This is a genomic window from Microtetraspora fusca (genome assembly GCF_001570365.1).
In the GTDB taxonomy this organism is placed as follows: Bacteria; Actinomycetota; Actinomycetes; order Streptosporangiales; family Streptosporangiaceae; genus Microtetraspora; species Microtetraspora fusca.
Map to the genome: position 1 here is coordinate 1 of NZ_BBYK01000059.1, position 56251 is coordinate 56251.

At 72.6% G+C, this 56251-nt stretch carries 51 protein-coding genes, 1 tRNA gene and 1 pseudogene (1 of these 53 cut by a window edge); 21 read left to right on the forward strand and 32 right to left on the reverse strand.

Translation table 11 applies throughout. The annotated features are described in order from the left end of the window. Positions 1–528 precede the first annotated feature (528 nt). The gene (locus AWQ68_RS27210) at positions 529–1035 is read right to left on the reverse strand and encodes a DinB family protein (protein WP_066945168.1); all 507 of its coding nucleotides are present in this window, start codon (positions 1033–1035) and stop codon (positions 529–531) included. Positions 1036–1262: 227 nt separating this feature from the next. On the opposite strand from AWQ68_RS27210, the gene AWQ68_RS27215 reads away from it, so the two are divergent. Both AWQ68_RS27215 and AWQ68_RS27220 read left to right on the forward strand, forming a co-directional pair. Beyond that, positions 1263–3017, forward strand: coding sequence for an RNA ligase family protein (locus AWQ68_RS27215; protein WP_066945170.1), 1755 nt, complete (start codon positions 1263–1265; stop codon positions 3015–3017). 14 nt (positions 3018–3031) lie between these two features. Then, positions 3032–4138 (forward strand): RNA repair domain-containing protein, encoded by a 1107-nt coding sequence (locus tag AWQ68_RS27220; protein ID WP_084464449.1) that lies wholly within the window; start codon positions 3032–3034, stop codon positions 4136–4138. Positions 4139–4220: 82 nt separating this feature from the next. Here AWQ68_RS27220 and AWQ68_RS27225 read toward each other — a convergent pair whose 3' ends face one another. Next, a complete protein-coding gene (locus tag AWQ68_RS27225) occupies positions 4221–5234 on the reverse strand; it encodes a questin oxidase family protein (RefSeq protein WP_066945174.1) in 1014 nt (337 codons plus the stop codon). 36 nt (positions 5235–5270) lie between these two features. Here AWQ68_RS27225 and AWQ68_RS27230 point away from each other — a divergent pair, with 36 nt between their 5' ends. After that, positions 5271–5582: an ArsR/SmtB family transcription factor gene (locus AWQ68_RS27230; RefSeq protein ID WP_066945177.1), complete on the forward strand. Its 312-nt coding sequence runs from the start codon at positions 5271–5273 to the stop codon at positions 5580–5582. 29 nt (positions 5583–5611) lie between these two features. Here the strand turns inward: AWQ68_RS27230 and AWQ68_RS27235 are convergent, their stop codons facing one another. Further along, positions 5612–5962: an MmcQ/YjbR family DNA-binding protein gene (locus AWQ68_RS27235; protein WP_066945179.1), complete on the reverse strand. Its 351-nt coding sequence runs from the start codon at positions 5960–5962 to the stop codon at positions 5612–5614. A 34-nt stretch (positions 5963–5996) separates the two neighbouring features. After that, positions 5997–6494, reverse strand: a complete 498-nt coding sequence (locus AWQ68_RS27240) for a MarR family winged helix-turn-helix transcriptional regulator (RefSeq protein ID WP_066945182.1) — start codon at positions 6492–6494, stop codon at positions 5997–5999. Between the two features lie 58 nt (positions 6495–6552). On the opposite strand from AWQ68_RS27240, the gene pip reads away from it, so the two are divergent. Then, complete coding sequence (gene pip / locus AWQ68_RS27245) at positions 6553–7512, forward strand: prolyl aminopeptidase (RefSeq protein WP_066945185.1); 960 nt, start codon at positions 6553–6555, stop codon at positions 7510–7512. A 52-nt stretch (positions 7513–7564) separates the two neighbouring features. Here the strand turns inward: pip and AWQ68_RS27250 are convergent, their stop codons facing one another. The 3 genes from AWQ68_RS27250 to AWQ68_RS27260 all read right to left on the reverse strand — a co-directional run bounded on the left by AWQ68_RS27250 (position 7565) and on the right by AWQ68_RS27260 (position 10456). Further along, a complete protein-coding gene (locus tag AWQ68_RS27250; protein ID WP_066945188.1) occupies positions 7565–7750 on the reverse strand; it encodes a YbdD/YjiX family protein in 186 nt (61 codons plus the stop codon). Continuing rightward, a complete protein-coding gene (locus AWQ68_RS27255; RefSeq protein ID WP_066945191.1) occupies positions 7747–9954 on the reverse strand; it encodes a carbon starvation CstA family protein in 2208 nt (735 codons plus the stop codon). The genes AWQ68_RS27250 and AWQ68_RS27255 overlap by 4 nt, the downstream gene beginning before the upstream one ends. Before the next feature lie 220 nt (positions 9955–10174). Further along, positions 10175–10456: a DUF3311 domain-containing protein gene (locus tag AWQ68_RS27260; protein WP_066945194.1), complete on the reverse strand. Its 282-nt coding sequence runs from the start codon at positions 10454–10456 to the stop codon at positions 10175–10177. Positions 10457–10617: 161 nt separating this feature from the next. Between AWQ68_RS27260 and AWQ68_RS27265 the strand changes: the two genes are divergently transcribed. From AWQ68_RS27265 to AWQ68_RS27275, 3 genes are read left to right on the forward strand one after another with little or no spacing between them, the layout of a single operon-like run. After that, a complete protein-coding gene (locus AWQ68_RS27265; protein WP_245656128.1) occupies positions 10618–12168 on the forward strand; it encodes a sodium:solute symporter family protein in 1551 nt (516 codons plus the stop codon). Beyond that, on the forward strand, positions 12165–12809 hold the full coding sequence (locus AWQ68_RS27270; protein WP_218007063.1) for a sigma-70 family RNA polymerase sigma factor: 645 nt from the start codon (positions 12165–12167) through the stop codon (positions 12807–12809). The genes AWQ68_RS27265 and AWQ68_RS27270 overlap by 4 nt, the downstream gene beginning before the upstream one ends. Beyond that, positions 12806–13066: a hypothetical protein gene (locus tag AWQ68_RS27275; RefSeq protein WP_066945197.1), complete on the forward strand. Its 261-nt coding sequence runs from the start codon at positions 12806–12808 to the stop codon at positions 13064–13066. Before AWQ68_RS27270 ends, AWQ68_RS27275 begins: the two co-directional genes overlap by 4 nt. A 12-nt stretch (positions 13067–13078) precedes the next feature. On the opposite strand, the gene AWQ68_RS27280 is transcribed toward AWQ68_RS27275, so the two are convergent. The 3 genes from AWQ68_RS27280 to AWQ68_RS27290 form a co-directional block, all read right to left on the reverse strand. Further along, positions 13079–13849, reverse strand: a complete 771-nt coding sequence (locus AWQ68_RS27280; protein ID WP_066945199.1) for an alpha/beta fold hydrolase — start codon at positions 13847–13849, stop codon at positions 13079–13081. A 202-nt stretch (positions 13850–14051) separates the two neighbouring features. Then, the gene (locus AWQ68_RS27285) at positions 14052–15263 is read right to left on the reverse strand and encodes an alpha/beta hydrolase family protein (RefSeq protein ID WP_245656130.1); all 1212 of its coding nucleotides are present in this window, start codon (positions 15261–15263) and stop codon (positions 14052–14054) included. Positions 15264–15447: 184 nt separating this feature from the next. Then, entirely contained in the window at positions 15448–16332 is an 885-nt protein-coding gene (locus AWQ68_RS27290) for an NAD(P)-dependent oxidoreductase (RefSeq protein WP_066945202.1), read from the reverse strand. A gap of 164 nt (positions 16333–16496) precedes the next feature. On the opposite strand from AWQ68_RS27290, the gene AWQ68_RS27295 reads away from it, so the two are divergent. Next, positions 16497–17123 (forward strand): TetR/AcrR family transcriptional regulator, encoded by a 627-nt coding sequence (locus AWQ68_RS27295; protein ID WP_066945205.1) that lies wholly within the window; start codon positions 16497–16499, stop codon positions 17121–17123. Positions 17124–17284: 161 nt separating this feature from the next. Here the strand turns inward: AWQ68_RS27295 and AWQ68_RS27300 are convergent, their stop codons facing one another. The 5 genes from AWQ68_RS27300 to AWQ68_RS27320 are packed head-to-tail and all read right to left on the reverse strand — an operon-like array spanning position 17285 to position 23187. Continuing rightward, positions 17285–18454, reverse strand: coding sequence for an ABC transporter ATP-binding protein (locus AWQ68_RS27300; RefSeq protein WP_084464452.1), 1170 nt, complete (start codon positions 18452–18454; stop codon positions 17285–17287). Continuing rightward, complete coding sequence (locus tag AWQ68_RS27305; protein WP_066945207.1) at positions 18454–19497, reverse strand: ABC transporter ATP-binding protein; 1044 nt, start codon at positions 19495–19497, stop codon at positions 18454–18456. The genes AWQ68_RS27300 and AWQ68_RS27305 overlap by 1 nt, the downstream gene beginning before the upstream one ends. Positions 19498–19504: 7 nt before the next feature. Next, positions 19505–20554 carry an ABC transporter permease gene (locus AWQ68_RS27310; RefSeq protein ID WP_066945211.1) on the reverse strand — a complete coding sequence of 350 codons (1050 nt, stop codon included), beginning with the start codon at positions 20552–20554 and terminating at the stop codon, positions 19505–19507. After that, on the reverse strand, positions 20547–21500 hold the full coding sequence (locus tag AWQ68_RS27315; protein WP_066945214.1) for an ABC transporter permease: 954 nt from the start codon (positions 21498–21500) through the stop codon (positions 20547–20549). The genes AWQ68_RS27310 and AWQ68_RS27315 overlap by 8 nt, the downstream gene beginning before the upstream one ends. A gap of 58 nt (positions 21501–21558) precedes the next feature. After that, positions 21559–23187, reverse strand: a complete 1629-nt coding sequence (locus AWQ68_RS27320) for an ABC transporter substrate-binding protein (protein WP_066945217.1) — start codon at positions 23185–23187, stop codon at positions 21559–21561. A gap of 237 nt (positions 23188–23424) precedes the next feature. On the opposite strand from AWQ68_RS27320, the gene AWQ68_RS27325 reads away from it, so the two are divergent. The 3 genes from AWQ68_RS27325 (at position 23425) to AWQ68_RS27335 (ending at position 26519) form a co-directional block, all read left to right on the forward strand. Beyond that, a complete protein-coding gene (locus tag AWQ68_RS27325; RefSeq protein ID WP_066945219.1) occupies positions 23425–25071 on the forward strand; it encodes an AMP-binding protein in 1647 nt (548 codons plus the stop codon). A 75-nt stretch (positions 25072–25146) separates the two neighbouring features. Continuing rightward, complete coding sequence (locus AWQ68_RS27330; protein WP_066945222.1) at positions 25147–26034, forward strand: LLM class F420-dependent oxidoreductase; 888 nt, start codon at positions 25147–25149, stop codon at positions 26032–26034. Continuing rightward, complete coding sequence (locus AWQ68_RS27335) at positions 26031–26519, forward strand: nuclear transport factor 2 family protein (protein WP_066945225.1); 489 nt, start codon at positions 26031–26033, stop codon at positions 26517–26519. The genes AWQ68_RS27330 and AWQ68_RS27335 overlap by 4 nt, the downstream gene beginning before the upstream one ends. A gap of 33 nt (positions 26520–26552) precedes the next feature. Here AWQ68_RS27335 and AWQ68_RS27340 read toward each other — a convergent pair whose 3' ends face one another. Continuing rightward, entirely contained in the window at positions 26553–27035 is a 483-nt protein-coding gene (locus tag AWQ68_RS27340; protein WP_066945228.1) for a metallophosphoesterase family protein, read from the reverse strand. A gap of 203 nt (positions 27036–27238) precedes the next feature. Here AWQ68_RS27340 and AWQ68_RS27345 point away from each other — a divergent pair, with 203 nt between their 5' ends. The 5 genes from AWQ68_RS27345 (at position 27239) to AWQ68_RS27365 (ending at position 32631) form a co-directional block, all read left to right on the forward strand. Continuing rightward, entirely contained in the window at positions 27239–27691 is a 453-nt protein-coding gene (locus AWQ68_RS27345; RefSeq protein WP_066945231.1) for a hypothetical protein, read from the forward strand. Positions 27692–28060: 369 nt separating this feature from the next. Then, positions 28061–30331 (forward strand): protein translocase subunit SecD, encoded by a 2271-nt coding sequence (gene secD, locus AWQ68_RS27350; RefSeq protein WP_066945235.1) that lies wholly within the window; start codon positions 28061–28063, stop codon positions 30329–30331. A 98-nt stretch (positions 30332–30429) separates the two neighbouring features. Then, positions 30430–31356: a helix-turn-helix domain-containing protein gene (locus AWQ68_RS27355; protein ID WP_218007064.1), complete on the forward strand. Its 927-nt coding sequence runs from the start codon at positions 30430–30432 to the stop codon at positions 31354–31356. A gap of 172 nt (positions 31357–31528) precedes the next feature. Next, the gene (locus AWQ68_RS27360) at positions 31529–31939 is read left to right on the forward strand and encodes a VOC family protein (RefSeq protein WP_066945241.1); all 411 of its coding nucleotides are present in this window, start codon (positions 31529–31531) and stop codon (positions 31937–31939) included. Between the two features lie 185 nt (positions 31940–32124). Next, positions 32125–32631, forward strand: coding sequence for an HAD domain-containing protein (locus AWQ68_RS27365; protein WP_066945244.1), 507 nt, complete (start codon positions 32125–32127; stop codon positions 32629–32631). Positions 32632–32774: 143 nt separating this feature from the next. On the opposite strand, the gene AWQ68_RS27370 is transcribed toward AWQ68_RS27365, so the two are convergent. Then, positions 32775–33551, reverse strand: coding sequence for a maleylpyruvate isomerase family mycothiol-dependent enzyme (locus AWQ68_RS27370; protein WP_066945248.1), 777 nt, complete (start codon positions 33549–33551; stop codon positions 32775–32777). A 50-nt stretch (positions 33552–33601) separates the two neighbouring features. After that, positions 33602–34483 (reverse strand): 1-aminocyclopropane-1-carboxylate deaminase/D-cysteine desulfhydrase, encoded by an 882-nt coding sequence (locus AWQ68_RS27375; RefSeq protein ID WP_066945251.1) that lies wholly within the window; start codon positions 34481–34483, stop codon positions 33602–33604. Between the two features lie 122 nt (positions 34484–34605). Here AWQ68_RS27375 and AWQ68_RS45275 point away from each other — a divergent pair, with 122 nt between their 5' ends. The 3 genes and pseudogenes from AWQ68_RS45275 (at position 34606) to galK (ending at position 37020) form a co-directional block, all read left to right on the forward strand. After that, positions 34606–35250, forward strand: coding sequence for an RNA-guided endonuclease InsQ/TnpB family protein (locus tag AWQ68_RS45275; protein WP_245656132.1), 645 nt, complete (start codon positions 34606–34608; stop codon positions 35248–35250). Positions 35251–35271: 21 nt separating this feature from the next. Continuing rightward, positions 35272–35790, forward strand: a pseudogene (locus tag AWQ68_RS45280) (RNA-guided endonuclease InsQ/TnpB family protein); the annotation flags it as partial. Positions 35791–35898: 108 nt separating this feature from the next. Further along, positions 35899–37020: a galactokinase gene (gene galK, locus AWQ68_RS27385; RefSeq protein WP_066945254.1), complete on the forward strand. Its 1122-nt coding sequence runs from the start codon at positions 35899–35901 to the stop codon at positions 37018–37020. A gap of 120 nt (positions 37021–37140) precedes the next feature. Here galK and AWQ68_RS27390 read toward each other — a convergent pair whose 3' ends face one another. Both AWQ68_RS27390 and AWQ68_RS27395 read right to left on the reverse strand, forming a co-directional pair. Beyond that, positions 37141–37944 (reverse strand): enoyl-CoA hydratase-related protein, encoded by an 804-nt coding sequence (locus tag AWQ68_RS27390; protein WP_066945255.1) that lies wholly within the window; start codon positions 37942–37944, stop codon positions 37141–37143. Positions 37945–38071: 127 nt separating this feature from the next. Further along, positions 38072–38147, reverse strand: a tRNA-Asn gene (locus AWQ68_RS27395). 156 nt (positions 38148–38303) lie between these two features. Here AWQ68_RS27395 and AWQ68_RS27400 point away from each other — a divergent pair. Further along, positions 38304–38618 (forward strand): hypothetical protein, encoded by a 315-nt coding sequence (locus AWQ68_RS27400; protein WP_066945257.1) that lies wholly within the window; start codon positions 38304–38306, stop codon positions 38616–38618. Between the two features lie 56 nt (positions 38619–38674). On the opposite strand, the gene AWQ68_RS27405 is transcribed toward AWQ68_RS27400, so the two are convergent. The 5 genes from AWQ68_RS27405 to dnaG all read right to left on the reverse strand — a co-directional run bounded on the left by AWQ68_RS27405 (position 38675) and on the right by dnaG (position 46014). After that, positions 38675–39214, reverse strand: coding sequence for a hypothetical protein (locus AWQ68_RS27405; RefSeq protein ID WP_066945260.1), 540 nt, complete (start codon positions 39212–39214; stop codon positions 38675–38677). A gap of 42 nt (positions 39215–39256) precedes the next feature. Next, positions 39257–40501, reverse strand: coding sequence for an amylo-alpha-1,6-glucosidase (locus AWQ68_RS27410; RefSeq protein WP_066945262.1), 1245 nt, complete (start codon positions 40499–40501; stop codon positions 39257–39259). A 58-nt stretch (positions 40502–40559) separates the two neighbouring features. Beyond that, positions 40560–42023: a glycosyltransferase family protein gene (locus AWQ68_RS27415; RefSeq protein ID WP_157545788.1), complete on the reverse strand. Its 1464-nt coding sequence runs from the start codon at positions 42021–42023 to the stop codon at positions 40560–40562. A 675-nt stretch (positions 42024–42698) separates the two neighbouring features. Beyond that, a complete protein-coding gene (gene rpoD, locus AWQ68_RS27420; RefSeq protein WP_245656133.1) occupies positions 42699–43802 on the reverse strand; it encodes an RNA polymerase sigma factor RpoD in 1104 nt (367 codons plus the stop codon). A 178-nt stretch (positions 43803–43980) separates the two neighbouring features. After that, positions 43981–46014 carry a DNA primase gene (gene dnaG / locus AWQ68_RS27425; protein WP_066945270.1) on the reverse strand — a complete coding sequence of 678 codons (2034 nt, stop codon included), beginning with the start codon at positions 46012–46014 and terminating at the stop codon, positions 43981–43983. A gap of 139 nt (positions 46015–46153) precedes the next feature. On the opposite strand from dnaG, the gene AWQ68_RS27430 reads away from it, so the two are divergent. Then, complete coding sequence (locus tag AWQ68_RS27430; protein ID WP_084464453.1) at positions 46154–47065, forward strand: M23 family metallopeptidase; 912 nt, start codon at positions 46154–46156, stop codon at positions 47063–47065. 67 nt (positions 47066–47132) lie between these two features. Here the strand turns inward: AWQ68_RS27430 and AWQ68_RS27435 are convergent, their stop codons facing one another. From AWQ68_RS27435 to AWQ68_RS27465, 7 genes are all read right to left on the reverse strand, one after another. Further along, positions 47133–48359: an NAD(P)/FAD-dependent oxidoreductase gene (locus tag AWQ68_RS27435; RefSeq protein WP_066945276.1), complete on the reverse strand. Its 1227-nt coding sequence runs from the start codon at positions 48357–48359 to the stop codon at positions 47133–47135. A gap of 111 nt (positions 48360–48470) precedes the next feature. Beyond that, the gene (locus tag AWQ68_RS27440; protein WP_066945279.1) at positions 48471–49742 is read right to left on the reverse strand and encodes a deoxyguanosinetriphosphate triphosphohydrolase; all 1272 of its coding nucleotides are present in this window, start codon (positions 49740–49742) and stop codon (positions 48471–48473) included. An 81-nt stretch (positions 49743–49823) separates the two neighbouring features. Then, complete coding sequence (hutI, locus tag AWQ68_RS27445; protein WP_066945282.1) at positions 49824–50993, reverse strand: imidazolonepropionase; 1170 nt, start codon at positions 50991–50993, stop codon at positions 49824–49826. Further along, positions 50990–52312: a formimidoylglutamate deiminase gene (locus tag AWQ68_RS27450; protein WP_066945285.1), complete on the reverse strand. Its 1323-nt coding sequence runs from the start codon at positions 52310–52312 to the stop codon at positions 50990–50992. Before AWQ68_RS27450 ends, hutI begins: the two co-directional genes overlap by 4 nt. Continuing rightward, positions 52309–53538 (reverse strand): allantoate amidohydrolase, encoded by a 1230-nt coding sequence (locus AWQ68_RS27455; RefSeq protein WP_066945288.1) that lies wholly within the window; start codon positions 53536–53538, stop codon positions 52309–52311. The genes AWQ68_RS27450 and AWQ68_RS27455 overlap by 4 nt, the downstream gene beginning before the upstream one ends. 3 nt (positions 53539–53541) lie before the next feature. Beyond that, complete coding sequence (gene hutU, locus AWQ68_RS27460; protein ID WP_066945291.1) at positions 53542–55197, reverse strand: urocanate hydratase; 1656 nt, start codon at positions 55195–55197, stop codon at positions 53542–53544. A 54-nt stretch (positions 55198–55251) separates the two neighbouring features. Further along, a protein-coding gene (locus AWQ68_RS27465; RefSeq protein WP_066945294.1) for a UbiD family decarboxylase crosses the window boundary here: on the reverse strand, positions 55252–56251 show its 3' portion. The gene runs 446 nt beyond the window's last position; the window shows 1000 of its 1446 coding nt (coding positions 447–1446); its start codon lies beyond the right edge, outside the window; it ends in the stop codon at positions 55252–55254.

A 56251-nucleotide genomic window follows, 5' to 3' on the forward strand; every position in this document is an offset into this window, starting at 1 on the left:
ATCCGGCCCCGCCCTGGGCCGGCCCGGCAGCATGCCCGAACTCCACGCGCCAGGGCCTCACACGCCAGAAGTCAGCGTGGGAAGTCAGCGTGCCGGAACTCCATGTACTGGAGCTTCGCCCGAGACGACGGCGGGAAGCTGATGCCGACCACCGCCCGTCTCAGCGTGGTCGACTGCCCCCAGCAGTCGGACCGGCTTCATCCGCTTGGCCGGCTCCGCCACCAACCGCCCTGGCACCCGCGCTTCGGCCTCACCGAAAATTTGAGGCCGCATCAGTTCGGGGCCGCATCAGTTCGAGGCCGCGATCAGGAGGCCGCGATCAGGAGGCCGCGATCAGGCGATGTGCCGACCGATCGCGGCGAAGAAACCTGAGGATTGGGGGCCGAGGCAGGCTCAAACGGTCAGGTCGTTGGCTATCGATGAGCGGGCGCACCTCGTCCCGGGCATGTGCACGTCCTTCGGTCGGTCGCGCGAGGACTTTCGCCGCTGCGCCGGTGGCTTTCGGCCTCGCGCGCTGGAGCCCTGCGGTCACTCGCCGGTGGCGCCGTCGATGCGCTCGCGCAGCAGGTCGGCGTGCCCGTTGTGGCGGGCGTACTCCTCGATCATGTGGACGAGGATCCAGCGGTGGGAGCAGTCCTGGCCGTGGCGCTGCCGCTTGCCCACCGCGTCGAGCGGCACGCCGGCCGAGATCTCGCGGGCGCGCTCGATCTCGGCCTGCCATGTGGCGAACGCCTCTTCGGCCGACGCGCCGTCCACGTCGTCGAAATCGGCGTTGGGTGCGACGTCCTTGCCCCACAGCCGGGGGACGTCCTCGCCGTCGAGGATCACGCGGAACCACACCTGCTCCACGTGGGCCATGTGCCGGACCAGTCCGAGCAGCGACATGCTCGACGGCGGCGCCGAGCGCTCGCGGAGCTGCTCCTCGGAGAGCCCGGCGCACTTGACGGCGAGCGTGCCGCGATGCCAGTCGAGCCAGTTGTTCAGCATGGCCCGCTCGTCGCCGATGAACGGAGGAGGCACGCGATTATCGGTCATGCCCGCACAGTACAGGGCGGCTTTTCGGGCCATGAGCGGATTATCGGCGTAACACCCCTTCCGTTCCGGCACGCCGGATCCGGATCCCCCACCGGTGGTGCTCCGCTCCCCCGGACGAAGGCACGGATTATTCGATGGCCCCGCCCGTGCCCGCTCTCGTACAGTCACCCGGGCAGTCACCTGGGCGGTCACCCGGGCCGGGACGTCGTCAGCGGGAGAGCGAGAACATGCGCGTCCACTACCCTCGCACCCCGCACCTGCCCTGGTCTCCCGGGACGACAGAGGACGACGTACGGGCGGGCGGAGTGTCCGGCCTGGCGGGCCGGGAGGTCGTCGTCACCCAGAAGCTCGACGGCGAGAACACCACCATGTACGCCGACGGAGTCCACGCACGGTCGCCGGACTCCGGGCACCACCCGTCCCGTGCCTGGGTCAAGGCCCTGCACGGCAGGGTCGCCCGCTCCATCCCGCCGGGGTGGCGAGTGTGCGGCGAGAACCTCTACGCCCGGCACTCGATCGCGTACGCCGACCTGGAGAGCTGGTTCTACGTCTTCTCCGTCTGGGACGGCGACCGCTGCCTGGACTGGGACGCGACCGTACGCTTCGCACGACGGCTGGGGCTCCCGGTCCCGCCGGTGCTGTGGCGCGGGGTCTTCGACGAACGCGCCCTGCGGGCCCTGCGCCTGGACACGGCCCGGTGCGAGGGATACGTGGTGCGGACCGTCGAGGGGTTCCGCCGGGAGGAGTTCCCCCATCGCGTGGCCAAGTGGGTGCGTCCGAGCCATGTGCGTACGGACGAGCACTGGATGCTCGCGCCCGTCGTCCCCAACGGCCTCGGCCCGGCCTCCGCGCTGTGGGAGGTCCGTTCGGGGGGCGCTCCCGCCGTGCCGTCGCTCCTCGCCGCGCTGGGGACGGAGCACGCGACGAGTCCCGCCATGCCGGACGAGGCGGCGGTCGCGGAGGTCACCGCCCATCTCGACGTGCTGGGCCGTACGGGGGACGCCCGGCTCGTGGGCGTGCTGGCGGCGCTCTTCAACCGCACGCGCCGGGCGTGGCTGGCGCCCCGGCTGGTGGCCCCGCTCGGCATGGGGCTCGCGCGGCGGGTCGCCGACCTCGTCGGCCTGCACGCCCGCCTGCGTACCCCGTTCCCGGACGACGAGCGCCGTGCCGGTCTGGCCCGGATGGCGGCGGCGGCCGACCTGGGCGTCCTGCACGCGGTCGCCGCCGCCGCGCTGGCCGGCTGCCGTGACGGCGACGCCGCCGAGGCGCGGGAGCAGATCGCCTGGTCCGAACTCCACGCCGAGGACGCCGGGCTGCTCAGGGAGGACCCGCTGCGTCCGCTCGCCGAGGGCCTGCGGGAGGCGCTCGACGGCTGCGACCCGGACGCGGCGGACCGCTGCTGGGGCGAGTCGCGGGACGCGTACGCGCGGGGCCGGATCTCCACGGCCGAGGAGGCCGTGGCGGCGACCTGGCGGTGGCGGTCGGGCCGGTTTCCCCGGCTCGTCGTCATGGTGGGGCCGTCGGGCAGCGGGAAGAGCACCCTCGCCCGGAAGATCGCGTCCGGTGGGCGTGACGCCGTGGTGGTCTCGCTCGACGACCTGCGCGAGGCCCGCGGATCGCGGTCGGATCAGCGGGCGAATCCCGCGATCCTCGCTGAGGGCCTGCGCCGGCTCGACGCGCTGCTGGCCGGCGGAGAGACGATTGTGTGGGACGCCACCTCCCTCACCCGGCGGCAGCGTTCCCTCGTCCACGCGGTGGCCCGCCGCCGCGACGCGCTGACGACGCACGCGGTCATGCTGGTCGGCGGCGAGGAGCTGGCCCGGCGCAACGCCGTACGAGCGGACGGGGTGCCGCCCGAGGTGCTCGCGGCGCAGCTCCGGCGCTTCGATCCGCCCTACCCGTGGGAGGCGCACCGCACCTGGTACGCCGGGCCGGACGGCGGCGTCCGGGACACCTCTGGAACTCTCGACAGCACGTACTGATACGGACTGAGCCGATGCGAACGAGCGAAGAGATCTATCACCGGGTGCGCTGGGATCCGCGTTTCGATCCGGCGCGCTTCGTGCTGGGGATCAACGTGCGCGGGGCCGCGCCCGCGCGGGTGCCGCTTCCCGATTTCGTGGCCGGAGGCGACATCCCCTGGCACCGCGTCGTCTTCATCGAGGCGGACGGCGAGACGGTCTGGGACCGCGCCTCCGGCGTGGACCGGCTGGACGAGACCCGGGCCGGGCGGGTGCGCGAGCCGCGCCGGCTCCGCGAGCCGTCCTTCACCGCCTGCCCGCCGTACGTCTGGGATCGGGTGGCCGGGTGGCGTCCGGCTCCCCCGGCGCCGAGTGTGGGGACGCGCCCGGGGACGGCGCTGCGCGTTCTGACCTGGAACACCCTGTGGGACCGCTACGACGGCGACCGCATCCACACGTCCCGGCGCAGGCCGCTGCTGCTGGAGGCGCTCGAACGGGCCGACGCCGACGTCATCGCGCTGCAGGAGGTGGAGAGCGAGCTGCTCGGCATGCTGCTGCGCGCGCCGTGGGTCCGCTCCGCGTACACACTGGGGTCGGACCCGACCGGCCGGGACGTGTACGACACCGGGCTGCTCCTGCTCAGCCGCCTTCCGGTGCGGGAGGCGGGCCACCACGTCCTCGGCCCGCACAAGGCCGTCACCGCCGTGACCGTGGAGTCGGGCGCGGGCCCGATCGTCGTGGCCGCCACGCACCTCACCAGCGACCACGCGGAGGACGCCGCGTCCCGGCGCGACGCCGAGCTGGCCACGCTCGCCGGCGCGCTGCGCGGTGTGGAGGGCGATCTCGTCCTGCTGGGCGACTTCAACGACGGCGGAAACGCTCCCGCCGACGCGCTCGGCCTGCGGGACGCCTGGACCGAGGTGCACGGCATCGACGACCGGACGCCGACCTTCGATCCGCGCGCGAACCCGCTGGCGGCGATCTCCTCGCTGACCGGCCGGGCGTTGCGGATCGACCGCGTGCTGCTGCGCGGCCACGGGCTGCGCGTCGTCGCGGCGGAGCTGCGCGGCGACTCCCCCGCGACCCCGGACGGCCTGTTCGTGTCCGACCACTACGGCGTCGCCGTGGATCTCGTCGCCTGAGGGGGCGGCTGAGGGGGCGGCTGAGGGGGCGGCTGAGGGGGCGGCTGAGTCCAGCCTGACCGGCCGGGGTCACCCGGGGGCCTCACCTGCCGAGCAGCTCCACCGAACGGGCGGCGGCGTGGAGGAAGACCGGGTCGCCGGTGAGCGCGTGCTGCCGCAGCGCCGCCTCGGTCAACTTGATGGCGTGGGCGTCGCCGGTCTCGGCCGCCCGCCCGGCCAGCTCCTCCGGTGCCTGAGGAGCGTCGGTCGGCAGCGGCTCCACCGTGCCCTGGTAGGCGTACCCGCTGTACAGCGCGGCCGCCACCTGCCACAGGGCGTCGTACGTGGGACGCCACAGTTCGACGGGCAGGTGATCCAGCACCGACGACACGGCCACCGGCGCCGTCACCGCGTGGATGAAGTCGATCGGCGCGTGCCTGCCGTGGGTCAGGAACACCCCGGCGAACACCCGGGTCAGCTCGGTCAGGTCGGCGGCGACGTCCGTCGGCGGCCGCAGGGACGAGACGGCTTCGGGGAACGCCGGCAGGTCCCGCAGGTGTGCGAGGTGCACCACGATCCGCTCGGTCGGCGCGAGCTCCAGAATGGGCAGGACCGCGACGGCCTGGTCGAGCGTGCGCGCGCCGACGGTCAGCGGCCGTCCCGGCAGCTCGACGTATCCGGCCGCCCAGTACGCCAGCGCCCGGGCCAGCTCGGCGAGCCTGGGCGGGGTCTCCTGTTCGGCGAGCGCCCGGACGGCGTGCGAGGTGCGGATCACGCCGTGGGTGGCCCCGGCGGCCAGGCCGGGGGTGAGCCGCGGCCACCACTCGGTCAGCACTTCGCGCCAGGGCGCCTCGGCGAGGCGTTCGGTGAAGTAGGCGGTCCAGTCGCCGATCCGGCGCCGGTCGCCGAGCGCGGCCCGCCAGTCGGCGATCCGGTCGGCCCGGCTCGGGCCGCCTTCGAGCTTCGGCAGATAGTCGGAGACCCAGCCGGGGATCTCCTCCGCCGCGCCGAGCCGTACCAGGGCCTCGACGACCATCGGGCCGTGGTTGGACAGGCCGCCGCGGTACTCGGGGCCGGTGGGCGCCAGCCGGACGAGCGCCTCGTCGAGAAGATCCATATCGCTTCCCTTCTATATAGAATGAAGACTATATAGATGCTAGGCGATACGCTACCCAATGTGGACGTCGAGGTGCTCCGGGCGCTGGCCCATCCGGTTCGGCTCGGGATCGTGCGCATGCTCGCGGCCGAGCCCGACATCTGCGCGTGCGACTTCACCGACGAGTTCGCGGTGAGCCAGCCGACGATCTCCGCCCATCTCAAGGTGCTGCGCGAGGCCGGTCTGGTGCGTACGCGACGCGAGGGCACCACCATCTGCTATTCGCTCGTGCCGGAAACGCTGGCCGGGGTCGCGACCGAGCTGCAGCGGCTCGCCGGACCCGCCGCCGTCCTGACCCGGCACGCCTGACAACCCCGTCCGGCGCGGGCCGCGGACGGTTACGGAACGACGCCGCCGAGATGGGCGGCGGCCACGCTCTTGGGCACGGCCATGCGCCACGCCTCGACGACGATCTCCCGCATCTCGGCCCGGCCGACGGCGGCCGCGGTGAGCTCGACCCAGTTGAACCGCATGTCGGACGGCCGCGGCAGGTGGAACTTCTCCGGCTCCGCCGCGACGAGCGCCGCGCGCTCCTCCTTCGGGAAGGCGAACCCCATCGTCGTCTCGTCGGCCGAGAAGGCGACGTAGACGATCCGGCCCACCCGGAACTTGATCCGGTCCCTGATCAGGTGCTCGGTGGTGCGCGGCAGCGCCAGCGCCACCCGGCGCACGTCGTCCACTGTGATCATCTGTCGTCCGTCCCCTCCGGTCCGCCCGTGCGGCTCACTCCGCAGCAGAGTGGCCGGGCGCGGGCGGCAGGTCCAGTCCGGACTCGGCGATGCGGTCCCGGAACGGCTTGCGCCGCAGCGCTCGTACGGCCTCCGCGAGCAGGTCGGCGAGGGGCATCGGCAGCTCGGCGTCGAGCTCCCGGGCGGCGGCCGCGGTCGCGGCCCACTCCGCCTCGATGACCGGCAGGATCTCGCGGGCCTGCGGGGTGAGGCTGGCGATTCGCTGACGGGCGTCCGCGCCCGGCTCGAGCGCGACCAGGCCGGAGCGGGCGAGCTGCGCCACAGTCTGACTGGCGGCCGAGTGCGTCACGCCGACCTTCGCGGCCAGCTCGCGGATGGACGAGGGCCCGTCGGCCACCAGAACCCGGACGTACGGCGAAAAGCGGGGCCGGTAGTCGGGCAGGCCCAGCTCGTCGTAGACCTTCGCCACGTCGCCGTCGAGCAGCTCCAGCACGTGACGCAGCAGGGTCCCGAGGGCGGCGCGTTCCGGCATCGTCTCCACAGGGCTAATGTAACAGCACTGTCATAACTTTCCGAAGAAGGGGCGGCGAATGAGCCTTTATCCCCAAATTGAGCCATACGACGGCGGGATGCTCAACGTGGGCGACGGGCATCGCGTCCACTGGGAGACGTACGGCAACCCGGACGGCAAGCCCGCCGTCGTGCTGCACGGCGGGCCCGGATCCGGCTGCACGCCGGGCTGGCCGCGCTACTTCGATCCGGAGGCGTACCGGGTCGTGCTGTTCGACCAGCGCGGCTGCGGCAGGAGCACGCCGCGCGCCGACGCCCCGGCGGCCGACCTGTCCACCAATACAACCCCGCACCTGGTGGCCGACATCGAACGGCTGCGCGAGCACCTGGGAATCGAACGCTGGCTGGTCCTCGGCGCGTCATGGGGATCGACGCTGGGGCTGGCCTACGCCGAGACGCACCCCGAGAGGGTCTCGGAGATGGTCCTGTTCAGCGTCGTCATGACCACCCGGCGGGAGGTCGAGTGGGTGACCCGCGCGATGGGCCGGGTCTTCCCCGAGGAGTGGGAACGCTTCCGGAACGGCGTCCCCGAGGCCGACCGCGACGGTGACCTCGCCGCGGCGTACAGCAGGCTGCTGCACGATCCCGACCCCGAGGTACGGGACAGGGCGGCCAGGGACTGGTGCGCCTGGGAGGACACCCACGTCGCCACCGCGAGGGATCACCGGCCCGATCCCCGCTACGAGGACCCCGTCTTCCGCATGGTCTTCGCCCGGCTCGTCACGCACTACTGGAGCCACGCGGCGTGGCTGGAGGACGGCGCGCTCATGAAGGGCGCGGAGCGGCTCGCCGGCATCCCCGGGGTCCTGATCCACGGCCGCCTCGACATCAGCGGCCCGCCGGACATCCCCTGGCAGCTCGCCCGCGTCTGGCCGGACGCGACGCTCGTCCTCGTCGACGACGCGGGGCACGGCGCCCACCCCACCACGAACGAGGCCGTCGTCGCCGCGACCGGCCGCTTCGCCGCCCTCCCCCGGTAGCCCAGGTCCTCGGCCTGCCCCTGGAGAAAACGCCCCGCGCAAGGGCGGCGGGTCAGCAGCACCGGGCGCCGGGGTCGGCGTCCCGCCGGTCGATCCGCAGCCGTTCGTACTCCCGCCGGGAGAGCGGCGGGGTGGGCGAGTGAGCGCGGTGCCGTTCGAGGTACCGGTCGTACTCCGCCTCCCCGGTGATCTCCCGGACGTACCACCGGACGAAGCTCAGCAGGGAACGCGGGGTCACGGGGCCTGCGCCTCCTCGCCGTCACGCCCGGCGGCGGCGCCGGTGCCCGTGCCCTCGGCCGCGCCCGCGTACGCCGGCGCGCGCCGCTCGACGGCGGTGGAGAACAGCCCGGACGGCGCGACGATGCGCGACTCGACGTACGGCGCCTCGGCCGTCGGCAGCGGCTCCCGGGCGCGTACGGCCCGCACGCAGACGACGAGGGCGTTGCCGATGACCAGGAGGACGAGCAGCGCGAACATCGCGGCGAGCACGCCGTCGATGGTGGAGTTCACGACGACCGTGTGCATCTGGTCGAGGTTCTTCGCCGGTGGGAGGACCTTGCCCGCCGCCAGCGCGTCCGCGTACTTCGCCCGCTGGGCGAAGAAGCCGATCTTGGGGTCGTCGTGGAAGACCTTCTGCCAGCTCGCGGTCAGCGTCACCGCCGCGTCCCACAGGAGCGGGATAGCGGTGACCCACGCCCACCGCAGCTTGCCCGACTTGATCAGAAGCGTGGTGCAGAGGGTCAGCGCGATGGCGGCGAGGAGCTGGTTCGCGATGCCGAACAGCGGGAAGAGCTGGTTGATCCCGCCCAGCGGGTCACTGACCCCGGCGTAGAGGAAGTAGCCCCAGGCGAGCACGACCAGCGCGCTGGTGCCCCACAAGCCGGGCTTCCAGCTCACCCGCCCGATCGGCTTCCAGATGTTGCCGAGCGTGTCCTGCAACATGAACCGGCCGACGCGGGTGCCCGCGTCCACGGTGGTCAGGATGAACAGCGCCTCGAACATGATCGCGAAGTGGTACCAGAACGCCTTGAACCCCGTCCCGCCGAAGATGCCGGACAGGATCTCCGAGATCCCGACGGCGAGCGTGGGGGCGCCTCCGGCGCGCGCGATCACGGTCTGCTCCTCGACCGCCGCCGCGGCCGCCCGCAGGTCCTCCGGGGTGATGACGAACCCCAGCTTGCCCACCGCGGCCGCCGCGCTCTCGGCGGTGGTGCCGAGCAGCCCCGCGGGCGCGTTCATCGCGTAGTACAGGCCGGGTTCGAGGGCGGAGGCGGCGATCAGCGCCATGATGGCGACGAACGACTCCATCAGCATCGCGCCGTACCCGATCAGCCGGACCTGCGACTCCTTCTGGATCATCTTCGGCGTGGTGCCCGAGGCGATGAGCGCGTGGAAGCCCGACAGCGCGCCACAGGCGATCGTGATGAACACGAACGGGAAGAGGGAGCCGGCGAAGACGGGCCCGTTGCCGTCGAGCGCGAAGGACGTGATCGCCTCGTTCCGCAGGTGCGGGGCCGCGACGAGCACGCCGACGGCGAGCAGCCCGATCGTCCCGACCTTCATGAACGTCGAGAGGTAGTCGCGGGGGGCGAGCAGCAGCCAGACGGGGAGCACCGACGCGAAGAATCCGTAGACCACCAGGCAGACGACGAGGGTCTGCGGGCTGAGCGTGAACGCGCCGGCCAGCGGCGAGCCCTCGATCCAGCCGCCGCCCGCGATGGCCAGCAGGAGCAGCGCCACCCCGATCACCGTGGCCTCCATGACCCGGCCGGGACGCAGGACACGCAGGTAGAGCCCCATGAAAAGCGCGATCGGGATGGTCATCGCGATGGAGAACGTGCCCCAGGGAGACGAGGCGAGGGCGTTCACCACGACCAGGGCGAGCACACCGAGCAGGATGATCATGATGGAGAAGACCGCGAGCAGCGCGGCGGCGCCGCCGACCGGGCCCATCTCCTCCCGGACCATCTGGCCGAGGCTCTTGCCGTCCCGGCGCATCGAGAAGAACAGGGTCACCATGTCCTGGACCGCGCCGGCCAGGATGACACCGACGATGATCCAGATGGTCCCGGGCAGGTAGCCCATCTGCGCGGCGAGCACCGGGCCGACCAGCGGGCCGGCGCCCGCGATGGCGGCGAAATGGTGGCCGAGCAGCACGCGGCGGTCGGTCGGGTGGAAGTCGACGCCGTTGTCGAGCCGCTCGGCGGGGGTGGCCCGGCGGTCGTCCACGCCGAGCACCCGGCGGGCGATGAAGCGGGAGTAGAAGCGATACGCGATCGCGTACGAGCCGAGGGCGGCGGCCACCAGCCAGATGGCCGAGATCTTCTCGCCTCGGGACAGGGCGAGGACGCCCCAGGCCACCGCGCCCACCACCGCGACGGCGGTCCACACGAGGACGGATTTGGGCCTGGCTTTCGCGCCACCGGGGCCGATTCTGGACATGGATGATCCTCCTGAAATCAGGGCAGGACTAAACGCCACGGGGATCGCCGGAAAAGATCGGCTCAGCCTCCCGGGGGTTGAGACGGAGCCGCTTTACCGTGCCGCAGGCCCCCGCAATTGCGGCATTACGGGCGGCGCGCGGCACGTTCACGATCAGCGCGCATTCTCGCCATACCCGTACCGCGGGGGCAGGGCATGGCCGATCGCGCTGATCGCGTAATTAGGGGATGCCGTCGTCGAGCCCGTCGCGATCAGCCCGGCCGTCACGACCGCCGTGATCACGGCGGGCTTCGGCAGGCCGATCACGTCGCAGCGCGTACGCGGCGGCCATGAACACGACGCTCCCCGGCACCCAGGCAAGCTGATACCAGAAGAAAAACCGCATTCCGGCCAAATGCGGCGCATCGTGGGGATACCACGGTACCCAGAGGAGCGCCATCACGGGAAACGCGAGGCAGACGCCGGCGGCGACCCGCCGTGCCGTCCAATGCGGCTTCACCATCGTGCCCTCCGGAATGTTCCGCGGTCTGATGCAGGGTTGCGGACACGGGCGTTCTGGTTTACCCCGTTTTTCGGGGAAATTTCGTGTCAACCAACCGAGGGCTCCGCGCAACTTGAGGGTAATTGCCGGGCTTCTGTGGACGGTGGCCGATGATCGAGCCGTTGAGTGCGACGACGTTCCTCGCGGTGCTCGGCGGCACCTCACTGCTCGCGGTCGCCGCCCGGAGGTTCCGTCCCCCTCCGGAGCTGCCCACCCTGGAGAGCTGGGCGCTCGCGGACCGCCGGTTCGGCACGCCGACGACCTGGTTCCTGCTCGGCGGGACGATCTACACGGCCTACACCTTCGCCGCCGTACCCGGCCTCGTGTACGGCGCCGGCGCGATCGGGTTCTTCGCCCTGCCGTACACGGTGATCGTGTGCCCGCTCGCGTTCGTGCTGCTGCCGCGGCTCTGGTCGGAGGCCCGCCGCCACGGCCACCTCACCGCCGCCGACGTGGTCCGGCAACGGTACGGATCCCCGGCCCTCGCGCTGGTCGTGGCGGTGACCGGGGTGCTGGCCACGATGCCGTACATCGCGCTGCAGCTCGTCGGCATCCGCGCCGTGCTGTCGGCGGGCGGGCTCTACCCGCGCGGCCTGATCGGCGACCTCGCGCTGGTCGCCGTGTTCGCGGTGCTCGCCGTGGCCACGTACCGGCACGGCCTGCGCGCCCCGGCGGTGATCTCGCTGATGAAGGGGGTGGCGATCTTCTGCGCCGCGCTCGCGGTCTCCTTCCTCGTGCTCGACCGGTTCGGCGGGCCGGGCCCGATGTTCGACGGCGCCGAGCGGGCGCCGGCCTCGGGCGCGCTCCCCCAGGCGTCCCTCAGCCTCGACCCGAGCCTGTTCGCGGTGTACGCCACCCTCGCCCTGGGCTCGGCGCTCGCGCTGCTGCTCTACCCGCACGTGCTGACCCCCACGTTCGCCGCGGCGAGCGCCGACACGCTGCGCCGCGCGTCCATCGCGCTGCCCGCCTGGACGGCGGTGCTCGCGGTGTTCGCCCTGCTCGGCGTCGCCGCGCTGGCGTCCGGCGTGCAGGTCCCACCCGGCAGCGCGGAGGCGGCCGTCCCGCTGCTGGTCAAGGAGCTGATGCCGGCGGCCCTGACCGGCCTCGTCTTCGGCGCGCTCGCGGTGGGCGCGCTGGTCCCCGCCGCGGTCATGTCGGTCGCCGTGGCGACCACGTTCGTCCGCAACATCTACGTCGAGTGTTTCCATCCGACCGCCACTCCGAAGCACCAGAGGCGGGTCGCGCAACTCGTCTCGCTCACCGCGAAGATCGGCGCGGCCGTCTTCGTGTTCGGGCTGCGCGATCAGGACGCCATCAACCTGCAACTGCTCGGCGGGGTCTGGATCCTGCAGACCTTCCCCGCCGTCGCCCTCGGCCTGTTCACCCGGCGGTTCCACCGGCGGGCGCTGCTGGCCGGATGGGGCGCCGGCATGGCGGCGGGCACGCTCATGGTCGTCTACAGCGGCTTCTCGTCGCTGGTGCCCGTCGGCCTGGGCGGCCAGGGGGTGCAGGCGTACGCGGCGGTGGTGGCGCTGGCGCTGAACCTCGCCGTCGTGGTGACCCTGACGCCGCTGCTCAACCGGACGTGCGCGGCCGGACCGCCTCCGGGACGCGGCGCGCAGGCCCCCGTACCGCCCGTCTCCGTTCCGCCCTCCTCGGGGCCGGCCCGGTGAGCGGGACAGGGCCGGCGACCCGGCCGCGTACGCCCCTGGACCTCGACACCGCGCGCAGCGGTGAGGACCCTGCGGCCGCGCCGCCCGGAACGGCCGGGGACGCCGCACCGGTCTCACCGGGTGTGGACGGCGCGACCCCCGGCGCGCCGTACGGGTCGGACCGCGAGACGGCCGTGACGCGGCTGTTCGAGTCGCACTACACCGGCCTGCTGCGCCTCGCCGTGCTCCTCGGCGCCGACGACGCCGAGGACATCGTCGCCGAGGCGTTCTGCGAGCTGCACCGCCGCTGGAACCGGCTGCGCACCGCCGACGCCGCCCTGCCGTACCTGCGGTCCGTGGTCTGCAACCTCACCCGGATGCGACTGCGTCATCTCCAGGTCGTCCGCAGACACACGGAATGGAGCACCGACCTGGAGCGGTCGGCCGAGAGCGTCGCCCTGCTGCGCGACGACCAGAAGGCGCTCATCGACGCCCTGATGCGGCTTTCGGCCCGGCAGCGCGAGGCGCTGGTCCTGCGCTACTGGCTCGGCCTGCGGGAGAGCGACATCGCGGCGGCAATGAGCATCTCCTGCGGCGCGGTCAAGGCGCACACGAACCGCGGCATGTCCGCACTCACCAAGATCCTGGAGGAACGACGATGAGCACCGGCCCGGCCGGCACCGAGGACCAGTTGCGCGAGGTCCTCGAAACGCTCGCCACCGGGGTGCGGCCGGCCCCGGACGCCTACCGGCGGGTCCAGCGCGAGTGGCGGCGCCGCGAGCGCAGGCGCCGCCTCGTGCTGGCCGTCCTGGTGGTGCTGGTGTTCACGCTCGCCGACGCCGCGGGGCTGTGGGCGCTCAACCAGGCCCGCAACCAGCCGCACATCGTCTTCAACACCCCGGCCTCCCCCCACCCGTGAACGCCGGGGTGATCACGGCGCGTCGAGGAACTCCTCGATCATCGAGGTCAGCCACTCGGCGCGATGGACGAGCGTCACGTGCGTGGTGCCGGGCAGCACGGCCAGCCGGGAGCTCGGCAGGCCGGCCATGTCGCCCACCACGCCGCCGCCGAGCAGCCGGAACATCTCGACGGTGTGCTCGGGGCGGACGATGTCGGAGTCGCCGATGATCAGGAAGGTCGGCTTGCCGAGGTCCCTGACCGTCTCGGCCGGCCACTCGGGCAGGTCGCAATCCATGTTCTTGATCTTCTTGATCAGCGTCGGCCAGTCCTCGGGCCGGGGGGCGACCCTGGCGTACGCCTCCTCGAACGGCGAGCCCGCGAGGTGCTCGGGCCGCAGGCCCTCGATTCCGCCGAGGACGCCGGGGTGGAGGCCGTCCCGGTTGTGGGCGATCGACGCGAGGACCAGCTTGCGCACCAGTTCGGGGTGGTCGACGGCCATCTGGAACGCGACCGCCGAGCCGCTGCTGTAGCCGAAGACGTCCGCGTCCGCGACGCCGATGTGCTTCAGCAGCGCGGCGGTGTCGTCGGCCCAGTTCCGGACGCTCAGCGGGCGGTCGATGTCGGCGGTGTGCCCGTGCGCCTGCTGCTCGACCGCGATCACCTGCCGGGACTTCGCCAGCGTCGGGATGATCCGCCCGAAGTCGACGTCGACGGTGGACAGGTTGCCGTGCAACAGGACCAGCGGCCTGCCCTCGCCGTGGACCTCGTAGTACATGTCGAGACCGTTGATCGGTGCGTACATCCGTGGATCTCCTGCTCTGGACGGGAGTGGCGTGGCCGGGGAGCGGTCCCCCGGCCTCCGGACGGGTCGGTTCCCAGCTCGATCCCTTCACCGTTTCGGTGAAACCCAGTCTGCTGAAACCACGCCGTCCGCGCACCCGTCTTCCACCCCCGAACGGCCCCCGGGCGCGGACGGCGCGCGGCCCTCCGCGCCTGGGCGTCCGTCAGCGCCAGAACCTCACCTCGGGATAGCGCCGGGACGGGCGGTCGAGCAGCGGCTGCGGCCGCCCGCGAAGGTGCTGGTCGAAGAAGGCGGCGACATACTGACGGGTGATCTCCACCGCACGGGCGCCCTTCAACGGGGTTCCGAGGTCGACGCCTCCCTGCTCCAGGAGAAGGGGATAGTCGGTGAAGGACGCGTGGTCCGCGCCCTCGAAGGTGAGCCAGCGCTTCCAGCCCGTCATGCGCTCGAAGTCGCGGTCCCACGTCGGGTCCTCGCCGGGCGAGGTCTCACTCGCGCCCAGCACGAGGAACGGCCGGGAGAGCCCCTTCTCCGGGATCGGGACGAAGAACGTGCCGTCCATGTTGATCCCCGCGCGTACGCGGGAGTCGTTGACCATGGTCCAGGACGTACTGGCGCCGCCCATCGAGTGCCCCGCCATGCCGATCCGGGAGCGGTCGATCAGCTCGCTCCCCTTCCAGACGGGATGGCGTCCGGTCAGCCGGTCGAGCACGAAGGAGACGTCCGCCTGCCGGCTCTTGGCGGTCTTCGCACCGGACCCCAGGGGGTCCGCGGACGCGCCGGGGCAGGCCACGCAGGTCGCGGTACGGCCGTCCGGAAGGCTCGTGCCGTACGACTCGTAGGTGTGGTCGATCCCCGCGACGACGTACCCCCGGCTGGCCAGGTCCTCGGCCAGGATCGTGAGCGACGAGCGGGGCATGGTGAACCCGGGTGACAACACCACGAGGGGAAGGCCGTTCCTGCGGCCGGTGGGCGCGGCGTCGGCGATCGCGTTCGTGCGGGTACGGCTCAGCACGTCGCCGGGCATGCCGGTGACCCCCTGCTCCTTCAGCAGCAGCCTCGACTCCTCGGCGGTCATGTACGGCGCCCGCTGCCCGCCGGACGGCTTCGCCGGGTACCACAGCGAGACCATGAGCTCGCGCTTCTTCACCGACGGCACCCACGGGTCCGGGCGGGAGCCGTCCACCAGGTGCAGTGTTGTCGTGCCGACCCGGTGCGGGCCGGTCGGCCGGGGCAGGACCGGGTCCTGGGCGGCGGGCGGGGTCGGGGACGGGCTCGGCCCGGGGGTGGACGCCGGGGTCGCGGAGGGCACGGAGGGGGCCGGCTCGGCGGCGCCGGCCGCCGTCGCGGACATCGCGAGCGCGAACGACGCGACGCCGGCGGCGAGCGCGCCACGGATGATCGTCTTTGACATGACCATCATGCTTCCGGCATCCGGACGCGATCACCTCGGCACCAGGATCCATTCGCGGGTCCGACTTTCGGATCAGGCCGCAGGTCGTGACTACGCCCGGAATCGGACCGGCGACGCGTCCGAAGACCACAGTGCGCGGTCCGCTCGTCGCCGCGGTCCGCTCGTCGCCGCGGGCCGGAAGGCGTCAGCGGCGACCGGCTCCGTCGGTCCTGGCCTCGATCGCGTGAAGCACGGCCACCATGTCGGAGCCGCCGTACCCAAGGGCCACGGTCTCGCCGAAGAGCGCGTGGCAGACGTCCAGGAGCGGCGAGGCCAGCTCGCGCTCGCGCGCCGCCTCGGCGATCAGCCGGTTGTTCTTCAGCACGTCCAGGGCGGCGGCCTGGACGGCGAAGTCGCGATCCATCAGCTTGGGGGCCTTCATCCGGGACACGCCGCTCGCCATCGGTCCGGCGTCGAGCACGTCCAGGAACTGCCGCCGGTCCAGGCCGTGCCGGTCGGCGAAGTGGAACGCCTCGGTGAGGCCGGTGACCATGGTGATCAGGAACAGGTTCACCGAGAGCTTCATCACGAGGGCGTTCGGGACCGGTCCGCAGACGAACGACTCATGGCACATCGGCCCGAGCAGCGGGCGCACCTCCTCCACGGCCGCCTGTTCCCCGGCCAGCATCGCCACCAGCCGTCCGGTCTCCGCGGGCTGCCGGGAGCCGGAGACGGGGGCTTCGACGTAGCCGCCGCCCGCCGCGCGGATGTCGGCGTCGAGGTCGCGCGAGTAGCCGGGAGACGTCGTCCCCATGTGGACGATCGTGCGCCCGGCGACGTTCGCCGCGAAGCCGGGCGTGCCGCGGCCGAGGACGGCGTCCATGGCGGCGCCGTCGGCCAGCATGAGGAACACGACGCGGGCCCGCGCGAAGACCTCGGCGGGGCTCGCCGCCACCGCCGCGCCCGCGGCCCGCAGTGGCTCGGCCCGTGCGGCGGTGCGGTTCCAGACCACGATCTTCGTATCGGACCGGGCGAGATTGAGCGCCATCGGCAGTCCCATGACGCCGAGGCCGATGAAACCCACGTCCACACCACACCGCCTTCTCGCCGGCGAGCCCGGGATCGGCGTCGCCGTCCCACGACTATGACAGTCGTCATAGTACGGCGTGTATGACAATCGTCATAGTGGGTTCGTGTCGTCATACGGAGTCGTACGGCGAGCGGACGGGTCGGCGCGTGGAGCGGAGGTCGGGAATGGCGGTTTCCGAGCGGGATGGGCGGGACGAGCGGGGCGAGCGCGGGCCGCGCGAGCGGATGGTCTTCAGCGCGGCCCAGCTCATCCGGCGCGGCGGGGTCGCCGCGGCCGGGATGCGCGACGTCGCCGCGCACGCGAGCGCACCCCGGGGGTCACTCCAGCACTACTTCCCCGGAGGCAAGGAGCAGCTCGTCAACGAGGCCGTGGACTGGGCCGGACGCTACGCCGGCGACCGCGTCGGGAGGTTCCTGGCGGCGATGCCCGAGCCGTCGCCGAGCGGGCTGTTCGCCGCGATGGCGCAGCAGTGGATCGACGAGTACGAGACCGCCGGGTTCGCCGGGGGCTGCCCGGTCGCCGCGGCGATGGTGGACTGCGCGGAGAGCGCCGAGTCCACCAGGAGCGCGGCCGCCGCCGCGTTCGACCGCTGGGCCGGCTCGGTGGCCGAAGCGCTGCGCGGGATGGGTGTGCCCCCGGAGCGGGCCGCCTCGCTCGCGACACTCATGATCAGTGCGCTGGAGGGAGCGATCCTGATCGCCCGCTCCGAGCGGGACGTACGCGCCCTCACCACCGTGGTACGCGAGCTCGCCCCGCTCCTGGACGGCTCCGCCGCCCCACCACCCGCGTGACGGCCCGTGCCGCGCGAGAGACCCACGCCGTCCGCCAGGGCTCCCGCCTCCGTGGCCGATGCGTGCGCCGATCGCGCGCGCGGCCGGAGAGACGCTGGGGGCGGCGGTCGCGCAGCGGGTCGACCTCCCCTTCGGCGTGGTGCCGCGCCCGCTGCACCGGGTCAGTCCCCCACGTTGTGGCAGGCGAGGTAGTGGCCGTCGCCGACCTGGCGCAGCAGCGGCTCCTCGTCGGCGCAACGAGCGGTGGCCAGCGGGCAGCGGGTACGGAACCGGCACCCGCTGGGCGGGTTGAGCGGCGACGGCAGCTCGATCGCCCCGTCCCCGACGCCATCGGCGCTCCGGCCGCCCGTCCGCGCGCGCCCCACGGCCGGACCCGCGTCGCCCGGCCAGGCCGGAGCGGTCCCGCCGGACAGAACCGGAACCACATCGGGCAGACCCCCAGGCGTACCACCGGGCAGGGCCAAGGCCGCGTCGCCGGGCGCCTCCCGGCCCGCCTCGCCGGTCGTGAGCTCGATACCGCCGCCGGGCCCGAGATCGGCCTCGGGGACGGAGGCGAGCAGCAGCCGCGTGTACGGGTGGAGCGCCGACTCGGACATCCGCGCCGACGGCGTGACCTCGCACACCTTGCCGAGGTACATGACCATGATGCGATCGCTGATGTTCTTCACCACGGCGAGGTCGTGCGCGATGAACACCATGCTCAGGCCGTAGCGCGTCTTGGTCTCTTCAAGCAGGTTGAGGATCTGGGCCTGCACCGAGACGTCGAGGCTGGAGACGGGCTCGTCGCAGATCAGCGCCCGGGGGTCGAGCATGAGCGCGCGGGCGATGCAGATCCGCTGACACTGCCCGCCGGACAGCTCGTGCGGCCGCCGGTCCCACACGACGGCCGGGTCCAGCCCGACCGACGAGATCATCGACTCGATCCGCTCCCTGGCCGGCCTGGTACCCCAGATCGACGGGCCCTCGGCGACGAGGTCCCGCACCCTGCGGCGCGGGTTCAGCGAGGAGACCGGGTCCTGCAGGATCATCTGCATCTTCCTGCGCCGCGTACGCAGCGCCCGGGGCGCGAGGCCGGTCAGCTCGGCCCCGTCCAGCCGCACGGAGCCAGACGTCGGCGGCGGGAGCTGCATCACGGCGCGTCCCGCGCTGGACTTGCCGCAGCCGGACTCGCCCAGGATGCCCAGCGTCTCACCGTCGAGGAGGTCGAAGCTCACGCCGGAGACCGCGTGGACCTTCTGCCCGCGCCCGGCGGGGTACTCCACGACCAGGTTGTCCACGACCAGGACCCGGTCCTGACCGGAACGCATGTGGGCGCTGCCGGTACCGGCCATCAGGAGCCTCCTGCGACGACGGGACGGACGGGGTGGTGGCAGGCGAACGCGCGCGCCCGCCCGCCCGCGGCCTCGGGGGCGAGCACCGGCGGGACCCGGTGGCAGTCCTCCCGGGCGTACCGGCAGCGCGGTGCGAAGCGGCAACCCTCCGTGGGCGCGACCATGTCCGGCGGCGCGCCGTCGATCGCCTCCAGCCGGGAGTGCGGCGGCCGGCCCAGGCGTGGAACCGACGCCAGCAGCGCCTCGGTGTACGGATGGCGGGGTGCGGCGAACAGGACGTCCGCACCGGCGAGCTCCACGATCCGGCCCGCGTACATCACGGCGACCCGGTCGGCGCGCCCGGCGACGACCTGGAGGTTGTGGCTGATCAGGGTAATCGCCATGCCGAGCTCGTCCTGGAGCCGGCCGAGCAGATCGAGGATCTGCTTCTGCACGGTCACGTCGAGCGCGGTGGTCGGCTCGTCGGCGATGAGCAGTTTCGGTTCGTTGGCCAGCGCCATGGCGATGACCACCCGCTGGCGCATTCCGCCGGACAGCTCGTGCGGGTACTGGCCCAGCCGCCGCGCGGGCTCGGGGATGCCCACCAGCCGCAGCAGCTCCTCGGCGCGGGCGCGGGCGGCGGCCCGGGAGAGCCCGCCGTGCCTGCGCAGGCTCTCGGTCAGGTGGACGCCGACCTTCTTGACCGGGTTGAGCGCGGTCATCGGGTCCTGGAAGACCATGCCCACGCCGGCGCCCCACAGCTCGCGCCGCCCGGCGTCGCCAAGCGCGTGGACGTCGGCGCCGTCGATGAGCACGCGGCCGGAGACCGTCATCGCCGGACCCGTGGTGTAGAGGCCCATGACAGTACGGCCGAGCACGGACTTGCCCGATCCCGACTCGCCGACCAGGCCGAGTGTCTCCCCCGCGTCCAGGGTGAGGGAGACGCCGTCCACCGCCTTGAGGTTCCCGCGCGGGGTGCGGATCTCGGTACGCAGGTCCTCGACGACCAACAGCGGGGCCGAGCCGCCCGGGGGCCGGGCGGGGGCGTGGGGGCGCTGACTCATGGCACTCCTAGAGCTTCGCCTGACGGGGATCCCACCGCTTCCTCGCCTTCTCCCCGATGAGGTTGAACGCGAAGACGGTCAGGAAGAGCGTCACGCCGGGGACCAGCACGATGTGCGGATGGTCCTGGAAGGCGTTGCCCTCGCCCTCGGCGATCATGTTCCCCCAGGACGGGTCGGGCGCCTGGATGCCGAGGCCGAGGAAGCTGAGCGACGCCTCGGCCACGATCAGCACCGACACGATGACCATGCCGTACGACGCGAGGGGCAACAGCACGTTGGGCAGCAGCTCGCGGCCCATGACCCGCCACCGCGAGGCGCCCATCGCCGTGGCCGCGAGCACGAACTCGCGCTGGGCGAAGGTCAGCGTGGCGGCGCGGGCCATCCGGATCATGCTGGGCAGGGCGAGCAGCGACAGGGCGATGGCGATGTTGCGCAGGTTCGGCTCCAGCACGGTGCCGAGCGCGATCAGCAGGATCAGCGGTGGCACGGCGAGCAGCGAGTTGGTGGCGACGCCGACCGCTGTGTCGGTGAGCCGCCGGAAATATCCAGCGAGGATGCCGATCGCGCCACCGACCGCCATGCCGATCGCCACCGCGCCGATCGAGACCAGCAGCGAGGCCCGGGCGCCGTAGAGGACACGCGCCAGCAGGTCGAGCCCGAAGTTGTTCGTCCCGAGGGGGTGCTCGGAGAACAGCGCGGGCGGCGCCATCGCGGGCGCGTCGATCGTCTTCGCGATGTCGTGGTACTCGCCGAGCGGCAGCATCGGCGCGAGGACCGCGGCCGACACCAGGACGACCAGCCACGCCAGGCAGAGCCAGAACATGAGGTCGAAGGACCCGCCGAAGACGCCCCGGCCGAGCCGGACGAGCCCCGCGTACGCGAGCCCGAGTCCGACGGCGAACGCCAGGAGGGACAGCCAGCCGGGACCGGGGAGCGCGGCCGGCGCGAGTGCGGCCAGGGCGAGGCCGGGCACGGCGAGGCCGAGCCCCGGCCAGGATAGGTACCGTCCCCGACCTCTGCTTCCCGCCGGGCCGGTGAACTCAACGAAGTCAGACATGCGCCCGCCTGATCCGTGGGTCGAGATAGCCGTACGACAGGTCGATCAACGCGTTGGCCAGGACGTAGATGAGCGCGACGACCAGCACGGCGCCCTGCACCATGGGGAAGTCGCCCTTGTCCGCCGAACCGATGATCAGCGTGCCCATGCCGGGGAGGGCGAACAGGTACTCCACGATCACCGTGCTGCCGATCAGCCGGCCGAGGCTGATGCCGAGCAGCGTGATCAGCGAAAAGGACGAGGGCCGCAGCGCGTCGCTGAACAGCACGCGCACCGGCGACATCCCCTTGGCCTTGGCCGCGAGGATGAAGTCCTCCTGGAGCGTGGTGATCAGGTCGCCGCGCAGGATCCGGGTGAACATCGCGGTCTCGGCCAGCGCGATCGTCAGCGCGGGCAGGAACGCGTGGTAAAGGTTGCCGCCGAGCCCCTCGCCCAGCCGTACCCACTCGGCTCTGGGGAACCAGCCGAGCTGGTTGGAGAAGACCATGATGATCAGCAACCCGGCGAGGAAGCTCGGCACGGACAGGACGCCGAAGGTCCCCGCGCTGACGACGCGGTCCACCCGTCCGTCGGCGTGGTAGGCCGACCACATCGCCAGCGGGATCGAGACGACGAGGGCCATGACGAGCCCGAGGACGGCCACCTCCGCGCTGACCGGGAGGGCCGCGGCGATGCGCTCGGCCACGTCGCTGTTGGGCGGGATGAGCGAGGTGCCCAGATCGCCGTGGAGCGCCGCGCCGAGCCAGCGCCCGTACCTGACCAGGAACGGGTCGCCCAGCCCCATCTCGTCGCGCAGCGCCGCGTACTCCTCGGGCGGGTGCCCCTCGCCGAGAACGGCGATCGCGGGATCTCCGGGGGTCAGGTCCACCAGCGCGAAGGTGCCCACGCTGACGACGACCAGGACCACCGCGATCTCGGCCAGCCGTCTCAGCACGCCGCGTGCCATGCCGGTCGCCCTCCTCTCCTCGTCACGTCCACGTCACCGGATGCCGTCGCGGACCCGCTCAGCCGGTCGGGGCGATCCAGGCGTCGTCGAGGAGGACCATGCTGTTCACGGTGCCCTCCACGCCGTGGACGTTCTTCCGCCAGGTGAGGAACTCGGGGGTGGGGCCGTAGACGAGGGCGGGGACGTCCTTGTTCCACTGCTCCTGGATCCGGCCCATGACCGCGCGCTGCTCACCCTCGGTCTCGGCGACCTGGAACTCATCGATCAGCGCGTCCATCTCGGGGCCGGTGTGCATGCCGACGCTGAGGTTGCCCTTGCTGTGCAGGGTCGCGAACATCCGCCCGTACGGCCCCGCCTCGCGCCAGCTGATGCCCCACCCGGCGACGTCGTAGTCCTTGTTGACCGACACCTTGGTGATCTGGTCGGCGACGGAGCGGACCAGGTCGAGCTCCACCTGGAAGCCGACGCTCTCCAGCATCGACTTGATCGCCAGGGCGGTGGCGCGCGCGGCGGGGTCCTGGCGGCCGAGGTAGGTGACCTTCCCGTCGAACCCGTCGGCCTTCGCCTGCTTGAGCAGTTCCCTGGCCTTGTCCGGGTCGTATGGCAGCGACGTGGCGTCGGTGTGCCAACGCGAGAAGCTCGGGAAGACCTGGGTGCTCGCCACACCGGCGCCGTTGTAGGAGCGCTGGTAGATCACCTCGGGCTTGATGGCCTGGAACATCGCCTGCCGTACGCGCGGGTCGGCCCCAGGGCGGCCTTCGGAGGCGTTGATCACGCCGACGTTGCCGAGCGCGACCATGTTCATGTATCCGGGGAACCCGGCGGCCAGCGCCTTGTCGATGAGCTGCGGGTCGCGGAGGAAGGCGGCCTGCGCGCCGCCCGACGTGAAGGTGTCCAGCAGCGCGTTCGGATCGGTCACGTAGATGATCCGGATCTTGTCCAGGTTCGGGCGGCCGTCCCAGTAGTCCTCGCGGGCGTTGAGCACCGTCTCCTCGTGCTCGGCGTAGCTGCCGAAGGTGAACGCGCCGGCCCCGACCGGCTTGAACGCGCCGCCCTCGTCCGCCGACCTGGCGACGATCATGCCTGGCCCGGTGGTCAGCATGTACGGGAACGTGGGCCACTTCCTGCCCAGCTTGAGGACGACCGTCGAGTCGTCGGGGGTCGTGATGGAGGTGACGTTGTCCTTCCAGAGCCGCGCCTCGTCCGCGCCCTTCTCGACGTACCGGTCGAGGCTCCATTTGACGGCCTTGGCGTCCAGCGGCGTGCCGTCGCTGAACATGACGCCGTCGCGCAGGGTGAGGGTCCACGTCGTGTAGCCGTCGCTCGCCTCCAGGCCCTTGGCGAGCTGCGGTCGGACCTCGCCGGTCGCGCTGTCCCAGCGCATGAGCACGTCGTAGATCGCGGCCATCTCCAGGCCGCCGGTGGAACCGGCCACGATGGTCCGGGCGGGGTCGAGCACGGCGGCCTCGGCGTAAGCGCCGAACGTCAGCGTGCCGCCCTTCACCGGCTCGCCGCCGTCGCCGCCGCCGATCACCCCCACCTGGTACGTGGACGGGGTCGCCGCGCCGCGTGGTCCGGCCGCGGCCGAGCCCGTGTTCCCCGGGGACGACGAGCAGGCCGCGACGAGGGCCGCGACGAGGAACAGTCCGGCAACCGGGCGCAACCGCGTCGTGGTACGAGGCTTCATTCGCTTCCTCCAATTGGCCACCCGGAAAGCGCACATACGGGCGGACAGGAAGCGAGAGAATCAGGACGGATCATCATTGGATTCCCGATGTCCCACTGAGCGGGACATCGGGCTCACAAGATCACATATGGGCTGGTAATCGACTTAACGACCACCGAACCGGCCGACCGCACCAGCACGATCCCCACGATCCACTCGGCTGGGTATAGATCGCGATAATCCGCCAAGGAGACGCCAGTGCCCGATGACGCCGGCCAGCCCCTCCTCACCGACGACCGTCCCGACCGCCCGGCCACGTTCGCCGAGCTGGTCGCGGCGCGGGCGGACGACGACCGGCCGGGGTTGAGGTTCGAGGACCGGAGCTGGAGCTGGCGGGAGGTCGTCGCCGAGGCCCGGCTGCGCGCCGGGCTCGCCCGCGACCTGCGACGGCCCGGCCCCTGGCACATCGGCCTGTTCCTGGAGAACACCCCCGAGCACCTGTTCTGGCTGCTCGGCGCCGCCCTGGCCGGGGCGACCGTGGTCGGGGTCAACCCGACCCGCCGCGGCGCCGAACTGGCCCGCGACATCGACTTCACCGACTGCGGGCTCCTGGTCACCGAGACCGGGCGGCGCGGCCTGCTCGACGGCCTCGCGTTGAACTGCGGGGACCGGGTCCTGACCGTCGACTCGGCCGAATACGCCGAGGCCCTGGCCGCGACCGCTCCCCTGGCCCCCGACGGGGACGGGATCGCCCCCGGGACGTACTTCTCGCTTATCTTCACCTCGGGGACCACGTCCGCGCCGAAGGCGGTGATCTGCAGCCAGGGCCGGCTCGGGCGGATCGCCCTCCAGCAGCGACAGCGGCGGGGGCTCGGCCCCGGCGACGTGTTCTACGTCGTGATGCCGATGTTCCACTCGAACGCCATCATGGCGGGCATCGCGCCGGCCGTCGCCTCCGGCGGGTGCGTCGTGCTGCGGCGCAGGTTCTCCGCGTCCGCGTTCCTGCCCGACGTGCGCAAGTACGGCGTGACCTTCTTCAACTACGTCGGCAAGCCGCTCAACTACATCCTCGCGGTGCCCGAGAAGCCCGACGACGCCGACAACCCGCTGCGCATCGCCTTCGGGAACGAGGCGGCCGACCGCGACATCGAGGAGTTCGCCCGGCGGTTCGGCTGCACCGTCATCGACTCGTACGGCTCAAGCGAGGGCGAGGTGCGGCTGAACCGCGTGCCCGGGACCCCGCCCGGCTCCCTGGGGGTGGCCGAGGCGGGCACCATCGTCGTCGATCCGGAGACGCTGCGGGAGTGCCCGCGCGCGGAGTTCGACGAGGCGGGCGCCCTCCTCAACGCCGACGAAGCGATCGGAGAGATCGTCAACACGGTCGGCGCCGCCGCCTTCGAGGGCTACTACAAGAACCCGGAGGCCACCGCGGCCCGGGTGCGGAACGGCTGGGTGTGGTCGGGCGACCTCGCCTACCGCGACGCCGCGGGCTTCTGGTACTTCGCCGGGCGGAACAGCGACTGGCTCCGCGTGGACGGGGAGAACTTCGCGGCCGCCCCGGTCGAGCGGCTGCTCGCCCGATTCGAGGCGTTCGCCGACGTCGCCGTCTACGCCGTGCCGGACCCCACGGTCGGCGACCAGGTGATGGCCGCGGTCGTGCCCGCCGACGGCCACGCCTTCGCCCCGGAGAGCTTCGCCGCCTTTCTCGCCCGCCAGCCGGACCTCGGCACCAAGTGGGTGCCCCGGTACGTCCGGATCACCGCCGAACTGCCGCGCACCGCCACCAGCAAGGTGGTCAAGCGGCCGCTCCGCGACGAGGGGTGGCACACCGCCGACCCCGTGTTCGTACGGCAGGGCACGAGCCTGTCCTACCGCCTCCTCGAATCCGATCCCTCGGAGGAGTGACCGGTTGACCCGCGGCGTCCCGGTCAACGGGAGAAATCCCGGTGAACGAGTGATCGACGCCATACCGTGCCGCCTATGAAGTACGCCGTCATCGCCCCCGTCGCCGCGAACACCACCGCCGACCCCGAGTGGATCGGCGCGTACGCCCGGCACGCCGAAGCCTGCGGGTTCGAGTCGATCGTGGTGGTCGAGCACACGGTGGTGATCGCCGGGTACTCCAGCGTCTACCCGTATGACAGCTCCGGGAAGATGGGGCTGCCCGACGACTGCGCCATCCCCGACCCGCTGGACCTGCTGGCCTTCCTCGCCGCCCGCACCAGCAGGATCGGGCTCGCCACCGGCGTGCTGGTGCTCCCCAACCACCACCCCGTGGTGCTCGCCAAGCGGCTCGCCACCGTCGACGCGCTCTCGGGCGGACGGCTGCGCCTGTGCGTGGGCATGGGCTGGATGCGCGAGGAGATCGAGGCGTGCGGCGCCCCCTTCGAGGCCCGGGGGCGGCGGGCCGACGAGCAGATCGACGTAATGCGCAAGCTGTGGGCCGGCACCTCGCCCGAGGGCGTCGAGCATCACGGCGAGTTCTTCGACTTCCGCGGCGCGATGAGCTACCCGAAGCCGGTACGCCCCGGCGGCGTGCCGATCCACATCGGCGGGCACAGCGTGGCCGCCGCCCGGCGGGCGGGGCGGCGCGGCGACGGGCTCCAGCCGCTCGGCGTGGCCGGCGACGAGCTGCGCACCCTCGTGGGCGTCATGCGCGAGGAGGCCGAGAAGTGCGGTCGCGACCCGGACGCCCTTGAGCTCAGCCTCGGCCACCTCGTCGGCCGGATCACGGCGGAGCGGGCCGAGTCCCTCGCCGCGCTGGGCGCCGGCCGCGTCGTGCTCGCCGCCTCCCCGACCTCCGACCTCGCCGAGGCCCAGGACGAGCTGTCCGCCTGCGCGGACCGCCTCGGGCTGGCCGGCGCGTGACGCTCGCTCCGGCCGACCGCGCCGACCTCGCCGATCTGGTCGCGCGGTACGCCCTCCACGTCGACCGGCGGGACCTGGACGCCCTGGTGGGCCTTTTCACGGAGGACGCGGTGCTCGCCCTCCCGGACCCGCCGCGCGACCTCGGCCCCGTCCGGTCGCACACCGGGCGGGCCGAGATCCGCGACGCCATGGCGCGGCTCGCCGCGATCCCGGTGACCTTCCACGCCCTGGCCGGGCACGTCTTCGACGCCGGCCCCGACCCCCATACGGCCACGGGAAGCGTCGCCTGCGTCGCCCACCACCTCACGGAGCGCTCCCCCGGTGAGGTGACCGACCTGGTGTGGCACCTGCGCTACGCGGACTCCTACCTGCGGGACGACGACGGCGTCTGGCGCATCCGCGGCCGCGCGCTCCAGATCGACTGGATCGAGACCCGGCCGGTACGCCGCCACCGGGCCGAGGCGGAACCACGAGGCGACCGATGAACGGCACTGCCCGCCTCTGATCGAGCGCCGTGCTCAGGTGACCGGGACGATCCTGGCCTCGACGAGCGCCCCGTCGTCGATCCGGAGCACGCCCACGGTCCCGTGCGGCTGGCGGCGGCGGTCCGTCGGCGAGCCGGGATTGAAGACGCGCACTCCCTCGTCCGCCTCGTCCAGGGGGATGTGGGAGTGCCCGAAAACCACGAGATCGGCCGTCGGAAACCGGCGGCGCATCCGCTCGATCCGCCCGCGCGCCGGGCCGCTGTCGTGGATCATCGCCGTCTTCACGCCGCCGAGATCCAGCTCCAGGGTCTCCGGAGCGATCAGCTCGGGGACGTCGTTGTTGCCCTTGACGACGTGGACGGGGGCGTACGCCCGCAGCTCGTCGAGCACGGAGGGCACGCACACGTCGCCCGCGTGCAGGATCACATCGGCGCCGCGAAGCTCCTCCGCCACCCGAGCGGGGCACGACTTCCACCGGCGCGGCGCATGGGTGTCGGCCAGAACGACGACCTTCATCTCTCTCCCTTCCGCGTCCCTCTCTACCCGGCTTCCCTGCCGGCCACCTCGGTCTCTCCTCGCAACAGGCCCGGAGATAAAGCGGATGGACAGGGACGAACACGGAACGGCCACAGAGGTCCCCGCGGCGGCGTTGCGACTCTCGGCCACCCGTGGACCTGGCTAGGCTGACCGGAACATCCACGCGGGGGAGGAGGGGAGCCGTGCGCCAGCGGTCGTCGCTCCTCGCCGTGCCCGCGAGATGGCTGATCTGCCTGATCTTCCCGCTCCTGGTCAGCGGCGTCCCGGCGGCGGGCGTGCTCGGCGCGCTCCCCAAGGCCGCCGTCGCGGCCAAGTCCGCGCCCTCCGTCCTCTCCCCCGCGAAGCCGCACACCGCCGCACTGCTCGCCGCCGAGCCGGACGGCCACGCCTCGGCCTCTCCCCACTCGAACGACCACGCCCCGGCCCCGCATGATCTCTCCGGCCGTCCGCGTGAGGCGGTCATCGGAGCGAACCGCGGCATCACGGGAGCGGGCCAGGCGGCCGTGCTCGCGGACCGGCGCCGTCCCACGACGGTGCCCGCGCGCATCGCCGCCGCGCCGTCGTCCGACGGCAGAGCGGATCCGCTGGCCGCTCCCGGTGTCTCTCCCGGGCGCGCGCCACCCGTCACAGGCTGAGAGCGACCACAGCCCGCTCTCGATCCCGGTATGCCCTCGCGCCCCTGTCGCGCGACGCTCTCCGATCGGTGAACGCCGACGCTCCGGCTCTCCGCGCCCTCCACGACGCGGGCGGCCGTCACGCCGGTCCGCCATGCGCCGGTCCGTCACTCCCTGGCCCCGCGCGCGGCCGTTCGCGGCCGTCACCCGCGCGTGCCCGTCCGTACGCGGACCGTCCATGAGCGCGCTCGCCACCCGCCGATGACCGCACACGGGCCGGCCGCTTTCGGCCGTCCGGCCGACGGCGTCCGGCGCGGCGTGTCCCGATCCCCGGTATGCCTTCACGCGCCCTACGCGGCGCGTCATCCCACTCCGCCTGTGGAGGCTCTCATGTCGCGTGCCCCCGTGGTACGCGCGCTGGCGGCGCTCGCCGTCATCGCGACATCGCTCGTCCTCGCTCTCACCATGTCGCCGCGTCTCGGTCTCGACCTGCGCGGCGGCACCCAGCTCGTCTTCGAAACCAGGGACTCGCCCACGACCAAGGCCGACGCCGAGGCGACGGACCGGGCCCTGGAGGTGCTCCGCCGCCGCGCGGACGCGCTCGGGGTCGCCGAACCCACGCTCGCCCGCTCCGGCGAGCGCCGCATCATCGTCGAGCTGCCCGGCGTGCTCGACCCGCGCAAGGCCGCCGAGACCATCGGCACGACCGCGCAGCTCACCTTCCATCCTGTGCTCGACTATCCGGACGACTCGGCCAAGCCCAAGGAAGGCGAGCGGATCCTTCCCGACGAGGACGGCCGCAAGCTGCTCCTCGGCCCGGCCGGGCTGACCGGCGACGCGGTCAAGGACGCCGCGGCCGGGATCGACCCCGAACGCGCCAGCGGATGGTTCGTCTCGCTCGACTTCCGCGACAACCGCCCCTGGGAGAAGCTGACCGGCCAGGCCGCCTGCGCTCCGGCGGGCGACCCCAAGCGGCGGATCGCCATCGTCCTCGACGAGGAGGTCATCTCCTCGCCCCAGGTGAACGACAGCGTGCCGTGCAACGTCGGCATCACCGGCGGGAAGACCGAGATCAGCGGATCCTTCACCACCGAAGAGGCGCAGAACCTCGCCATGCTCGTCAAGGGCGGCGCCCTGCCGGTGCCGGTGGAGATCGTCGAGCAGCGGACGGTCGGCCCGACCCTCGGCGCCGCCGCCATCGAGGCGAGCGCCAAGGCCGCGATCATCGGCGTGGCGCTCACGGCGGTCTTCCTCATGGTGGCGTACCGGCTGGTCGGGCTCCTGTCCACGATCGCCCTGGGATGCTACGCGCTGATCTCCTACGCCGCCCTGGTCGCGGTCGGCGCCACGCTCACCCTGCCCGGCCTCGCCGGCTTCGTGCTCGCCATCGGCATGGCCGTGGACGCCAACGTGCTGGTCTTCGAACGCGCCAGGGAGGAGTACACGGCGGCGCCGGACAAGGGGCTGCGGCCCGCGCTGCTGAAGGGGTTCCACCACGCGTGGAGCGCGATCGCCGACTCCAACATCACCACCCTGCTCGCGGCCGGACTGCTGTTCTTCCTCGCCTCCGGTCCCGTGCGCGGCTTCGGCGTGACGCTCTCCCTCGGTGTGCTGGCCTCGCTCGTGTCCGCGATGCTGATCACCCGGGTGCTGGCCCAGTGGGCGGTCGGGCGGCGCGTCGTCAGCGCACGTCCCCTCCTGTCCGGGCTCGGCACAGTGGGCCGCCTCCGGACCTGGCTGACGAAGAAGAACCCCGACCTCATGCGGCGCGGCCGGCTCTGGCTCGCCATCGGCGGCACGGTCACCGCCGTCGCGCTCGCCGGGCTGTTCGTACGCGGGCTCGAGTTCGGGGTGGAGTTCACCGGCGGCCGGATCGCCGACTACTCCACGTCCGCTCCGGTGAACGTGGACACCGCGCGGCAGGCCGTCTCGGACGCCGGCTTCCCGAGCGCGGTCGTCCAGCGATCGGACGACGGCCTCACCGTCAGGACCGGCCAGATCACCGTGGACGAGGCGGCGAAGATCGAGTCGGCGCTGGAGAGCGTGACCGGGCCGGTCACCAAGCTGCGTGACGAGTTGGTCGGCCCGAGCCTCGGAGACGAGCTGCGGCGCAACGCCCTCATCGCGCTCGGCGTGGCCCTTGCCGCGCAGCTCGCGTACCTGGCGTTCCGCTTCCGCTGGTCCTTCGGCACGGCGGCGGTGCTCGCGCTGGCGGTGGACGTGTCGGCCGTGATCGGCGCGTTCGCCTGGATGGGCAAGCAGGTGGACGGCGTCTTCCTGGCCTCGGTGCTCACGATCATCGGATACTCCGTGAACGACAAGGTCGTGGTCTTCGACCGGGTACGCGAGATGTGGGGCGCCTCGCCCAAGACGCCCTTCGCGCGGATCGTCGGCACCGCCGTGGTGCAGACGGTGCCCCGTACGGTGAACACGGGCCTCGGCGCGCTGTTCATCCTGGCCGCGCTCGCACTGCTCGGCGGCGACTCGCTCACGGACTTCGCGGTCGCGTTGCTGATCGGCGTCGTGGTGGGCACGCTCTCGTCGGCCTTCGTGGCGGCTCCGCTCTCCGTCGAGTTCGAGCGGCGCAGCTCGGCGCCTCCGCCGCAGCCGGTGAAGAAGCGCACGTCCCCCTCGCGTCAGGGCTCGGGCGCGGTCGTCTGAGCCGGCGACGCCCGGGGCGGCGGGACGCCCTCCCGCCGCCCCGGGCGCTCCTCCCGCGTCGGCACATCGGTGAGACTGGGGCGGGGAGGATGGACACCATGGCAGATCCGGACATCGACCGCCCGACGGCCGAGTTCGTCAGGAGGCGTCCCGCGCCGCCGTTGCGCGGCTACGTCGACGACTACATCGGTTATCGCGAGGCGGGCGTTCCCCCGGCCCGGCACCGGGGACTGCCCTCGCCGTACCTCACGCTGATCGTCACGCTCGACGACCCGCTGGTGGTGGACGCGCATCCCGACCCGCTGGCGGCGCCGGGCACGTACGACACCCTCGTCGGCGGCCTGCACACCTCGCCCGCGCTGATCAGTCACGACGGCCGCCAGTCGGGCGTCCAGCTCGCCCTCACGCCGCTGGGCGCGCGGGTGCTGCTCGGCGTGCCCGCCGGCGAGCTGTCCGGCGCCGACCTCGACGGGACGGACGTCCTCGGCGGCGTCGCGGACGAACTGCGCGAGCGCCTGCTGGAGGCGACCGGGTGGCCCGAGCGCTTCGCCGTTCTCGACACGATGCTCAGCACGCTGACCGGCTCGGAACCGGGAGCGGGAGCGGGCCCAGGTCGCGGCCTGCGGCCGGGAAGCGGCACAAAGGCCGCCGTACCCGCCGAAGTCGCCTGGGCGTGGCGTCGGCTGCTGGAGACCGGAGGCGGGCTCGCCGTGTCCGACCTGGCCCGCGAGGTCGGGTGGAGCACGCGCTACCTGGGACGGCGCTTCCGTGAGGAGGTCGGCCTCGGGCCCAAGGAGGCGGCCCGGGTGGTGCGGTTCGACCGTGCCCGCCGTACGCTGCAGCACCAGGCCGCGGCAGGCGCCCCGCCCACCCTCGCCGCGCTCGCGGCGTCCTTCGGCTACTACGACCAGGCCCATCTCGCCCGCGAGTTCGGCGCTCTCGCCGGATGCTCCCCGAGCCGCTGGCTCGCCGAGGAGTCCCCGACCTTCACAGCCGCCTCCCCCACCACCGATCACCCCGCCTGACGGCGCAGCGGGGGGGCTCCCGGCCGCGTGAGCGTGAAAACCCTCACCCCTCTCCGGCTCTTCCTCGACCGCAGCACGCAGGGCCGACGCTTCACCGATGCCGTACGGCGGCTCGCTGAGGAGTTCCGAAACGTCCAAGCCTCGGGCGGGGGTGCGGCGCGAGACTGGCGGTATGACGGACAACACACCAGCACCCCAGGTTTGGCCCACGCTGCGCGCGCGTGACGCGCGCGGCCTCATCCGCTTCCTCGTCGAGGCGTTCGGCTTCGAGGAGACCGCCGTGTACGGCGAGGGCGAGCGGGTCGATCACGCCCAGCTCTCGTGGCCTCTCGGCGGCGGCATCATGCTGGGCTCGGTCCGGGACACGCCGGACGACAAGTGGTCGCTGCAGCCCGGCTCCTTCGGGGCGTACGTCGTCACGGACGAGCCGGACGCGCTCTACGCGCGGGCGACGGCGGCGGGCGCGCGGGTCCTCCAGGAGCCGCACGACACGGACTACAGCTCGCGCGACTTCGCCGTCCGCGATCCGGAGGGCAACCTCTGGTCGTTCGGCACCTACCGCGGAGAGCCGCGCAAGGGTTGAGCGCGCGGGATCCGAGCCGGCAGGCGGCGGCCATCGGGGCGGCGGTGCGTGACACGTCGACGGCACGCACCGCTTCCCCGCTGAGCACAAAACTCACGAAGCTCCCAGGAACGACATATGTCCCAAGAGTGGGCATTTGAGTAGCGTGTACTGGTCACGCAGTACCGGCCGTCCTGGAGGAGATCGTGACGACGTCCGCCCGTCCCCTGGTGCTGCTCGACGTGGACGGGGTGCTCAACCCGTTCCACCGCCCCTCCTCCCGGTTCGACCGGCACGAGTGCGTCGTCGACGGCTGCATGTACCAGGTGCTGCTCGACGAACGGCACGGCGCGGAGCTGCGCGAGCTGGCCGAGGACACCGGCGCCGAGCTGGTCTGGGCCACCACCTGGGAGGAGAACGCGAACACCGAGATCGGTCCGCGTCTCGGCCTGCCCCCGCTGCCCGTGATCAAGGTGACCGCCGGGGCGGGCGTGGCGGACGGCCCGCTCTTCAAGACGGGGCCGGTCGCCGAGTACGTCCGGGGCCGCCCGTTCGTGTGGTTCGACGACGAACTCACGTCCGCCGACTGGGAGTACCTGACCGGCCACCCGGACGTCGGCGAGTTCCTGCTGGTCGAGGTCGATCCCCGGAGCGGGCTGTCCGGATGCGACATCGACCGCGCCCGGGACTGGCTGGCCACCCCTCGCGCCTGAGCCGCCTCAGCCCCGCCCGAGCCGAAGACCCGAACGAGCCGAAGACCCGAACGAGCCGGAGGCACACCGGCCAAAGGCTCGACCGGGACCCCATCGGCACCACCGTCGAGGCCGTCCACACGTAGGCTCGTAACCCGGGCCCCTCAGATCGGCGTGTTCTCCAGCCAGCGGGCGAGCAGGGCCTCGTCGCCGAAGATCTCGAACCTGCCGCCGTCCGGCCGCAGCCGCCCGTACATGAGCAGCAGCAGGTCGCTCGCCGTTCCGCGCACCGCGACCGTGCCCTTGCCGTGCCCGCGCGCCCACGTGAACCCCTCCGGCCCGAGGGTGATCATCCACTCGCCCTCGGCGTCCGTCGCGTGCAGGTGCAGCGTCTCGCCGTCGCCCCGCAGCTTCGCGAGGCGCTCCGCGATCCACTCGGCGTACGGCAGGATGCCGAGGTACTCGTCCACGCCGTCGATCGCGGTCGCCGCGTCGATCTCCGGCTCGCGCCCCAGCGCGAGCTCGACGTCGGCGAGGTGGATCAGCAGCTCGTGCAGCATCCGCCGCGACCAGAAGCGGGCGTGGTGGTCGCCGGCCCAGGACCAGACCGGCGTGTCGGCCGGGGTTGCGCGCAGCGTGGCGAGGAGCCGCTCGGCCCCGGCCGCGAGCCACGCCGCGGGATCGTCGCCCTCGCGCAGCCGGTCCATCGGCACGTCGCGGGACGTGACCCGCTCGGGGGCGCGGGTGCGCACCAGGTGCTCCGCCCAGCGCTGGGTGACCCCCACGTGCTTGGCCAGCTTGGCGATCGTCCAGCCGGGGCAGGTGGGCACCGGAGCGGCCGGGTCGGCCTCAGCGACCAGCGCCACCATCCGGGCCGCGCCCGCCTCGATCGCGGCGCAGTACTCCTCATGGGTCCGGTCGCCGTAGATCAACTCAGTCATGTCGCCGACCGTACCCCTCCCCTCCCGGAAGCGGTACGTCCCCGCCCCGGTCAGCCGGTGATCAGAGCGACGACGACCGTGCCGGGCGCGAGCTCGCGCGCCAGCGCGTAGATCCCGTACATCATCTTGGCGACGTAGACGAGGTCGAGGCGGAGGCCGTGCCGCGCCGCGAAGTCCTCGGCGAACGCCCGCAGTTCCGGCGTGGTGCGCGCGTAGCCGCCGAAGTGGAAGCCGCACTCGATCCGCCAGTTGTCCGTCACCCGGCCGAGCGCCTCGTGCTGGAGCCGGGCGACCTCGTCGCCCAGGAACTCGCCGCCCTTCAGCACCGCGAAGCCGACCGCCCTCCGGCCGGGGGCGAGCCCGGCCGCGACGCCGGCGAGGGTGCCGCCGGTGCCGACCGGACAGCAGACCAGGTCGTACCGCCCGCCGAGCTGCGCGTCCAGCTCCGGCGCGATCTCGGCGCACCCGCGTACGGCGGCCGCGTCGCTGCCGCCCTCGGGCAGGAGGCGGAACTCGCCGAACTCGGCGCGCAGCGCGTCGATCACCTCGGGTGTGTACTTGCGCCGGTACGCCGACCGGTCCAGGTAGGTCAGCCGCATCCCCCGCGCCGCCGCGTACGCCAGGGAGGGGTTGAGGGGCAGGTGCTCCTCGCCGCGGATCACGCCGATGGTCGGGAACCCGTAGATCGCCCCGGCCGCCGCGACGGCCCTGATGTGGTTGGAGTACGCCCCGCCGAACGTGAGCACCGGGCCGGGGCCCAGGTTGTACTTCAGCTTGCGCCACTTGTTGCCGGGGATGTCGGGATGGATCAGGTCGTCGCGCTTGAGCAGCAGCCGGACCCCTCCGAGGCGCTCGTCGCGCACCTCCTCGATCGGCGAGGGGATCCGCGCCGCCATTCCCGCCGGCGCCTCCAGCCCTGCCGCGACTTCCATCAGATCCGCGCGGAGGAGACCAACTGCTTTAGCCGGCGGGGGAATCCGCGCTCCCTCCCTTCGGGTTTTGTCGGTGCCTGCCGATAGCGTGACGATCTCGTTACTGAGCGTGGGAGGTGGGGGTGCGCAGGTCGTACACGTTCTTGCTGCGCCCCACCGGCAAGCAGGCCGCCACGCTCGCGCAGTGCCTGGAAGATCACCGGGTGTTGTACAACGCGGCGTTGGAGCACCGCCGTACCGCCTACCGCAAGGCGGGCGTGAGCATCCGGTACGGCGACCAGTCCGGCGAGTTGAAGTACATCCGTGCCGATGACCCCGCCGGTCAGGGCCGGTGGTCGTTCTCCTCCCAGCAGGCCACGCTCCGCCGCCTGGACAAGGCGTTCGCCGCGTTCTTCCGCCGCGTCAAGGCCGGGCAGAAGCCGGGGTTCCCCCGATTCAAAGGACGTGGCTGGTTCGACACCGTCGAGTGGCCCAAGGACGGCGACGGCTGCCGGTGGGACTCCCAACCGGAGCACCCCACCGCCACGTTCGTCCGCCTTCAAGGGGTCGGACATGTCCGCGTCCACCAGCACCGCTCGATACGCGGCCGGGTGAAGACGATCAGTATCAAGCGGGAAGGCTCCCGCTGGTATGTGGTCCTGTCCTGCGATGACGTGCCCGCGCACACCCTGCCTGGGACCGGCGTGGTCGTCGGCCTGGACATGGGCGTGGCCTCGCTGGTCACGACCAGCGACGGGAAACACCTGGCCAACCCGCGCCACCTGTAGGCGTCCGCTGATCGTCTCGCGGCGGCACAGCGGGATCTCGCCCGCAAGAAGCGCGGGTCCAAGCGGCGACGCAAGGCCGCCGCCCGTGTCGCCGCCCTGCACGCCAGAGTCCGCCGCCGGCGTCTGGATGGCGCGCACAAGGCCGCGCTCGCGTTGGTCCGCGACTACGACGTGATCGTGCATGAGGACCTGCGGATCGCGAACATGACCCGCAGCGCGTCCGGCACGATCGAAGCCCCTGGCCGGAACGTCGCACAGAAGTCCGGGTTGAACCGGAGCATCGTGGACGCGGGTTGGGGGGCGTTCCTGACGGTCCTCGCGCACAAGGCTGAAAGCGCCGGTCGAGAGCTGATCGCGGTGAACCCCGCCAACACTTCTCGCACGTGTGCCCGCTGTGGGCACTGCGCGAAGGAGAACCGTGTCACCCAAGTCGAGTTCGTCTGTACGGCGTGCGGGCATACCGCACACGCCGACGTGAACGCGGCGATCAACATTCTCGGGGCAGGGCTTGCCCTTCGCGACGCTGCGGAAGCGGCTTAGCGAGAAGCCGCTCCCTTCAGGGAGCGGAGGAGTCACAAGGTCAAGGCTGGCACAGGTACGGGGAGTCGCTACCCTACGTCCAGGCCGTTTGTTGAGGAGTGTTCGATTATGCGGGTTCTTGAGGCTTTCCGTGCGGCGTACGGCGACGAGCCCACAGGGGTCTGGCACGCGCCGGGGCGGGTCAACCTGATCGGGGAGCACACCGACTACAACGACGGCCTCGTGCTGCCCTTCGCCGTCCCGTGGGGCGTGAACGCCGCGGTGAGCCCCCGCGCGGACGGCGTCGTACGCCTCGCGTCGCTCCAGGCGCCCGGCGAGGAGCAGACGGTCGAGGACCTCGACCGGGCGCGCGGCTGGGCCCGCTACCCGGCGGGCGTCGTGTGGGCGCTGCGCGAGGCGGGCCACCGGGTCGGCGGCGCGGACATCATGATCGACGGGGACGTGCCCCGAGGAGCCGGGCTCTCGTCGAGCGCCGCGCTGGAGGTCGCCGTCGCGGTCGCCCTCGACGACCTGTACGGCCTGGCCCTGCCGAGGATCGAGCTGGCGAAGATCGCGCAGCGGGCCGAGAACGCCTTCGTCGGGATGCCGTGCGGGATCATGGACCAGGCGGCGTCGGCGCTCGGCGAGGAGGGGCGCGCGCTGTTCCTCGACTGCTGCACACTGGGCAGCCGGACCGTGCCACTCGACCTGGCCGCGAACGGCCTGCGGCTCCTGATCGTCAACACGGGCGTCCACCACGAACTGGCCGACGGGCAGTACGCGAAGCGCCGCCAGGACTGCGAGAACGCCGCCAAGCGGCTCGGCGTGCCCGCGCTCAGGGACGTCACCGACCTGGCCGGGGCGCTGGCGCGGCTGAGCGGCGACGAGCGCAGGCGCACCCAGCACGTGGTCACCGAGAACCACCGGGTCGAGGCGCTGGTCGGCCTGCTGCGGGCGGGCGCCGTACGTGAGATCGGCGCGCTCCTGAACGCCTCGCACCTGTCGCTGCGCGACCAGTTCGAGGTGTCGTGCCCCGAGCTGGACACGGCCGTCGAGGCGGCGGTCAGAGGCGGCGCGCGCGGGGCCAGGATGACCGGCGGCGGCTTCGGCGGCTCCGCCATCGCGCTCGTCCCCGAAGAGCGCCTCGCGAGCGTCCGCGACGAGGTGCTGCGGGCCTACCAGGCGCGTGGCTGGGCCGCCCCCACGTTCCTGGAGGCCGTCCCCGCGCCCGGCGCCCGCCGCCTCCGCTGAGGACCCGCCGGGGCCGCGCGGGCGGACCTCACAACGGCCGGAAAACGCGGCGGGCGGGTCACAGCGGCCGAAAGTCCCGGCGAGCGGTCAGAGCGGTCAGAGCGGCCGGAAGGCAGGCGGTCAGAGCGGCCGGAAGTCCGGTCGGCGGCGCTCCAGGAAGCTGGCCACGCCCTCGGTGAAATCGGGCTGCCCGAACGACTCCCGCATCAGCATGACCGCCCGGTCCCGCGACTCGTCGAGCCCGCGCTCCCAGTCGTCCCACACCTGACGCTTGATGACCGCCATCGACGCGGGCGAGCTGTGCGCCGCCAGGTCCTCCGCGTACGCCAGGGCCTCGTCGAGCATCCGCTCCCCCGGTACGGCACGGCACGCCAGCCCCAGCGCGTACGCCTCCGAGCCGGGGAACGTGCGGCCGGAGAGCAGGAGCTCCATCGCCCGGGCCTGCCCGGCGAGCTTGGGCAGGACCCAGGCCAGGCCGTACTCGGCGATGAGGCCACGCCGGGAGAACGCGGTGGTCCATTTGGCGTCCTCGGCGGTGAACACGAGGTCGCAGACGAGGGCGTAGACCATGCCGAGCCCGGCGCAGGCGCCGTTCACCGCGGCGATGACCGGCTTGCGGAGGGTGATCGGAAAAGTGGTGGGCCGGGGGTCGATCTCGAACCCGGGCCCGTCCGGCACCCCGCCCGCACCGATGGCGGCGAGCGCCTCGAAGTCGGCCCCGGCGCAGAACCCCTTCCCCGCGCCGGTGACCACGACGACCCGTACAGAAGGGTCGCGGTCGGCCTCTTCAAGGAGGTCGAAATAGCGCCGTCCCAGATCGGGAGTCCAGGCGTTCAACCGTTCCGGCCGGTTGAACGTCAGAATCCGCACGGCGCCACGGCTTTCGGACAGCACCAGGTCGTGGTTCTCGGACAGCATCGACATGTCGACCTCCCTGCGCAGAACTATGTTCTACACCAGTGTGGGGCGGTCGATCGACCTCCGGGACGCCGGATCAGGCCGGAAAACGCCGCGAGGCCGGGTGATCTTTCGATCACCCGGCCTCGGCCGATGGCTCCCGCGATAGGACTCGAACCTATAACCTGCCGGTTAACAGCCGGCTGCTCTGCCGATTGAGCTACACGGGATTGCAGCTTTGCTCCGCCTTTCGGGCCTTGCGGCTTTCCTTGCGGCGCGGAACTAGATTAGCGCACTCCGAGGGGTTCTTGTCACATCGGTTGCGCTTGGATAGAGCGTGGCCTCCAGGGTAGGAGGCCGGAGACATTTGAGTGGGGAGGTGGAAGATGCGCTACAAGGCGATGTTCGCCGCCGGACTGGCCATCGGTTACGTCCTTGGCACTCGGGCCGGGCGGGAGCGATACGAGGAGATCAAGCGCCTGGCACAGCGGGTGGCGGACAGCCCGACAATCCAGGAGGCGGCGGGTCTGGTGGGCGCCCAGGCGGCCCGGGTCGCGGACAGGGCCAAGAGCGTGATGGGCGACAAGTTCGGCGGCAAGGTCCCGTTCATGCGCAGGCCCGAGCACGAGCACGAGACCAAGGAGTGGACGGCGGAGCGAGTGCCCAGCGCGGCCGGTTGGCCCGACCCCGGAACGACCTGACCCGGCCGTCCCGTCCGCGTGTCGCGCGCCGGCAGTTCTCCCCAACCGCCGGCGCCTCAGACGCCGAGGCTGCGGCGCACCTCCTCGAGCGCCTGCTCGGCGAGGGCACGCAGTCCCGGGTCGCTCGCGTCGAGGCCGGGATCGAAGACGAAGTCCCAGCGCGGCTGATCGGAGCCGGGCACCCGCCGGGCGACCAGCCGCACTCCCCCTCGCGCGTCGAGCGACACGTGCCTGCTCGCCACGATCGACGAGGTGACCCGCTCGCGGATCGTCTCCGGCAGCAGGCCGGGTTCGGGCAGCGCCACCGCGTGGATCTCGCCGTCCGTCATGACGACGGTGAGGCCGTTCTCGTCCCATGTGGCCTTGTCCACCAGATGCCAGGGCAGCCGCTGACCGCCGGGCAGGTGCAGCGCCAGCGTCGTCGCGACCGCGTATCCCCCGCCGTCCCCCGCGTCGCCCTCCGGGGCGCGCGCGTGGCTCAGCAGTCGCTCACCCGGTTCGAGATCCAGGGCCGTACGCACCTCTGAGGGCAGGCGTGCGCCCCGGAGGGCCCCGGCGAGACCGGAGAGCGCGCGGGAGAACGAGGATCCAGCCAAGGGGCACCGCCAGACATACACGACGATCGGTACAGCGGCAGGCTATCTCCCGAGCAGATCGAGGGTGAGCGCGGCCGACCAGGAGAAGTCCCGGCACCCGTGCCCCGTGCCGTCGAAGGGGTCGAAGCACTCGCGGAACCCGCCCTGCCGGACCAGCCGCAGCGTGCTCGCGACGAGGATCTCGCTCAGCCGGTCCAGGCCGTGCGTGGCGGCCGCCCGGGAGAGCAGCCAGTTCGTGCTGATCCAGGACGGGCCGCGCCAGTACTGGCCACGGTCGAACTCGGGTGCCCTGATGTCGCAGCTCGGCACGGGATATCCGGTCGCGCCCATGAACCTGGTCGACTCCAGGAGTGAGGTCAGCGCCTCGACGACGTGCCGGGGCAGCCCGGGGTCGAGCATGGGACCGAAGCCCCCGATGGTGCAGACCGGGACCAGCCGCCCGGTGCGGACGTCCCGGGCGTAGAAGGCGTCGTCCCACAGCCGGTCGAGCAGCGCGACCCTGATCCGCGCGGCGGCCTCCAGGAAGGGCTCGGGGTCGGCGCCGACGACCTCGGACGCCAGCCGGGCCATCGCGTCGCAGGAGAGCAGCCAGACGCCGTTGAACAGCGGGTCCTCGACCGCGAACGGGTGCTCGTCCCGGTAGTAGGACGACGCGTAGCCGTGGTCCCGGCAGAGCACCGCGAGCCGGAAGTACCGGTCGTGGTAGCCGTCCCCGCACCGGCCCGCCTCCGACGTCGCCAGCGGCTCGTCCCAGGCGGGACTGTCGTCCATGCCGGACTCCCAGGGGTGGACGATCGCGGCCAGCCCCGCGCCTCCGACGTCCCTGGTCTCCAGGTACGCCTGCTGGGCCACGAGGGACGGCCAGGCCAGCCGGACGAACCGGGCGGCGAGCTCACGGTCGGCCGCCTGCTGCCAGACCCGCCAGACGGCGTACGCGTGCAGGGGTGGCTGGGTGAGGCCCGAGGTCTGCGTGCCGCCTGGGGCGTCCGGGGCCTCCGCCGAGCGCCACATGGACGGCCCGGGAAAGTAGCCGCCGGCGTGGTGGAAGACGATGTGCGGGACCATCCCGGTACGCCACTGGCCGGCGAGCAGCGAGAGCAGCTCCTGCCCGGCCCGCGCGGTGTCGTGCCGGGCGAGGCCGATCGCCACGAACGCCGAGTCCAGGCTCCATTGGTGGGGATAGACGCCGGGCGCGGGCATGGTGGAGACGCCTGTCCAGTTCGCGTCGAGGACGGCCAGGGCGGCCCGCCCGAGCGCGGCGTCGTCAACAGCGGGACGCCCCTCCATCGGTCCAGATTAATCCCATGAAGCCGAGAAATCACTGGATATGGTGCGGCCGGATTCGTCAGCCGCTCACATGAGCCACGGCCGGCGGCCGGGCGGCCGCCGGGCTCCGCACCCCTCCCCCGGTCCGGCCGAGCGCCACGAGGGCGAGCGCCAGGCAGAGAAGCGGGACGGCTGGCAGCCAATACCTGCTGTCGTACGCCGCCACGACGACCGGAGCGACGACGAGGGCGAGCCCGGCGGCCAGCGGAAGTGCCGCGGGCACGGCCGCCGCCCTGCGCGCCCGCACCGCCACCGCGGCCCCGTACGCGACCATGGCGGCCACGACGAGCACGCCGAAGACCGTCCCCGGCAGGAAGACATAGGTCTGGTAGGCGCGCACCAGCGGGGCCGCCGGATCGGTGAACCGGGTGGCCGCCCTCCCGCGCTCGTAGGCCCACAGATCCTCGTGAATGCTGCCGCCGGGGATCCGGACATCGTCCGGCAGGGGCCGGGTGACGTTGGGGAACGCGTAGCGGTTGTAGGCGATCGGGACGGTGCCGGGGCTCGGGCCTCTGCGCCAGCCCGTCGTCCGGCCGAGATCGACGGCGACGAGCCCGAGATAGTCCAGCGGCTGCGCGGCGACGGCGCGCCGCGCGAACCTCCCCGCCAGATCGTCGATCCCGGGCTGGAACAGGTCCTCGCGGGTGACCACCGGACGGCCCGGGACCTTCCGCAGCGGCGACCAGTCCGACCAGATGTAATGCGGCGAGCCTCGGCGGCTGCCGAGGGGCTGCTCCGGGCACAGCACCGCCTCGTCCGCCGGCGGCCTGATCCGCGCGCAGTCCGCGAACGGCATCGTCCGGGCCCAGAGCCACACCCCGCTGCCCCCGTTGAGCCCCGGCGAGCCGTGCCACGACGCGTACCACGCGGCGTAGCCGCCGAGCGGGACGGCCAGGGCGACCGCGGCCACAAGGAGGGCCCGGCGGCCCGAACGGGTGAGCAGCAGATGACCGGCGAGCAGGGGAAGCAGCATGAGGCCGATCGAGCGGGTGAGCGTCGCCGCCGCGAGGAGCGCCGCGGCCGCCGCCGCGCGGCCCGGGGAGACGCGCGGCGACCAGAGGACGACCGTCACCGACGCCGTCACCAGGAACGCGAAGAGGACGTCGCTGAGAACGGCGTGCTCGAAGAAGATCTGGTACGCGTCGAACAGGACGGGCGCGGCCGCGAGCACGGCCCACACCGGCCGCGCCCCGCTCAGCCTCCGGCGGAGCAGCGCGTAGACCATGGCCCCGGTGGCCAGCCCCATCAGATGCTGGACGGCGACGACGGCGCCGAAACTGTGCAGCGGCCGCATCAGCCAAAGCAGCAGCGAATAGCCGCTCGGGCGCACGGGATAGGGCTGCATCCGCTCGGCGACCCCGACATATTCGAAGGAGTCGTCGAACCAGACGGCCGGCGAGAAAGCGACCATCGCGAGCACGCGTAATGCCAGCGCGAGGACGAAGAGCACGACGAAAAGCCGATGGCGCAGCAATGACCGCATCCGCGGAACGTTCCTTCCCCCAGCGTCCACGGCCCGGCCGTTCGGCAATGCCGACGGTCCCCCCGAACCGTTTCCTCAGCCACGACGGCGGCGCGCCCGGCCCCACGGGTCCGCGCCCCCTGGCGATGCCCTGAGTGGCGGCGAAGGCCGTGGCCGATCCTTCGCCGCCACCCCGGAAGGGGGCAGGTCACACCGCCGGAACCGGTGCCCGCCAAGAAGCCCGGAAGCGGCATGGAATGCCCCCTGCATCAAGCATGAGGGATATTAACCGACTTTCTTGACACATATCCACACCGGATTGATGAGCTATATAACTCCCACAAGGCGAATGCGACATTTGATGCTGAATGTCGGTATAGTCCGTATCGCGGATGCGCCGTCCACAAGCCGGACATCCGGCGTCCGCCTGCCGGGATTCGACACGGGGCCGCAGGAACTCAACGCCGAAACACTCGGCATTCGGGGATCCGACCTCGCATATGGGCGCGAGGCCGTTGACGACCGGAAAGCGGGGCGCCGGCCACAGCCGCTCGGCCTTCTCTTCGGGGCGGGCCGGTCTCCCGACGTGCCGGAGACCGGCCCCGCATGCGACTCATCGAGCCGGACAACGGATCCGGCTGCCGGACGGCCGGGGGTCAGGCCGGCGGCCCCGGTCCGAGGTGCGCCCGTACGACGCTATTCGAGGTAGTCGCGGAGCATCTGGGCCCGGGTCGGGTGGCGCAGCTTGGCCAGCGTCTTGGACTCGATCTGGCGGATCCGCTCGCGGGTCACGCCGAACTCGCGGCCGACCTCCTCCAGTGTGCGGGGGTGGCCGTCGGACAGCCCGAACCGGAGCTGGATGATCCGCTGCTCGCGCTCGGAGAGAGTCGCGAGGATGCCGTCGAGCTGGTCCTGCAACATGATGAACGCGGCGGCCTCGATCGGCACCACCGCGTCCCCGTCCTCGATGAAGTCGCCGAGGTCGGAGTCCTCCTCACCGATGGGCGACTGCAGCGACACCGGCTCCTGCGCGATCCGCTGGATCTCCACCACCCGGTCGATCGGCAGGTCCATCTCGGCCGCGATCTCCTCGGGCGCCGGCTCGCGGCCCAGGTCCTGGTGGAGCTGCCGCTGCACCCGGACCAATTTGTTGATCGTCTCGACCATGTGGACCGGAATTCTGATCGTCCTGGCCTGGTCCGCGATGGCCCGGGTGATCGCCTGGCGAATCCACCACGTGGCGTAGGTCGAGAACTTGTACCCCTTGGTGTAATCGAATTTCTCGACCGCGCGGATCAGCCCGAGATTGCCTTCCTGGATGAGGTCGAGAAAGAGCATTCCACGACCGACATAACGCTTGGCGATCGAGACCACGAGCCGCAGGTTCGCCTCGATCAGGCGCTGCTTGGCGCGCACGCCCTCCCAGACCAGATCCTCGAGATCGAAGCGGCCGAGCCGCACCGCCGAGTTGTCGCACAGCTTGTCCTCGGCGAACAGGCCGGCCTCGATCGCCTTGGCGAGTTCGACCTCCTCCTCGGCCGTCAACAGCGGAACCCGGCCGATCTCCCGCAGGTAGATGCGGACAAGATCGCTGGTCGGAGCACGCCGGCCGTCGTCTTCCTCTCCCCTGCTCGGTTCGTCGTCACCCTGGGGTTCGAGGACCTCGACCCCGTTCTCAGCGAGCATCCGCACGACGCGCTCCAGGGCGTCGGACGGAAGCTCGGACCTGTCGAGCGCGGCGGCCACGTCGTCGACCGTGACGCTGCCGCGTTCCCTTCCCTTCGCGACAAGGTCCGCCACCTGGTCTACCGATGGCGGCCCACTTGGTAGCACCGATGCACCCACGCATCACAGTCTGCGGTATGAGCACCACAAAGCGGCAGGCCTATTTTTGTCACCCAAGGTAAGGCAGAAGTCAATACCCGATCGCAATCTAAATCGGCGTTTGCCGCTTGTTGAGATTGGAAAGGAAAGTAATTCATGCCCCGGCGGCGCGCTCACGCAACACGCGCCGCTGCTGTTCCAGCGCGACCAGTTCACCGAAGAGGCGGTTGTACTCCTGCTGCTCCTCCACCGGGTTGAGCCGCTGGAGCCGCGACTTGATCTGCGCGACCGACCGGCCCACCGCCGTCTCCAGCAACCGGGCCAGCACGGCGGCGGCGTACCGCTCCTCGCCGCCCGCCTCGACGCGCGGCTCCTCGACCGCGAACCGGGTGAACGCGGGCCGCAACTCGTCGCCGGCCGCCGCGAGCAGGCGCTCGACCCACTCCTGCCCGCCGGAGCCGCCGGCGACCGTGCCGCCCACCACCACGATGACGCCGTACAGCGCGGCGTGCTCGGGGCGGGTGAACGCCTCGCCGCCGAGGGCGTCGAACTCGGGGCCGAGCAGGGCGGGCCGCTGGACGGCGAGCTTCAGGGCCTCCGCCTCCAGCATCGCGACCGGGTCGGCCTGCTCCCGCGCCTCCCGCGCCTCCCTCGGCTCGTGCGCGCGTCCCTGGGCGGGGCCGCCGTAGCGCCCCTGGTCCGGCCCGCCGTACGGGCGGCCCTGCCGCCGGCCGTACTGCTGGGGCCCCTGCTGGCGGCCGTACGGGCCGGGCTGGTCATGGTGCCCGTACCGGCCGGGGTCGCCGCCCTGTCTCCCCTGGCCGCCCTGCCCCCCTTGGCCGCCCTGGCCCAGCGCCTGCTGCACCCGCTGGATCACGAACCCCTCGTCCATGAAGCCGAGCCAGCGGTCCAGGTCCACGACGTACGTCCTGCGCAGCCCGGGGTCCTTGATCGAGGCGACGACGGGGGCGGCGGCGTCGAGCGCGCCGAGCCGTCCCTCGTTGGTCGTCAGGTCGTAACGGGAGATGACGCTGCGGATGGCGAAGGCGAACAGCGGCTCGCGGCTCGCGATCAGGTCGCGGATGGCCGCGTCGCCGTGCTTCAGCCGCAGATCGCACGGGTCGAGCCCGTCGGGCTGCACGGCGACGAACGTCTGCGTGACGAACTTCTGCTCGTCCTGGAACGCCCGGAGCGCGGCCTTCTGCCCGGCGGAGTCGCCGTCGAAAGTGAAGATCACCTCGCCGCGGAACTCGGCCTGGTCGAGCAGCAGCCGCCGCAGGACCTTGATGTGCTCCTCGCCGAACGACGTGCCGCAGGTCGCCACCGCGGTCGGCACCCCAGCCAGGTGGCAGGCCATGACGTCGGTGTAGCCCTCGACGATGACCGCCTGCGAGCGGCGGGCGATCTCCCGCTTGGCGAGGTCCACGCCGTACAGCACCGAGCTCTTGTGGTAGATCGGGCTCTCAGGCGTGTTGAGGTATTTCGGACCGTCGTCGGAGTCGAGCAGCTTGCGCGCGCCGAAGCCGATGACGTCGCCGGTGATGTCCCTGATCGGCCAGACCAGCCGGCCGCGGAACCGGTCGATCGGTCCCCGGCGGCCCTCCCGGGCCAGGCCGCCCTTGAGCAGCTCCTGGGACGTGAAACCGCGGGCCATCAGGTGCCGGGACAGCGCCTCCCACCCGGCGGGGGCGTAGCCGACGCCGAACCGCTCGGCGTCCACCCGCTCGAACCCGCGCTCGGACAGGAACCGCCGGCCCGGCGCGGCATCCGGCGTGCCGAGCTGCTCGGCGTAGAACTCGGCCGCGGCGCGGTGCGCCTCGATCAGCCGCACCCGCTCGCCCTGCTCGCGTCCGGGGACGTAGCCGCCCTGCTCGTACCGGAGCTGGATCCCGGCGCGCTGCGCGAGGCGCTCGACGGCCTCGGCGAAGGACAGATTCTCGATCTTCCGGACGAACGTGATGACGTCGCCGCCCTCGGCGCAGCCGAAGCAGTAGTAGTAGCCGCGCGCGGGCGTCACGTTGAACGACGGGGACTTCTCGTCGTGGAAGGGGCACAGCCCCTTCAGGTTGCCGCCGCCCGCGTTCCGGAGCTGGATGTGCTCCCCCACCACGTCGGCGATCGGCGAGCGCTCCCGCACGAGCGCGATGTCTTCGTCGCTGATCCGCCCTGCACCGCTACGCCCTGCCACGCTCGCGAGTTTAGGCCCTGGAAGGGAGGTCTTGGGCGGGGGCGTCCCAGGACCGAATCTCGGTAACGGGTCGTGACCGAAATCCCCGTCAGTTACAAAGGAACGGTCGGATCTCGCTAACGTCAAGCGGGTGGAGATCATGCGATCGGGCAGACTGGCCGCCGTCGCGGCCGCCGCCATGGCCGTCGCCGGGCTGACCGCCGCCTGCGGAGCGCCGGCCGGGGTCGCCGGGGTGAGCTCGCTGCCGCCCGTGCCCCGCACCGAGGAGCCGACCCCCGACACGTCGGACGGCGCCGTCCCCGCATCGGGGGGAGGGAGCGTCGCCGGCGACAGCAGCCGCATGCGCTCCGTCCTCCCGCCCCCCGCCCCCGACCCGGTACGGCTCCCGCCACCCAAGGTGTCGGCCTACACATACGCGTTCCCGGTCAAGGGGTGCCGGGTGTCGTACGCACGGCAGCTTCTCGTGCTGCCCAAGAGCACGATCTGGGCGGGCAAGGGCTGCGCGTTCGTCTCGCCGGTGAACGGCGTGGTGCGCGAGGTCAACGTGCAGAACCGGTGGGTCCCGTCCACCGACCGCGGCCAGGACCGCGAGGGCCGGTTCGTGACGGTCCTCGGCGAGGACGGCGTGGTCTATCTGGGCGGCCACCTCGACTCGGTCGAGCCAGAGGTACGGCCGGGCGTCACGGTGAAGGCGGGCCAGCGGCTCGGCCGCCTGGGCAACTCCGGCAACGCCCGCGACACCGCCAGCAACCTCTATTTCGCGATCTCCTGGCCGGTCCCGCCGGAGTACTGGTGGATCAGGCGCGGCGTGATCGAGCCGTGGGACTACCTCGACGCCTGGTACGACGGCAACCGGACGTTGTCCCCCAAGAAGGCCGTGTTCGCGCTGCGCAAGCGGGTCGGCACACTGCCCGCCTGCGATCTGCTGTGCGCCTCGAAGACGCCGCCCTCGGCGAAGGGCGGCGCGACCGAGAAGACCGAGAAGGCGCGGACCGTCGTCAGGCGGCAGGACCGCACCGAGGAGGAGCCGACCATGGTCACCCCCGGTTAGGTCGCCGGTCACCTCCGGGGTAGATCCGCGACCCGGACGGCGCCCGGCCGCGTGGAAGGCGGGCGGGTCAGCTCGGCAGGAGGTCGCCGAGCGGGACGCCGGGGTCGGCGAGCCGGGCCGGGTCCACGGCGGCGCCCCGCTGCCCGGCCCGTACGAGCGCCTGGATGTCGCCGGTCATGTCCCAGACGTTGACGTTCATCCCGGCGAGGACGCGGTCCTCCCGCAGCCAGAAGGCGATGAACTCCAGGCTCTCCGCGGACCCCCGGTAGACCACCCGGTCGTGGCCGGCGATGTCGCCGGAGAACTCCATCCCCAGCTCGAACTGGTCGGTGAAGAAGTACGGGACGCGGTCGTACACCACGTCCTGGCCGAGCATGGCCCGGGCGGCGGCCGGGCCGCCGTTCAGCGCGTTGGCCCAGTGCTCGACCCGTACGCGGCGGCCGAGCAGGGGGTTCATCGCCTCGGCGACGTCGCCGGCGGCGTAGATGTCGGGGTGCGAGGTGCGCAGGGAGGCGTCCACGACGATGCCGTCGGCCACCTCCAGCCCCGCACTGCGGGCCAGCTCGTGGTTCGGGGCGACGCCGATGCCGACGACCACGTCATCGGCGGGCAGCGAGCGGCCGTCCGAGGTGACCACCGTGCGGACGTGCCCGGTGCCCTCCAGGCGGGCGACGGAGACGCCGAGCAGCACGTCGACGCCGTGCCGCCGGTGCAGCGCGGCGAAGATCTCCCCGACCTCGGGGCCGAAGGTCCGGTAGAGCGGCGTCGGGCCGGGCTGGACGATCGTCACCGCGCATCCCGCCTGGCGGGCCGCCGCGGCGGTCTCCAGCCCGATCCAGCCGCCGCCGATGACGACGACGTTCCCCTGGTGGGCGAACGCGGCGCGCAGCGCCTGGCTGTCGGCGAGCGTGCGCAGGTAGTGGACGCCCTCCAGGTCCGCGCCCTCGACCGGGAGCGGGCGCGGCGTCGCCCCGGTGGTGAGCAGCAGCTTGTCGTACGGCTGGCGCCGCCCGTTGGCGAGGTGGACCTCGTGCGCCACGGGGTCGACGGCGGTGGCGGCCACGCCCAGCAGCAGCCGCACGTCGTGCTCGGCGTACCAGCCCGGCTCGTGGACGTAGACCTTCGCCACCTCGGTGGCCCCCTGCAGGTAGCCCTTGGAGAGCGGGGGCCGCTCGTAGGGGCGCTCCTGCTCGGCCCCGATCAGCACGATCTCGCCGGTGAAGCCCTCTTCGCGGAGCGTCTGGGCCGCCTTCGCCCCCGCCAGGCCCGCCCCCACTATCGCGTACGTCGACATCTGCACCTCTCACTCCCGGCTTTCGCGCAGTATCCGCCCGCGCTCCGCGCGAGTCGACCGGAACGCGCCGGACGGGTACCAGGTGCCCCGGAACGGCGTCCGGATTCCTCCTCAGGACAGGCGCCGGTGCCAGGCGACGGCGGAGGCGTCGGTCAGCGACGCGATCTGGTCGACCACGGCGCGCAGCCGTCCGGCGTCGTCGGCGGCGCGCTCGAAGGCGGGGCGCAGCGCCGGTTCGAGTGTGGCGGGCGCGCCCGCCCAGATCAGCGCGGCCAGCTCGGCGATCAGCTCCCGCTGCCGCGCCTGGGTCGCGTGGTGCGCCTCGCGGGACATCACGTAGTGCGCGGTGACGCCCTTGAGCAGGGCGCACTCCAGCCGCGTGGTCCGGGGGACGACGAGGTCGGCGGCGTGCCGCCCGGCGGGCGGCTCCGCGTACGCGTACGCCTCGCGGGTGGCGTCCTGGGCCGACCTGCAGAAGCGGCCGATGAGCGAGCTGGTGAGGCGCTTGAGCGCGGCGAGGTCGTCGATGCCGCCGACGAACGGCCCGGCGAAGCCGGCGGGCCAGATCGGGTCGGCGACCAGCCGGGCGAACGTCTCGGCCAGCTCGGCGACGTCGGCGTCCGGGGCGTACCACTGCCGGGTCAGGCGGCAGACCTCCAGCCGCTCCTCGGGGTCGCGCAGCGCCTCGGGGGTGACGTGGCCGCAGTGCAGCGCGTCCTCCAGGTCGTGGACGGAGTAGGCGACGTCGTCGGCCCAGTCCATGATCTGCGCCTCGAAGCTGACCCGGTAGTCGGGGCTGCCCTCCCTCACCCAGGCGAAGACCTCCGCCTCCTCGGGATAGACGCAGTACGGCCCGTCGTCGCGGGCGTGGGGGACGCCGGGGACGCGGAGCGAGCCGCTCGTCCAGGGGTACTTGCAGACGGCGTCGAGCGTGGCCCTGGTGAGGTTGAGGCCGGCGCTGCGGCCGTCCTCGGTGAGGACCTTGGCCTCCAGCCGGGTGAGCAGCCGCAGGTTCTGCGCGTTGCCCTGGAATCCGCCGCAGGGGGCGGCCACCTCGTTCAGCGCGGCCTCGCCGTTGTGGCCGAACGGCGGGTGCCCGAGATCGTGGGCGAGGCAGGCGGTCTCGACGAGGTCGGGGTCGCGGCCGAGGAGCTTGCCCATCTCCCTGCCGATCTGGGCGCATTCGAGAGAGTGGGTGAGCCGGGTGCGATTGCTGTGCAGGCTGTGATCGGACGGCGTCACCACCTGGGTCTTGGCGGCGAGCCTGCGGAGGGAGGCGCTGTGCATGACCCTGGCCCGGTCGCGCTCGAAAGCGCCACGTTCGGGGTTGCCCGCGGGTTCGGGCACCCATCGTGCCTGGTCGTGCTCGTCGTAGCGGATCATCTGTCCTCCTTCCCCGACGTATCGGGGAAGGAGGACAGTACCCCTTTGGGCCTCATTTCACGACAAACACCCCCGAAACTCTCAATGACTGTCGGTCCAATCGAGAGCCCGCGCGATCGGAACCCCGGGCCGATAGGCGAGATGCACGTGGCTGGGGGCGTCGAGGACGGTGAGATCGGCCCGCCGGCCGGGGGCGAGGACGCCGACGTCCTCGCGGCGCAGCGCCTGCGCGCCGCCCGCGGTCGCCGACCACAGCGCCTCGGCCGGGGTCATCCGCATCTCGCGTACCGCGAGGGCGACGACCAGCGGCATCGACGAGGTGAAGCACGATCCGGGATTGCAGTCGGTCGCGAGCGCGACCGTCACCCCGGCGTCGAGCAGCCGCCGCGCGTCGGGGTAGGGCGAGCGCGTCGAGAACTCCACGCCGGGCAGCAGCGTCGCCACCGTGCCGCCCCCGGCCAGGGCGTCCACGTCGGCTCGGGTGAGGTGCGTGCAGTGGTCGACGCTCGCCGCGCCCAGCTCGACGGCGAGCGCCACGCCCGGCCCGGCGGAGAGCTGGTTTCCGTGGACGCGCAGCCCGAGCCCCGCCGCCCGCCCGGCCGTCAGCACCTCGCGGGCCTCGTCGCCGTCGAAGGCGTGCCCGCCGGACGGCTCGCAGAAGACGTCGATCCACCGGGCGTGCGGGGCGCAGGCGGCGAGCATCTCCCCCGTCACGAGCCGCACGTACGCGTCGCGACCGGTCCCGGGGGGCACCACGTGCGCGCCGAGGAAGGTCGTCTCCTCCGTGACCTCGCGGGCCAACCGCAGCGCGCGCTCCTCGTCGGCGACGGTCAGGCCGTAACCGCTCTTGATCTCGACGGTGGTGGTCCCCTGGGCGCGCATCTCGGCGATCCGGGCGCGCAGAAGGGCGCGCAGGTCCACCTCGCCCGCCGCGCGCGTGGCGGCGACCGTGGTGACGATCCCGCCCCCGTCGTACGGCACGCCCTCCATTCGGGCGGCGAACTCGGCCGCGCGGTCCCCGGCGAAGACGAGGTGGGCGTGGGAGTCGACGAAGCCGGGGATCACCGCCCGGCCCCCGAGGTCCCTCCGAAGGTCGGCCTCCGGCGCCCGGGCGGCGGGGCCGATCCAGGCGACCCGGCCTCCCTCCACGACCACCGCGGCGTCGTGGAGCACGCCGAGGGGCGAGCCGTCCCCGGCGGACGGGTCGTTGGTGACGAGCTCGGCGATTCCTGTCAGCAGCGTCGTGGTCACATGTCCTCCCACAGCGGGTCGATCGCCGCGGACAGCAGGGCGGCCACGTCGCCGAGGACGTGCCGCCCGCGGGTCACGACCGTGCGGCCGTCCACGACGACGGTGTCGACGTCGGCGGCGGTGGCGGCCAGGAGCACCTGCTCCGGCGCGACGCCCGCCGTGCGCGGGGTGTCGAGGCGGACCGCGACGAGGTCGGCGCGGGCCCCCGGCTCCAGCCGCCCGGCGTCCGGCCAGCCGAGGCCGTCGTGCGCGGTGGCCGCGGTCAGCAGTTCCTCCGGCCGGAAGCGCCCCCGCCGCAGTCCGCGCAGCCGCTCGTGCATCTCCAGGGCGCGTGCCTCTTCGAGCAGGTCGATGACCGCGTGCTGGTCCGAGCCCAGGGAGAGCGGCGCTCCGGCGTCCCGCAGGGCGCGGGCGGGGCCGATCCCGTCGGCGAGGTCCCGCTCGGTCGTGGGGCAGAAGCACGCCGTCGTACGGGTGCGGCCGAGTGCGGCGACGTCCTGTCCGGTGAGGTGCGTGGCGTGCACGGCGCTGGTCATCGGTCCGAGCACGCCCTCCTCCTCCAGCAGGCGGGCAGGGGTGACGCCGTAGAAGGCCGCGCACGCCTCGTTCTCCGCCGGCTGCTCCGACAGGTGGACGTGCAGCGGCCGGCCCGCCGCCGCGGCCGCCACCGTCGCGAGCGCCGCGCGCGACACCGCGCGGACGGAGTGCGCGGCCACCCCGACGCGCATGCCGTCCGAGGGGCGAAGCGCCGCGACCCGCGCGGCCCAGCGCTCCGCGTCGCCGTCGCCGTACCGGAGCTGGGCGCCGTCGAGCGGCGCGTGACCCGCGCCGGTGAGGCCGCCCGCGAGATAGCAGGTGTCCAGGAGCGTCAGCCGGACGCCCGCGTCATCGGCCGCCTGCCGCAGCGCCTCGGCCATCGCGTTCGGGTCGTCGTACGGCGTGCCGTCCGGCCCGTGGTGCAGGTAGTGGAACTCCCCCACGCAGGTCACCCCGGCGAGCGCCATCTCGGCGTACGTGGCCCTGGCGAGGGCGAGGTAGCGGTCGGGGTCGAGCCGCCGGGCGACGGCGTACATCCGCTCCCGCCACGTCCAGAAGGTGCCGCCGCCGTCGTGGGTACGTCCACGCAGGGCGCGGTGGAACGCGTGGCTGTGGGCGTTGGCGAGGCCGGGCAGCACGACGCCGGGCAGCCGGACGGCGGATCCCGGCTCCGTGCCCGGCGTGACGGAGGTGAGGCGGCCGTGCTCGGCGGTGAAGGTCACGTCCCTGGCCGGGCCGCCGGGCAGCCAGGCGTGCGCGGCGTGCCACCGCGCCGGGCTCATCGGTCTTCTCCCCGGGGTCGCGGAACCACGCCGTCGGGCCCGGCGAGGTCCGCGACCGTCAGGGCGAGCGCGTCCACGCCGGCGAGGCAGTCGGCCCGCTCGGCGTGCTCCGCCGGGGAGTGCGAGACGCCGGTCGGGTTGCGCACGAACAGCATCGCCGCGGGGATACCCGCGGCGGCCAGGATCCCCGCGTCGTGGCCCGCTCCGGTGCCGAGCACGGGCGCGTCGCCGAGGAGGGCCGCGAGGCGGTCGCGCAGCGGCGCGGAAAAGGCCGTCTCGGCGGTGAAGGACTCCTCGACCGCGAGCGTCCCGCCCCGGGCCGCGACCTCCTCGGCCACGGCCCGCACGTCCGGCTCGTCCGGCCCGCGCGCGTCCAACCAGGCGCGCACGGCCGACGGGATCGCGTTGACGCCGTTCGGCTCGACCAGCACCTTGCCGACGGTGGCCACGCAACCGCGGGCCGAGGCGGCCTCCCTGGCGGCGGTGATGACGGCCGCGAGCGCGAGCATCGGGTCGCGCCGGTCCTCCAGCCGTGTGGTGCCCGCGTGGTTGGCCTCGCCCAGCAGATCCAGACGCCAGCGGCCGTGCGGCCAGATGGACGAGCCGACGGCGACCGGCCGGTCGAGGTCGGCGAGGGCGCGTCCCTGCTCGACGTGCAGCTCCACGAACACGCCGATCCGCCGCAGCGCCTCAGGGTCCGGGCCGAGGTGTGCCGGATCGCGCCCGGCCCGCGCCACGGCCTCGGCCAGGGTCGTCCCGTCGGCGTCACGCAGCCCGCGGGCGCGCTCCCCGTCCAGCGCGCCCGTGATGATCCGCGAACCGCCGCAGGCCACCCCGAACCTGGCGCCCTCCTCGTCCGCGAAGTTCACCACGCCGACCGGCCGGGACGGGATGAATCCCCGGGCGCGCAACGCGTCGAGCGCGGCGAAGGCCGAGACCACGCCCAGCGGTCCGTCGTACGCGCCGCCGTCCGGCACCGAGTCGAGGTGCGAGCCCATGACCACGCCGGGCCGTCCCGCCGAGGCGGCGGCGTCGGGGTCGCCCCACCAGGCCCACTGGTTGCCGGCGCGGTCGAGGGTGAGGGAGAGGCCGCGCACCGCCGCCTCTCCGGCGAACCACTCGCGGAGCGTCGCGTCCTCCCGGGTCCAGGCGAAGCGCCGGTAGCCGCCGGAGCGGAGGTCCCGCCCGACCGGCTCGATCGCCGCCCACAGCGCGTCGAAGGTCACGGATCAGCTCTCCCGCATCGGGATCCGCACACCGCGCTCGGCGGCGACCCGGTCGGCGAGGTCGTAGCCCGCGTCCACATGCCGGACGACGCCCATGCCGGGGTCGTTGGTCAGCACGCGCTCGATCTTGGCGCGGGCCAGGTCGGTGCCGTCGGCGACGGTGACCTGACCGGCGTGGATCGAGCGGCCGATGCCGACGCCGCCGCCGTGGTGGATCGACACCCAGCTCGCGCCGGACGCGGTGTTGACCAGGGCGTTGAGCAGCGGCCAGTCGGCGATCGCGTCGGAGCCGTCCGCCATCGCCTCGGTCTCCCGGTACGGCGAGGCCACGCTGCCGCAGTCGAGGTGGTCGCGGCCGATCACGACGGGGGCCGACAGCTCGCCGGAGGCGACCATGTCGTTGAACCGCTCGCCCGCCCGGTCGCGCTCGCCGTACCCGAGCCAGCAGATGCGGGCCGGCAGTCCCTGGAAGGCGACCCGCTCCCCGGCCGCGTCGATCCACCGATGAAGGTGCTCGTTCTCGGGGAAGAGCTCCTTCACCGCCCGGTCGGTGGCGTGGATGTCGCGGGGATCTCCGGAGAGCGCGGCCCACCGGAACGGCCCCTTGCCCTCGCAGAACAGCGGCCGGATGTACGCGGGCACGAACCCCGGGAAGTCGAAGGCGCGGGCGTACCCGCCGAGGCGGGCCTCGTCGCGAATGGAGTTGCCGTAGTCGAAGACCTCGGCGCCCGCGTCCATGAATCCGACCATCGCCTCGACGTGCCGGGCCATGGAGGCGCGCGCCCGCTCGGTGAACTCCTCCGGAGCGGCCGCCGCGCGCTCGCGCCACTCCGCCACGTCCACCCCCTCCGGCAGGTACGAGAGGGGGTCGTGCGCGCTCGTCTGGTCGGTGACCACGTCCACCTCGACGCCGCGGCGGAGCAGCTCGGGCAGCACGGTCGCGCAGTTGCCGGCGAGGCCGACCGACAGCGCGCGCCGCTCCTTGCGCGCCACGAGGCAGCGGGCGACCGCGTCGTCGAGGGAGTCGGCGACCTCGTCGAGATAGCGGTGCTCGACCCGGCGGCGCAGCCGTCCGGCGTCCACGTCCACGACGAGGCAGACGCCTCCGTTGAGGGTCACCGCCAGGGGCTGGGCGCCGCCCATCCCGCCGCACCCGCCGGTGACGGTGAGCGTGCCCGCCAGGGTGCCGCCGAACCTCTTGGCGGCGACCGCGGCGAAGGTCTCGTACGTCCCCTGGAGGATGCCCTGGGTGCCGATGTAGATCCACGAGCCGGCGGTCATCTGGCCGTACATGGTCAGGCCGAGGTGCTCCAGCCTCCGGAACTCCGGCCAGGTGGCCCAGTCGCCGACGAGGTTGGAATTCGCGATCAGGACGCGGGGCGCCCACTCGTGCGTGCGCATCACGGCGACCGGCTTGCCGGACTGCACGAGCATCGTCTCGTCGTCCTTGAGCGTGGTCAGCGTGCGGACCATCGCGTCGTACGCGCGCCAGTCGCGGGCGGCGCGGCCGGTGCCGCCGTAGACGACCAGGTCGTCGGGGCGCTCGGCCACCTCGGGGTCGAGGTTGTTCATCAGCATCCGCAGCGGGGCCTCGGTCTGCCAGGACCCCGCGGTGAGCGTGGTGCCGCGCGGAGCGCGGACGGGACGGGCGCCTTCCATCGGCGGTGTTCCTTTCCTTGCTGGAGAGAGCCGCGGAGGCCGCGGCTCCCGCTGTCACTCCGCGGCGGCCGTCGTCACCCGGGCGAAGGAGCGGATCCGGGCCATCGTCGCCGGGTCCACGTACTCGGTCAGGTCGACGGCGTCGAAGCCGGGCGGCGGCAGGTCGGCGCGCTCGGGGAAGGCCGTGCGCACCGGCCGGGTGGCGTCGAAGCCGAGCTTCGCGGTGACGACGTCGGGCCGGTCGACGGAGCCGAGCCGGGTGGCGCTGGGGTCCATCTTGATCCCCTTCGCGTGATCGAGCCGGATGAGGTCCCGGTCGGCCTGGAAGCGCACGTTGAGCGCCCACAGGACCTCGCGGTCGTCGAAGACGTCCACGTCGGGATCGACGACGATCACGTGCTTGAGGAAGTGGTCGCGGGCGAAGGCCGCGAGGATCGCCTGCCGTCCGTCGGCCTCGTGCCGCTTCTCCAGCGCGATGTACGCGCTGAGCGACCCGCCGTGGAAGGGGATGCGTACGGCGCGCACGGTCGGGACCGAGGCCCGGACCGCCTCAAGCAGCCGAGCCTCCCTGCCGGGGAACAGCCACAGGCAGCGGTGCTCGGCGTGGGTGGGGTGCAGGTCGTTGAAGATCGCGTCCGCGCGCCGGGTGACCGCCGTGATCGTGCAGCGGGGCGCCCGGGCCGCGCCGTAGTAGTAGGTGAACTCGCCGAAGGGGCCCTCCCCCACGAGATCGCGGGTGTGGATGACGCCCTCCAGGACGATCTCCGCGTACGCGGGCACCTCCAGGTCCACGCCGACGCCGGGGACGACGTCGAGCGGGCGGCCGAGCAGCGCGCCGGTCACCTCGTGGGAGTCCACGTCGGTGCCGTGCTTGAGCTGCGACGTGATGGCGTAGGCCGGGTGGTGGCCGATGACGATCGCGATGGGCAGGTCCCGGCCCGCCTCGGCCGCGGCGTGGATCGCCCGGCCCAGGTCGTGGTCGGGCGCGGCGTTGACGGTGATGTGGTTCCGGTCGAGCACCATCATCCGGTACATGCCGGTGTTGAGCTTCCCC

Bases quoted from the DNA above. Each gene is read 5' to 3' on its own strand.
- AWQ68_RS27210 (WP_066945168.1), bottom strand. From the start codon at position 1,035: ATGACCGATAATCGCGTGCCTCCTCCGTTCATCGGCGACGAGCGGGCC.
- AWQ68_RS27215 (WP_066945170.1), top strand. From the start codon at position 1,263: ATGCGCGTCCACTACCCTCGCACCCCGCACCTGCCCTGGTCTCCCGGG.
- AWQ68_RS27220 (WP_084464449.1), top strand. From the start codon at position 3,032: ATGCGAACGAGCGAAGAGATCTATCACCGGGTGCGCTGGGATCCGCGT.
- AWQ68_RS27225 (WP_066945174.1), bottom strand. From the start codon at position 5,234: ATGGATCTTCTCGACGAGGCGCTCGTCCGGCTGGCGCCCACCGGCCCC.
- AWQ68_RS27230 (WP_066945177.1), top strand. From the start codon at position 5,271: ATGCTAGGCGATACGCTACCCAATGTGGACGTCGAGGTGCTCCGGGCG.
- AWQ68_RS27235 (WP_066945179.1), bottom strand. From the start codon at position 5,962: ATGATCACAGTGGACGACGTGCGCCGGGTGGCGCTGGCGCTGCCGCGC.
- AWQ68_RS27240 (WP_066945182.1), bottom strand. From the start codon at position 6,494: ATGCCGGAACGCGCCGCCCTCGGGACCCTGCTGCGTCACGTGCTGGAG.
- pip (WP_066945185.1), top strand. From the start codon at position 6,553: ATGAGCCTTTATCCCCAAATTGAGCCATACGACGGCGGGATGCTCAAC.
- AWQ68_RS27255 (WP_066945191.1), bottom strand. From the start codon at position 9,954: ATGTCCAGAATCGGCCCCGGTGGCGCGAAAGCCAGGCCCAAATCCGTC.
- AWQ68_RS27260 (WP_066945194.1), bottom strand. From the start codon at position 10,456: ATGGTGAAGCCGCATTGGACGGCACGGCGGGTCGCCGCCGGCGTCTGC.
- AWQ68_RS27275 (WP_066945197.1), top strand. From the start codon at position 12,806: ATGAGCACCGGCCCGGCCGGCACCGAGGACCAGTTGCGCGAGGTCCTC.
- AWQ68_RS27280 (WP_066945199.1), bottom strand. From the start codon at position 13,849: ATGTACGCACCGATCAACGGTCTCGACATGTACTACGAGGTCCACGGC.
- AWQ68_RS27285 (WP_245656130.1), bottom strand. From the start codon at position 15,263: ATGTCAAAGACGATCATCCGTGGCGCGCTCGCCGCCGGCGTCGCGTCG.
- AWQ68_RS27295 (WP_066945205.1), top strand. From the start codon at position 16,497: ATGGCGGTTTCCGAGCGGGATGGGCGGGACGAGCGGGGCGAGCGCGGG.
- AWQ68_RS27300 (WP_084464452.1), bottom strand. From the start codon at position 18,454: ATGGCCGGTACCGGCAGCGCCCACATGCGTTCCGGTCAGGACCGGGTC.
- AWQ68_RS27305 (WP_066945207.1), bottom strand. From the start codon at position 19,497: ATGAGTCAGCGCCCCCACGCCCCCGCCCGGCCCCCGGGCGGCTCGGCC.
- AWQ68_RS27310 (WP_066945211.1), bottom strand. From the start codon at position 20,554: ATGTCTGACTTCGTTGAGTTCACCGGCCCGGCGGGAAGCAGAGGTCGG.
- AWQ68_RS27315 (WP_066945214.1), bottom strand. From the start codon at position 21,500: ATGGCACGCGGCGTGCTGAGACGGCTGGCCGAGATCGCGGTGGTCCTG.
- AWQ68_RS27320 (WP_066945217.1), bottom strand. From the start codon at position 23,187: ATGAAGCCTCGTACCACGACGCGGTTGCGCCCGGTTGCCGGACTGTTC.
- AWQ68_RS27330 (WP_066945222.1), top strand. From the start codon at position 25,147: ATGAAGTACGCCGTCATCGCCCCCGTCGCCGCGAACACCACCGCCGAC.
- AWQ68_RS27340 (WP_066945228.1), bottom strand. From the start codon at position 27,035: ATGAAGGTCGTCGTTCTGGCCGACACCCATGCGCCGCGCCGGTGGAAG.
- secD (WP_066945235.1), top strand. From the start codon at position 28,061: ATGTCGCGTGCCCCCGTGGTACGCGCGCTGGCGGCGCTCGCCGTCATC.
- AWQ68_RS27355 (WP_218007064.1), top strand. From the start codon at position 30,430: ATGGCAGATCCGGACATCGACCGCCCGACGGCCGAGTTCGTCAGGAGG.
- AWQ68_RS27360 (WP_066945241.1), top strand. From the start codon at position 31,529: ATGACGGACAACACACCAGCACCCCAGGTTTGGCCCACGCTGCGCGCG.
- AWQ68_RS27370 (WP_066945248.1), bottom strand. From the start codon at position 33,551: ATGACTGAGTTGATCTACGGCGACCGGACCCATGAGGAGTACTGCGCC.
- AWQ68_RS27375 (WP_066945251.1), bottom strand. From the start codon at position 34,483: ATGGAAGTCGCGGCAGGGCTGGAGGCGCCGGCGGGAATGGCGGCGCGG.
- galK (WP_066945254.1), top strand. From the start codon at position 35,899: ATGCGGGTTCTTGAGGCTTTCCGTGCGGCGTACGGCGACGAGCCCACA.
- AWQ68_RS27390 (WP_066945255.1), bottom strand. From the start codon at position 37,944: ATGTCGATGCTGTCCGAGAACCACGACCTGGTGCTGTCCGAAAGCCGT.
- AWQ68_RS27400 (WP_066945257.1), top strand. From the start codon at position 38,304: ATGCGCTACAAGGCGATGTTCGCCGCCGGACTGGCCATCGGTTACGTC.
- AWQ68_RS27410 (WP_066945262.1), bottom strand. From the start codon at position 40,501: ATGGAGGGGCGTCCCGCTGTTGACGACGCCGCGCTCGGGCGGGCCGCC.
- AWQ68_RS27415 (WP_157545788.1), bottom strand. From the start codon at position 42,023: ATGCGGTCATTGCTGCGCCATCGGCTTTTCGTCGTGCTCTTCGTCCTC.
- AWQ68_RS27430 (WP_084464453.1), top strand. From the start codon at position 46,154: ATGCGATCGGGCAGACTGGCCGCCGTCGCGGCCGCCGCCATGGCCGTC.
- AWQ68_RS27435 (WP_066945276.1), bottom strand. From the start codon at position 48,359: ATGTCGACGTACGCGATAGTGGGGGCGGGCCTGGCGGGGGCGAAGGCG.
- AWQ68_RS27440 (WP_066945279.1), bottom strand. From the start codon at position 49,742: ATGATCCGCTACGACGAGCACGACCAGGCACGATGGGTGCCCGAACCC.
- AWQ68_RS27450 (WP_066945285.1), bottom strand. From the start codon at position 52,312: ATGAGCCCGGCGCGGTGGCACGCCGCGCACGCCTGGCTGCCCGGCGGC.
- hutU (WP_066945291.1), bottom strand. From the start codon at position 55,197: ATGGAAGGCGCCCGTCCCGTCCGCGCTCCGCGCGGCACCACGCTCACC.